42 protein-coding genes and 1 pseudogene are annotated in these 48,934 nt (G+C 54.5%); 27 read left to right on the top strand and 16 right to left on the bottom strand.

What is annotated here, in order from left to right; translation table 11 throughout:
• Positions 1–227 precede the first annotated feature (227 nt).
• From GOV88_RS20705 to GOV88_RS03695, 3 genes and pseudogenes are all read right to left on the bottom strand, one after another.
• Entirely contained in the window at positions 228–734 is a 507-nt protein-coding gene (locus GOV88_RS20705) for a zinc-binding dehydrogenase (RefSeq protein WP_371808214.1), read from the bottom strand.
• A 138-nt stretch (positions 735–872) separates the two neighbouring features.
• Positions 873–1,181, bottom strand: a pseudogene (locus GOV88_RS20700) (alcohol dehydrogenase catalytic domain-containing protein); the annotation flags it as partial.
• 135 nt (positions 1,182–1,316) lie between these two features.
• Complete coding sequence (locus tag GOV88_RS03695; RefSeq protein ID WP_171239556.1) at positions 1,317–2,165, bottom strand: TauD/TfdA family dioxygenase; 849 nt, start codon at positions 2,163–2,165, stop codon at positions 1,317–1,319.
• A 143-nt stretch (positions 2,166–2,308) separates the two neighbouring features.
• Between GOV88_RS03695 and GOV88_RS03690 the strand changes: the two genes are divergently transcribed.
• Complete coding sequence (locus tag GOV88_RS03690; RefSeq protein ID WP_171239555.1) at positions 2,309–3,196, top strand: LysR family transcriptional regulator; 888 nt, start codon at positions 2,309–2,311, stop codon at positions 3,194–3,196.
• Positions 3,197–3,425: 229 nt separating this feature from the next.
• Positions 3,426–4,388 (top strand): PLP-dependent cysteine synthase family protein, encoded by a 963-nt coding sequence (locus tag GOV88_RS03685; RefSeq protein ID WP_171091461.1) that lies wholly within the window; start codon positions 3,426–3,428, stop codon positions 4,386–4,388.
• Positions 4,389–4,617: 229 nt separating this feature from the next.
• Here GOV88_RS03685 and GOV88_RS03680 read toward each other — a convergent pair whose 3' ends face one another.
• Positions 4,618–6,213: a GMC family oxidoreductase gene (locus GOV88_RS03680; RefSeq protein ID WP_171120856.1), complete on the bottom strand. Its 1,596-nt coding sequence runs from the start codon at positions 6,211–6,213 to the stop codon at positions 4,618–4,620.
• Positions 6,214–6,320: 107 nt separating this feature from the next.
• Between GOV88_RS03680 and GOV88_RS03675 the strand changes: the two genes are divergently transcribed.
• The 9 genes from GOV88_RS03675 to arcC all read left to right on the top strand — a co-directional run bounded on the left by GOV88_RS03675 (position 6,321) and on the right by arcC (position 16,966).
• Positions 6,321–7,559 carry a TRAP transporter substrate-binding protein gene (locus GOV88_RS03675; RefSeq protein WP_170778352.1) on the top strand — a complete coding sequence of 413 codons (1,239 nt, stop codon included), beginning with the start codon at positions 6,321–6,323 and terminating at the stop codon, positions 7,557–7,559.
• Positions 7,560–7,625: 66 nt separating this feature from the next.
• Positions 7,626–8,291: a TRAP transporter small permease gene (locus GOV88_RS03670; protein WP_171120858.1), complete on the top strand. Its 666-nt coding sequence runs from the start codon at positions 7,626–7,628 to the stop codon at positions 8,289–8,291.
• Complete coding sequence (locus tag GOV88_RS03665) at positions 8,291–9,649, top strand: TRAP transporter large permease (RefSeq protein ID WP_171120860.1); 1,359 nt, start codon at positions 8,291–8,293, stop codon at positions 9,647–9,649. The genes GOV88_RS03670 and GOV88_RS03665 overlap by 1 nt, the downstream gene beginning before the upstream one ends.
• An 11-nt stretch (positions 9,650–9,660) precedes the next feature.
• Entirely contained in the window at positions 9,661–10,440 is a 780-nt protein-coding gene (locus GOV88_RS03660; protein ID WP_171120862.1) for an IclR family transcriptional regulator, read from the top strand.
• A 429-nt stretch (positions 10,441–10,869) separates the two neighbouring features.
• A complete protein-coding gene (locus GOV88_RS03655) occupies positions 10,870–12,357 on the top strand; it encodes a YfcC family protein (protein WP_171119806.1) in 1,488 nt (495 codons plus the stop codon).
• Between the two features lie 9 nt (positions 12,358–12,366).
• Positions 12,367–13,746 carry an amino acid permease gene (locus tag GOV88_RS03650; protein ID WP_171119807.1) on the top strand — a complete coding sequence of 460 codons (1,380 nt, stop codon included), beginning with the start codon at positions 12,367–12,369 and terminating at the stop codon, positions 13,744–13,746.
• A complete protein-coding gene (locus GOV88_RS03645; RefSeq protein ID WP_171119808.1) occupies positions 13,743–14,969 on the top strand; it encodes an arginine deiminase in 1,227 nt (408 codons plus the stop codon). Before GOV88_RS03650 ends, GOV88_RS03645 begins: the two co-directional genes overlap by 4 nt.
• A 56-nt stretch (positions 14,970–15,025) precedes the next feature.
• On the top strand, positions 15,026–16,024 hold the full coding sequence (argF, locus tag GOV88_RS03640) for an ornithine carbamoyltransferase (RefSeq protein WP_170654231.1): 999 nt from the start codon (positions 15,026–15,028) through the stop codon (positions 16,022–16,024).
• A 3-nt stretch (positions 16,025–16,027) separates the two neighbouring features.
• Positions 16,028–16,966 carry a carbamate kinase gene (gene arcC / locus GOV88_RS03635; RefSeq protein ID WP_171119810.1) on the top strand — a complete coding sequence of 313 codons (939 nt, stop codon included), beginning with the start codon at positions 16,028–16,030 and terminating at the stop codon, positions 16,964–16,966.
• Positions 16,967–17,212: 246 nt separating this feature from the next.
• On the opposite strand, the gene GOV88_RS03630 is transcribed toward arcC, so the two are convergent.
• Entirely contained in the window at positions 17,213–19,951 is a 2,739-nt protein-coding gene (locus tag GOV88_RS03630; protein ID WP_171239554.1) for a cation-translocating P-type ATPase, read from the bottom strand.
• Positions 19,952–20,548: 597 nt separating this feature from the next.
• Here GOV88_RS03630 and GOV88_RS03625 point away from each other — a divergent pair.
• Entirely contained in the window at positions 20,549–21,142 is a 594-nt protein-coding gene (locus tag GOV88_RS03625; RefSeq protein ID WP_170356191.1) for an ankyrin repeat domain-containing protein, read from the top strand.
• A 14-nt stretch (positions 21,143–21,156) separates the two neighbouring features.
• Positions 21,157–21,636 carry a YHS domain-containing (seleno)protein gene (locus GOV88_RS03620; RefSeq protein WP_170752043.1) on the top strand — a complete coding sequence of 160 codons (480 nt, stop codon included), beginning with the start codon at positions 21,157–21,159 and terminating at the stop codon, positions 21,634–21,636.
• 19 nt (positions 21,637–21,655) lie between these two features.
• Here GOV88_RS03620 and GOV88_RS03615 read toward each other — a convergent pair whose 3' ends face one another.
• Together GOV88_RS03615 and GOV88_RS03610 are read right to left on the bottom strand one after the other, a co-directional pair.
• Positions 21,656–23,860, bottom strand: coding sequence for an adenylate/guanylate cyclase domain-containing protein (locus GOV88_RS03615; protein ID WP_171239553.1), 2,205 nt, complete (start codon positions 23,858–23,860; stop codon positions 21,656–21,658).
• A 478-nt stretch (positions 23,861–24,338) separates the two neighbouring features.
• Positions 24,339–24,836, bottom strand: coding sequence for a lactoylglutathione lyase family protein (locus GOV88_RS03610; protein WP_171120870.1), 498 nt, complete (start codon positions 24,834–24,836; stop codon positions 24,339–24,341).
• Between the two features lie 579 nt (positions 24,837–25,415).
• Between GOV88_RS03610 and GOV88_RS03605 the strand changes: the two genes are divergently transcribed.
• Positions 25,416–25,937 carry a glutathione peroxidase gene (locus tag GOV88_RS03605; RefSeq protein WP_171239552.1) on the top strand — a complete coding sequence of 174 codons (522 nt, stop codon included), beginning with the start codon at positions 25,416–25,418 and terminating at the stop codon, positions 25,935–25,937.
• Between the two features lie 138 nt (positions 25,938–26,075).
• Positions 26,076–26,975: a hypothetical protein gene (locus GOV88_RS03600; RefSeq protein WP_254449147.1), complete on the top strand. Its 900-nt coding sequence runs from the start codon at positions 26,076–26,078 to the stop codon at positions 26,973–26,975.
• A gap of 221 nt (positions 26,976–27,196) precedes the next feature.
• Here the strand turns inward: GOV88_RS03600 and GOV88_RS03595 are convergent, their stop codons facing one another.
• Positions 27,197–28,117, bottom strand: a complete 921-nt coding sequence (locus tag GOV88_RS03595; protein WP_254449146.1) for a LysR family transcriptional regulator — start codon at positions 28,115–28,117, stop codon at positions 27,197–27,199.
• A gap of 142 nt (positions 28,118–28,259) precedes the next feature.
• On the opposite strand from GOV88_RS03595, the gene GOV88_RS03590 reads away from it, so the two are divergent.
• Positions 28,260–28,703, top strand: coding sequence for a cupin domain-containing protein (locus GOV88_RS03590; RefSeq protein WP_171239550.1), 444 nt, complete (start codon positions 28,260–28,262; stop codon positions 28,701–28,703).
• A gap of 4 nt (positions 28,704–28,707) precedes the next feature.
• Complete coding sequence (locus GOV88_RS03585; RefSeq protein ID WP_171239549.1) at positions 28,708–29,508, top strand: glutathione S-transferase family protein; 801 nt, start codon at positions 28,708–28,710, stop codon at positions 29,506–29,508.
• A 117-nt stretch (positions 29,509–29,625) separates the two neighbouring features.
• Here the strand turns inward: GOV88_RS03585 and GOV88_RS03580 are convergent, their stop codons facing one another.
• Positions 29,626–30,459, bottom strand: a complete 834-nt coding sequence (locus GOV88_RS03580) for an IclR family transcriptional regulator (RefSeq protein ID WP_171239548.1) — start codon at positions 30,457–30,459, stop codon at positions 29,626–29,628.
• Between the two features lie 231 nt (positions 30,460–30,690).
• Here GOV88_RS03580 and GOV88_RS03575 point away from each other — a divergent pair, with 231 nt between their 5' ends.
• The 7 genes from GOV88_RS03575 (at position 30,691) to GOV88_RS03545 (ending at position 37,237) form a co-directional block, all read left to right on the top strand.
• Complete coding sequence (locus GOV88_RS03575; protein ID WP_171239547.1) at positions 30,691–31,785, top strand: TRAP transporter substrate-binding protein; 1,095 nt, start codon at positions 30,691–30,693, stop codon at positions 31,783–31,785.
• A gap of 81 nt (positions 31,786–31,866) precedes the next feature.
• Entirely contained in the window at positions 31,867–32,475 is a 609-nt protein-coding gene (locus GOV88_RS03570; RefSeq protein WP_171239546.1) for a TRAP transporter small permease subunit, read from the top strand.
• A complete protein-coding gene (locus tag GOV88_RS03565) occupies positions 32,468–33,832 on the top strand; it encodes a TRAP transporter large permease subunit (RefSeq protein WP_170486367.1) in 1,365 nt (454 codons plus the stop codon). The genes GOV88_RS03570 and GOV88_RS03565 overlap by 8 nt, the downstream gene beginning before the upstream one ends.
• Positions 33,829–35,184 (top strand): amidase, encoded by a 1,356-nt coding sequence (locus tag GOV88_RS03560; RefSeq protein ID WP_171239545.1) that lies wholly within the window; start codon positions 33,829–33,831, stop codon positions 35,182–35,184. Before GOV88_RS03565 ends, GOV88_RS03560 begins: the two co-directional genes overlap by 4 nt.
• A 4-nt stretch (positions 35,185–35,188) precedes the next feature.
• Positions 35,189–35,383 carry a hypothetical protein gene (locus GOV88_RS03555; RefSeq protein ID WP_171185274.1) on the top strand — a complete coding sequence of 65 codons (195 nt, stop codon included), beginning with the start codon at positions 35,189–35,191 and terminating at the stop codon, positions 35,381–35,383.
• Positions 35,384–35,387: 4 nt separating this feature from the next.
• Positions 35,388–36,350 (top strand): D-glycerate dehydrogenase, encoded by a 963-nt coding sequence (locus tag GOV88_RS03550; RefSeq protein WP_171239544.1) that lies wholly within the window; start codon positions 35,388–35,390, stop codon positions 36,348–36,350.
• Between the two features lie 14 nt (positions 36,351–36,364).
• Positions 36,365–37,237: an NAD(P)-dependent oxidoreductase gene (locus GOV88_RS03545; protein WP_171239543.1), complete on the top strand. Its 873-nt coding sequence runs from the start codon at positions 36,365–36,367 to the stop codon at positions 37,235–37,237.
• A gap of 607 nt (positions 37,238–37,844) precedes the next feature.
• On the opposite strand, the gene GOV88_RS03540 is transcribed toward GOV88_RS03545, so the two are convergent.
• The 4 genes from GOV88_RS03540 to GOV88_RS20695 form a co-directional block, all read right to left on the bottom strand.
• Positions 37,845–38,183: a hypothetical protein gene (locus GOV88_RS03540; RefSeq protein WP_171239542.1), complete on the bottom strand. Its 339-nt coding sequence runs from the start codon at positions 38,181–38,183 to the stop codon at positions 37,845–37,847.
• An 896-nt stretch (positions 38,184–39,079) separates the two neighbouring features.
• Entirely contained in the window at positions 39,080–40,759 is a 1,680-nt protein-coding gene (locus GOV88_RS03535; RefSeq protein WP_171239541.1) for a recombinase family protein, read from the bottom strand.
• Positions 40,756–41,172 carry a DUF2924 domain-containing protein gene (locus GOV88_RS03530; RefSeq protein WP_093964944.1) on the bottom strand — a complete coding sequence of 139 codons (417 nt, stop codon included), beginning with the start codon at positions 41,170–41,172 and terminating at the stop codon, positions 40,756–40,758. The genes GOV88_RS03535 and GOV88_RS03530 overlap by 4 nt, the downstream gene beginning before the upstream one ends.
• A complete protein-coding gene (locus tag GOV88_RS20695; protein WP_171239540.1) occupies positions 41,169–41,399 on the bottom strand; it encodes a DUF3489 domain-containing protein in 231 nt (76 codons plus the stop codon). Before GOV88_RS20695 ends, GOV88_RS03530 begins: the two co-directional genes overlap by 4 nt.
• 448 nt (positions 41,400–41,847) lie before the next feature.
• On the opposite strand from GOV88_RS20695, the gene GOV88_RS03520 reads away from it, so the two are divergent.
• Genes GOV88_RS03520 through terL form a run of 3 tightly spaced genes read left to right on the top strand, consistent with a single transcriptional unit; the run spans position 41,848 to position 45,131 of the window.
• The gene (locus tag GOV88_RS03520) at positions 41,848–43,242 is read left to right on the top strand and encodes a DNA methyltransferase (RefSeq protein WP_254449145.1); all 1,395 of its coding nucleotides are present in this window, start codon (positions 41,848–41,850) and stop codon (positions 43,240–43,242) included.
• Complete coding sequence (locus GOV88_RS03515) at positions 43,235–43,666, top strand: DUF5681 domain-containing protein (RefSeq protein ID WP_093964947.1); 432 nt, start codon at positions 43,235–43,237, stop codon at positions 43,664–43,666. The genes GOV88_RS03520 and GOV88_RS03515 overlap by 8 nt, the downstream gene beginning before the upstream one ends.
• Complete coding sequence (gene terL / locus GOV88_RS03510; protein ID WP_171239539.1) at positions 43,653–45,131, top strand: phage terminase large subunit; 1,479 nt, start codon at positions 43,653–43,655, stop codon at positions 45,129–45,131. The genes GOV88_RS03515 and terL overlap by 14 nt, the downstream gene beginning before the upstream one ends.
• A 452-nt stretch (positions 45,132–45,583) precedes the next feature.
• Here terL and GOV88_RS03505 read toward each other — a convergent pair whose 3' ends face one another.
• The 3 genes from GOV88_RS03505 to GOV88_RS03495 form a co-directional block, all read right to left on the bottom strand.
• On the bottom strand, positions 45,584–46,867 hold the full coding sequence (locus GOV88_RS03505) for a carbohydrate porin (RefSeq protein ID WP_171239538.1): 1,284 nt from the start codon (positions 46,865–46,867) through the stop codon (positions 45,584–45,586).
• Positions 46,868–46,892: 25 nt separating this feature from the next.
• Complete coding sequence (locus tag GOV88_RS03500) at positions 46,893–47,294, bottom strand: hypothetical protein (protein ID WP_170464499.1); 402 nt, start codon at positions 47,292–47,294, stop codon at positions 46,893–46,895.
• A 120-nt stretch (positions 47,295–47,414) separates the two neighbouring features.
• Positions 47,415–48,926: an amidohydrolase family protein gene (locus tag GOV88_RS03495; RefSeq protein ID WP_170464498.1), complete on the bottom strand. Its 1,512-nt coding sequence runs from the start codon at positions 48,924–48,926 to the stop codon at positions 47,415–47,417.
• Positions 48,927–48,934: the final 8 nt, after the last annotated feature.

Here is a 48,934-nt window from a genome sequence, read left to right as displayed (position 1 = left end):
AGGCACCGACACCGTGTCGACCAACTGAATCTATCAGGGAGCTAAAGACAGGTTTTATCAGAGTACTCGACGTTCGTTGGCAGCGCAGCGTATGACCGCCTTGAGCCCAAAGCGGGCGTTTATTGCGTTACCCTGAACAGCCAGTTTGCGCGAGCAACTTAATTTGCATAGGGGCGCAAAATGATAAACAGAATGACTGTTAAAAAACTGTCAGGCGTTTGGGCTGATCATGGCTGAAACCTTGTGATTACAGCGGTTCCTGGGGAAGTCGGTCCGCTCATTGCGCGAAGTTCACTACTTGCCTCCTCCAAGCGGACCTCCCTTGCCACCATTGGTTGGATGTCGACGTTACCACGTTCAATCATTCCCAGAAGGCGCGGGTATTTCCATGAAGGCATACCACGAGTGCCGAAAAACGAGAGTTGTTTGGAATAGATTGCACGCATATTCACCTGCATCTGGCCGTCGCCCGATGGCATCCCAATTTGCACGTGTCGACCAAGGATGGCGAGACACTCCAAAGATGCGTTCGTCGTTGTTTCGATCCCCAGCGCTTCTATGGATACCTGTGCTCCTCCATCCGTGATGTCTTGGATTGCGGCAGCGGCATTTTCTTTGGATGCATTTACTGTAGCGTCCGCGCCATGAAGCTTTGCATGTTCAAGTTTCTCATCCACGACATCCACCACAACAACTTGGCATCCGAGCATTTTTGCCAATAGAAGAACGGACAAGCCAATCCCTCCTGTTCCGTGAACAGCCACCCATTCACCAGCTGCGACATCTGCACGGTCTGTCAAAGCATGCCAAGCAGTGGTTACACGACACCCGAGCCCTGCCGCCAAGGCAGGGGACAGCGTTTCTGGCAAGTGAACCAAATTGTGGTCAAAAGGCACTGCAACGTATTCTGCGTAGGCACCAGGCGTTCCAAACCCAGGAACGATTTGGTTAGCACAAGTATTTGATACGCCTGTTTGACAAGCGTTGCAGCTGCCGCACCCCAAGATGAATGGCGCTATTAGGCGGTCACCAACACTGTGCTTCGCTTGAGGCCCTGCCTCTACCACAGTGCCACAGTATTCGTGCCCTAAGATGGAGCCATTTTGAACTTTGGGGTGTGCACCAGACCATCCATGGTAGTCCGAGCGGCATACGCCACAGGCAGCGACCTCCAGGACCACTCCATTGTCTGGGCAGGTCGGATCCGAGACCGTCTCAATCGAAAGGTCTTCATAAAACTCTCTTACGACTGCAGCTCGCACTTTGCGCTCCTAAAAATTTGGTTTCTTTGATCGAGCAATTTGGTTCGGTCGAGACTAAACTGGTCTATCGCCTTTCACGGTCACACGTCGGCCTTTACGCTCTGCGGGCCAATAGTCCCAGATAGCACGATGCATACAGCACCGGTTGTCCCAAAAGGCCATGTCGTTAAGCGACCATCTGAACCGGATTTGATAGTTAATTTGCTCTGCATGCTCGAAAAGCATTTTGAGGATCGCATCGCTTTCCTTATCCGACATGCCCAAAATCTTTGTTGTAAATGTTCGGTTCACAAACAGCGATTTCCTGCCCGTTTCCGGATGAGTCCTAACGATCGGATGAGCTGCTTCGGGACAGTCAATATCGCTGTCTTTTTGTCCCCGGTCGCTATAGCGGCCTTTGTAGATGTGCTCAGAACTATGAAGTGCAGATAACCCGCTGATCATATCTTTTATCGGTTCAGAAAGATCGTTGTAGGCCGCATACATATCACTGAACATAGTATCCCCGCCGCAGGGAGGGGCGATATGGATTTGAAGCATAGTTCCAAGGGGTGGCGTCTCGTCGCAAGAGACATCAGAGTGCCAGAACTCACCGTTTGCCACCTTGGAATTCTTAGTTGCATGGATCTCGAAAATCTCTGGATATCCTTCCATTGTCGGGGCCGCAGGGTGCGCATGAAGCGGCCCAAAACGTTTCCCAAATTCAATGTGCTGCGCAGGCGGAATTTCTTTCTGCTCTTTGAAGAACAGCACCTGGTAGGTGTGAAAAGCGTCGCAGATCTCTGCGAACTGGTTGTCAGGAACAGGCCGGCTTAGATCGACTCCATAAATCTCAGCTCCAAGGTTTGGAGCGAAGGGTTTGGCAACGATGGAAGTATAGGCGTTAGATTTGGGAGCAACCATAATCACCTCCGGGTTTGGTTTCGTGGGCATGCTATGCGCAAGGTACACATCAACAAAAATGAACAAAAACGAAAAATCTTTGACTGATCAGTGAAAAACTTTCACATATTGATTACGGTTTAGTCGGTAGTAAGGTTATCGAAATGAGCATTCGGTCACTGCGAACTCTAATCGCAGTTCATCGACATGGTAGCTTCCGTGCAGCGTCAGAGGCGGAGCATCTAACTCCTTCGGCGGTCAGTCACCAGATGCGGAATCTGGAGATCACGTTGGGGCTCGATTTATTTGACCGATCAGCCAAATCGCCCAAACTTACTCATACCGGGCTAACGTTCGTCGGAGAGGCTGCTGCGGTGGTGGCTGCTTATGACGGTTTGGCGGAAAGGGTGAAGTCGAACAATGAACTCTCTGGTGAAATAACCTTGGGTGCCGTTCCAACGACCCTGACTGGATTAGTGCCGATTGCGCTAGCGAGGCTAAAGTCCGTGCATCCGGATATCCATGTACGTATTGTTCCAGGTTTGACCAATCAGCTTTTGCTACAGTTAGACCGCGGGCAGATTCAAGCGGCGATCATTTCCCGACCAGATGTTCTGCCAAACACGTTGGAGTTCTCTGAAATTGCATCCGAAAAATTGGTCCTGCTTGTCTCGGAAAATACCCCAAATTTACCTTCAAGAAAACTGCTAGGAGCTTCACCATTTATTCGCTTTACGCGTGATGCGGTTGTAGGAAGGCAAATCGAGATTTGGCTGCAAAGAAAGGGCATTGAAGTCAAAGACGCCATGGAACTAGAGAGCCTTGAAGCAATCTCAAGTATGGTGGCCGCTGAACTTGGCGTATCAATCATACCAGACAGCCGCTTAGCTGCATATGACCACTTGCGGCTCAAAAGGATCCCCCTAGAACAGAACGGACCTAAGCGCATTGTTGGCCTGGCAAGTATGAAAGCGTCGCCTCCCACCAAAATGATCGAGGCAGTTACGGCGGCGCTATTGGAAGCAGCAGACAGCCAACGGGTTTATCTGTGAGTTGGCACTCCAATAGATATCCACAAGAAATTATTGTCCACTGAAATAACCGAGACTGGAAATCAGTTTTGAACCGGCCTCTAACGCCAAACCTGATTGCCGCGATAGGCTGTGTCGTCTACAGAGCAGCCTCCCGTTACTTTTTGCTGGAAGAGCGCCAGGCGCCTATGTTGCAAAACTCTGCAGTGTCTACCAAAGTTCGCTTCGAAACAGAGTTGGGGCTCTTAAAATGACTGGTACAGTTTGTTCCATTCTCGGAGCGATTGGAAACACACCTTTGGTATGTCTTGATCGGCTGGTAAAGCATTATGGTTGTGAGGGAAAAATTTTAGCCAAGCTCGATTACTTGAACCCCGGATTCTCCAAAAAAGACCGCGCGGCGCTCGGTGTCATTGAAGCAGCTGAGGCCAATGGCACGTTGGAGCAAGGGCAGACAATCGTTGAGCTGACAAGTGGCAATATGGGCACCGGCCTTGCCATCATCTGCAGTATCAAGGGCTACCCATTCGTTGCTGTCATGTCCAAAGGCAACTCGCCTGAGCGCGCACAAATGATGCAGGCTCTTGGTGCTGAAGTCGTGTTGGTAGATCAAATGCCGGGAAGTCGCCCTGGGGAAGTATCAGGCGCTGACCTCGCAGAGGTTGATCGCGTGGCTACAAAACTGACGATTGAACGCAACGCATTTCGAGCTGACCAATTCCAACGAGCAGGTAATCCGAGTGCTCATGAACATACGACTGGCCCAGAACTCTGGGAACAGTCCGGCGGCAACATCGATGCATTCTGTGATTTTGTCGGATCGGGTGGCACTTTGGCTGGGACGTCCAAGTACCTGCGATCGCGAAATTCAGAGATCAAATGCTATCCAATTGAGCCTGAAGGCGCTGCCGTGATCGCGGGTCAGGAAGTGACAAGCCCCGAACATCCCATTCAGGGAGGAGGGTATGTTATGGGTGATCTCGATTTCCTTCGAGGGTTCGTGTGGGATGGGTTTCTTCAAATTGATGGCCACACCGCGCGTAAGACCTGTCGCGATCTGGCGCGCTTCGAAGGCATTTTCGCTGGGTTTTCTGCCGGCGCTAACGTGGCGGGTGCTGTCGAGCTACTAAAAGGCCCTCACAAAGGCCAGACCGTATCCGTGATCATTTGCGACTCCGGGCTGAAGTACCTTTCTACCGATCTTTTCACGTAGAACTGCCCTGTGACTTAGGGTGCTAAACGTCTGCTTCGTCCGCACAGCGGTCGTTCGGTTGCGCTGCCTTGATTGTCCGCTTTCGGAGTTTTGAAGGCCGATCTGGAAATACAGATAGTACAACGAGGAGGGCTTGAAGACTTCTCCAAAGGCGTCTGAATGAATTTCCATACTTTGAGAGCCAAGGTGGTCTAGCCGCAAAAGAGAACGGATCGCACATGCCGAGTGGTCAGGCATCGGCAAGTATCAAATCGCTCGCCTTTTCACCGATCATGATCGCAGGCGCGTTGGTGTTTCCGCTGACGATTTCGGGCATGATCGAGCAATCAGCGACCCGCAGGTTTTCTATTCCGTTGACCTTCAAATGGGGGTCTACAACCGCATCGCCCGACGCGCCCATCGCGCAGGTGCCTGTCGGGTGGTAGATCGAAACAGAATTCGACCGTGCCCAGTCCAGTGTGCCTTCGTAATCATCGCAGGATAGCTGAGCGTCAGGCCGGAACTCTTCCGAGATTTTTGACGCCAACGGGTTATGCCGTGCGATCTTTCGGGCGATGTTCACTCCGTCTACGATCGTCCGGCAGTCTTTTTCCGTTGACAGGTAATTCGGAACGATTTTGACATATTCAGACGGGTCAGGCCCATTCAAGAGCAGCTCGCCTCGGCTTTCAGGGCGCAGTTGGCAAACCGACATGGTAAAAGCAGAGAAAGGGTGCACGCCTTCGCCAGGGCTGTCCGCAGACCATGGCTGGACGTGAAACTGGATATCGGGTGTATGCACATCGGGGCGCGTTTTCAGAAACCCGGTGGCAAGGCTAGCAGCCATGGTCATGGGCCCAGCGCGAAACAAGGCATATTTTAGCGCAATGCGGGCCTGATTGAGCAGGCTGCGCACTTCGTCGTTCAGCGTGGGTTCGTTGCATTTGAATACAAGGCGCGCCTGCAGGTGATCCTGCAACCCTTTGCCTACGCGAGGTAAGGCGTGTATCGGCTCAATCCCATTGTCTTTCAGGTGATCGGGATTACCGATGCCCGATAGCATCAATATCTGTGGCGAGTTGATTGCCCCTCCAGACAGTATGATTTCCCGGCGCACCTTAAGAGTCCGTGTCTCACCAGAGCGGTCGCGATATTCCAGCTTGGTGGCCTTCTTTCCGTCGAGTACTACTCGCGAAACCAGAGCGTGGGTGATGATATTCAGATTGTCTCGGTCGCGGATCGGTTTGAGATAGGCCACTGCAGCGCTGCACCGGCGCCCGTTGCGCGTCGTCAGCTGAAAATATCCGACGCCTTCCTGTTCCGCACCGTTGTAGTCAGGGTTGAACGGATAGCCCGCGGACTGCGCGGCGGCGACCCAGGCGTCACAGATCGGACGTTGTATACGCATATTCGACACTGAAAGCGGGCCGCCTGTGCCATGAAAGGCATCCTCACCGCGTTCTTGATTTTCGCTGCGCTTGAAGAGGGGCAGCACGTCTTCCCATCCCCAGCCTACATTGCCCATCTGACGCCAGCGGTCATAGTCTTCTTTTTGTCCGCGCACATAAAGAAGACCATTTAGCGAGGACGAACCGCCCAAAACCTTTCCGCGCGGCCAGTCAATAGAACGACCGTTTAGCCCTGGGTCGGGCTCGGTGCGGTAACACCAGTCGACCGATGGGTTGTGCATGGTTTTGAAATACCCAACGGGGATGTGAATCCATGGATTCGTATCTGGCCCACCCGCTTCAAGCAGGGCGACTTTAATGTTTGGATTGGCGCTCAGACGGTTGGCAATGACACAGCCAGAAGACCCCGCCCCTACAACCGCATAGTCCACCTCCATGACCGTCTCCTCCCAAAGTCGTCAAAAAACTCTATGCAAATTGCCAGAACTATACTAGCCTTTTTTGATACAAAACGTCTCAATAATTGCGATACGGGAGGATAGCAATGGAGATCGGACGGAAACTGAGTGGCATTTCACGGCGGGATTTCTTCCGTGTGGCAGGTCGCTATGGCATGAGCTCGACTCTGCTGGCAGCTGGTGGGTTCGGCGGCGCGATGAGCCTCGCCAATTTGGCGCAAGCCGCTGAATCAAATTATGAAAAGCGGTTCTCAAAAGAACCGAAACACACGCTGAAATTCGGTGCGGCCGGTTTCAACACCCGCAACCTGCTGATCGAACGGGCAGGGGCCATTGAGTTCGCCCGCGACCTGGAAGAGCGCACAGACGGTGAGATTCGCATCGAATTTATTGGCGACAATCAGATCTGCGGTCAGCTTAGCTGTGTTGAGAAGACTCAGCAGGGAATCGTGGATATCTACGCCGCCTCAACCCAGAACTCCGCGGGCGGTGCACCGTATCTGAACGTGCTGGACTATGCCTATATGTTCCCAAGCCGCGCGGCGCAGTATCATTTCTTCTACAGCCCCGAAAGCCAACGCATCCTGCGTGACCCATTGGAAAAACGGCATGGCCTGAAGTTCCTGTTCACCCACTGTGAACTGCGCGGCCTACAGATGGGTTCGACTTTTGCGGACAAGCCTACTGTGACGAAACTGGAGGAACTGTTCGGCACCAAGAACCGGGTCACCGGCACACAACTTGGCCGGATCGCGATGCAGTTGCTTAACCTCAACCCGGTGCCGGTGGCGTGGGAAGAAACGTTGGACGCGCTGAAGACCGGTTTGATCGACGGGGCCGAAACATGGGCGTCTGCTGTTGCCTATGCCAACATGGCCCCTGTTGTTTCGCAATCGGTGAACCTCAAGTTCTTCTGCGGTACCGAACATACTTCGATGTCAGCGAAAGTTTTCGACAGCCTGAGCGGAGAGCTTCAGGATGCCGTCATGGAATCCTCGTACTTCACACAAGCGCTGATTCAGGGTGCGAACGAGGCTGCACTGCTGAACACCGTTGGGTTCTCGGACCCGCAACTGCCTAACACGATCTTTGCAGAAAACGGCGTTCGTGCGGCCTTCCTGCCGGACGATCAGATCAAACTGGCCGAAGAGATGTGTGCCCCGAACTACAATCCCGAACCGTGGGCGCAATGGCGTGAGCGTCTGAACAACTGGGCGGGCGGCATCGATACCTATCAGGAAATCTACGATATCGCGCGCGAGATTCCGGCAGACATGCTGCCAGAAAATGTCGAGCCCCGTCGTTGGTGGATGGGCACTGCCTGATTAAGCAGAACGAACTGGCCCCAAGCGGGCCAGTTCCAACAAATACCCACTGGGAGGACGGGGTTCATGTCGTTGTGGGCAGATATCGGCGCGATTTTTAATGCTTTACTCAGCCGGGATTCATTCGAGATTCAATCTGCGTTGCGCTCGGACGCGGCCTGGGTAATGGGCACGGTGGTAGCGGCTCTTGGCGGATTGCTGATCATGATGATTTACCGAAAAGTGCCATTTATCGAACGCCACCTTGAGCGCTCGGTCATGGTGTATTCGTATCTGGCGATCGCGCTGATTATCTTCTGGGGAGTCATAGATCGGTTCGTGTTCAATGATCAGGAACCATGGTCTACCACCATCCCACCCCTGTTATTTATGGTAATGGCGTGGTTTGGCGCGTCTTACAACGTGCGCCTGCGCACTCATCTCAGTTTTTCCGAGTTCCGCACAGCAATGCCGCGCGGCGCTCAGTTGGCGTGCCTGATCTTGGACGCGGTGTTATGGTTCATCTTTGCTGTCATCGTGATCGTGACCACGACACGTCTGGTGGCGTTATCCGCATCGAATTTCCAGATTGTTCTGGGCACAGACAACATTATGCAATGGTGGTTCCTGCTGGCTGCCCCCCTATCGTTTTTCCTGATGGTTGGGCGGGTATTTCAAAACTTGGCCGATGATTTCCGAAACTGGAAAACAGGCAAACCTTTGTTGCAACAGGCAGTGATAGGTTCAGACTGATGGCAGACGGAACCTGGGTAACTCTGATCTCGGTAGGGGTCACATTTCTGTTCATGCTTGGTGTGCCTGTTTTGCTGGTCATCAGCTACTGGGTGATTGGCTGTTCCTTTGTCCTCGGCCTTACGCTGGACAATATGGGTGCCGAGCTGTTGAACGTCTTCAATAAGGGTTTCGCGCTGCTGGCGATGCCACTGTTCATTCTGACTGGCGACCTAATCAACAAGTCCGGTATCGCCCGCAGGCTAAGTGACTTTGCTTACGCCTGTCTGGGTTGGATACGCGGCGGGCTTGCGATGGCATCATTGGGGGCCTGCGGATTGTTCGCGGCGATTTCGGGATCGAACTCGGCCACGACGGCGACGATCGGGTCAATGCTGCATCCTGAGATGGTCAAGGGCGGATATGACGAACGGTTCAGTGCGGCAACTGCGGCAGCAGGGGGTACGGTTGGGATCATCATCCCACCTTCGATCATTTTCATCGTTTATGGTTTCCTGATGAACCTGCCGATTTCCGAACTGTTCGTAGCAGGCATTCTGCCCGGTGCGCTGATGGTAATGGGCATGCAACTCGCCTGTTGGATCATCTGCCGCATGAATGGATGGGGCTACCTGATCCCTCTGCAACTGAACCGTATTCTGAAAACTGCCTTTGGCGCATGGCTCGGGTTCTTTGCCATTGGGCTGGTTCTTTGGGGTATATACACGGGTAAATTCTCGCCGACCGAAGCTGCAGGAGTTACCGTAGGATTCTGCGTGATCGCCGGGCTGGTCAGCTATCCGATCAACCGCATCATGGGCGCACGCAACAACATTCCGCCCACCGAAAAGACATATGCCGAGATGTTTGTGGTAGAGGGATTTACCATTCCAGAAATCCCATCGATCGTGATCCGTTCGGCACAGATCACCGGTATCCTTGCGCCGCTGATCGCGGTGTCGGTCGTGATGCAGCAAATCCTGTCTTTGCTTGGTGCGCAGCAGACTATTGGCGATTTCGTCACGTCGATGGGCGGGTACCATGCCGTGCTGTTTACCTCAATGGTGATCGTATTCTTTTCCGGCATGGTTTTGGAGAGTCTCCCGGTAACGATTATTCTCGCTCCAATTCTGGCCCCTATCGCAGCATCAGTAGGAGTTGATCCGATCCATTTCTCGGTGATTTTCCTTGTGGGGGCGTCCATCGGATTCATCACTCCGCCCTATGGGCTGAACTTGTACGTGGCTTCAGGTGTGACAGGTGTTCCGTATTTCCGGTTGTTACGCTACACGGTGCCGTATCTGGTTGCCTTGCTATCAGTTTGGATACTTGTTTCGTTGGTGCCCGATCTGGCCTTAATCCTGCTGCCCAACAACTAGAAGGTAGCGGGATGGCGAATTTAGATGTACCAGACAAAGATTCTCAGATACCGACGAACCTGCGCCTGTTGCTGATCCTGGAAGAAGTCGCTCGTCGCGGAGTTGCGGTTAGACCCTCGGATCTGATTGAAACGCTGGGTCTGGCAAAACCGACGATTCATCGCCTTTTGCAAACTGCTGAGACCGAAGGTTTCCTTCAGCGTGATCTGGATGGGCGGTCTTTCGGACCGGGCCCCCGCCTGCGTCAGCTTTCGGTGAATACAGTGTCGTCCGAACATCTGCGTACTGCGCGACTTAGGATTTTGCGCAGCGTGGCAGATGAAATCGGTGAAACATGCAATCTGGCAATCCCCGACCGCGAAGGGATGATCTATCTTGACCGGGTCGAGACAAAGTGGCCTTTGCGCATTCAGTTGCCGGTCGGGACGCAAGTGCCGTTTCACTGCACCGCTAGCGGCAAGATGTACTTGTCGACGCTTAGGCAACAAGTTCTGGACGGTTATCTGGCCGCTGGAAGGCTGGACGCCCAGACCCAGCATACACTGACCGAACCTAAGGCATTGCGGGCCGAAATGAACCGGATTTCTGCCAGCGGTTATTCGACTGATGACGAAGAATTCATGTCCGGCATGACCGCTGTTGCCGTTCCAATTCAGGACGAGACGGGCAGGTTGGTCGCCACTTTGTCGGTTCATGCCCCAACGCAAAGGCATGAACTGCAAGGGTTGCTCGAATTCCTTCCTGTCCTGAATGGAGGAGCCGAAAAGTTGTCGAAGCTTCTATATTCATGATTGGCTCTTTGCTGAGCCGTAGCAAGTGTTCTGCCTGCACCTGCATTGTTCGCGATCCTGTCGATACTTCGGATCTCAAAACCTTCATCCGCTAACGCTGGCATAAGGAAAGTCGGTTATAGGAAGTTATGCCGTTGCTGAGATTCCCAAAATTCCAGCCGGGTTTTTTTGTCAGGTTTTCCGTAGGCGTCGGCAGGAATTTCCAAATATTGAGTTCTGACCTAACTTAGATCCCGCTATCCCGTAAGCGGACATTGATGGACACCGCAGCGAACGACTGCCTTGAGCCCATGGCAGACATTGTTCAATGTGTTCGACAACCTCACGTTTTACGAAAGTGACAAGTCACCGCGTTAGTACTAAGTTGAGACATAAATATTCAAATATTTGACTGCCCAGTTTCTCAGCTTCACCCAGCGCGAGTTTCATATGTCCAAGTTCAAATTTCCTACCGCCTTTACCATTCTGTTCATACTGATTGCCGTCGTGGCCGCCCTTACATGGGTTATTCCGGCCGGTGAGTACGACCGTCAGATGAACGAAGCTCTGGGCAACGAAGCGCCTGTCCCGGGCACCTACCACGAAGTCGAGCCGAACCCCCAAGGACTTACGGCAGTTATCCTTGCCCCGATTGCAGGTATGTACGATCCCGGTCTTCTGGGAAGTTCATCCAGCGCGGCGATTGATGTCGCTTTGTTTGTTTTAGTCATCGGCGGTTTCCTTATGGTTGTCACCAAGACAGGAGCTATCGACGCCGGTATCGGTTGGTTGCTGCACAGGTTGGCCGGGCGGGAAATCCTGATGATCCCGATCCTGATGATCGCCTTTGCCTTTGGCGGGACAAGCTATGGCATGGCCGAAGAATCCCTCGCGTTCTACGCTCTGATTATTCCGGTCTTTATTCGGGCAGGGTACGACTCCTTGACCGGGGTCGCAGTGATCATGCTTGGCGCAGGCATTGGGACCCTGGGCTCAACCTTCAACGCATTTGCGACAGTTGTTGCCTCGCAAGGTGCGGGTATTCCGTTCACGAACGGGATCGTTCTTAGGTTCATTATCCTTGTCCTTTGTCTTGCTGCAGGCATCGCATTCGTCATGCGATACGCATCACGCGTGAAAGCCGACCCGTCATTGTCCGTGGTGGCCGATCAGGCCGAGGAAAACCGGGCGCATTTTCTAAAGGGTTCGGAAGGCGATGATACGTTCCCCGATATGACCAAGACGCGTTCGATCATTCTGGTTCTTTTTGGGATTACCTTCGCCATTATGATCTATGGTGTTGTCGCGCTGGGGTGGTGGATGGCGGAAATGTCCGGTCTCTTCCTGGTGATGTCCATCATCGTTTGGTGGGTCGGGAAAACGGATGAAGGGTCCAGAATGGACGAAGGGACCTTTGTGGAAACCTTCGTTGATGGCGCGCGCGATTTGCTGGGCGTTGCTCTGATCATTGGCGTTGCGCGCGGTGTTGTCGTCATTATGGACGCGGGCAAAATCACCGATACAATCCTCGCCGGAGCCGAAGGGTTTGTCTCAGGACTGAGCGAGTTCGCCTTTATCAACGCGATGTTTGGCATTCAGATCTTGATGTCATTCCTGGTGCCGTCCTCGTCAGGGCTGGCCACGCTTTCGATGCCGATCATGGCACCACTGGCAGACTTTGCGGGCGTCGGTCGTGACCTGGTGGTTACAGCGTACCAGTCGGCAAACGGATGGGTGAACCTCTTCAACCCGACATTTGCCGTCGTCATGGGTGGTCTGGCCATTGGCCGTGTCTCTTATGACCGGTGGCTACGCTTTGTTTTCCCGCTGCTCGTAATTCTGGCAGTGATCATCTGCGCGGCACTTACCGTTGGGGCCATCACTGATCCGGGGATCGACGGGCCCACAACCGAGACTTCAGACACAACATCGAACTGAGCCGTCGCAATGACCGATCGCGCCGCCACAGAGACAACATCGACATCCGGTGCCCTTGGGCTGACGGCCTGTATTGCCTTGGTTGTCGGAAACATGATCGGGTCGGGAGTGTTCCTTCTACCAGCGTCACTTGCACCGTTTGGGCCAATCGCAATCGGCGGGTGGATTCTGACTTCGGCAGGGGCGCTTGTTCTCGCGATCATTTTCGGAAGGCTGTCTCGCGTCGTTTCGAAACCCGGTGGCCCCTATGCCTATTCGCAAGAAGCATTCGGAGACTTTGCAGGCTTCATAATTGCCTGGGGGTACTGGATCGCACTTTGGACTGGGAACGCAGCTGTTGCTGTCGCGTTGGTGGGATATCTGGGATTCCTGTTCCCGATTATCATCGAAGTGCCAATGTACGGCCTATCGACCGCGTTGGTTGCAATCTGGACGCTCACCTTGGTTAACATCCGAGGGGTCGAAGGGGCTGGTTTGGTTCAGATCGTGACCACCGTGCTCAAGCTCGCTCCGCTGATATTGATTGGCATATTGGGTATCTTCTGGATCAACACTGAGAACTATGTTCCGGTCAATCAAAGCGGCACCACGGCGTTTACGGCGATTTCCGCCGCGGCTGCTCTGACGCTTTGGGCTTACTTGGGCCTTGAATCTGCAACAGTTCCCTCTGGCGATGTTATCGAGCCGGAAAAGACCATTCCACGCGCCACCGTGATCGGCGTGATTATCGCGGCAAGCGTGTATATCTCGGTAACCGCCGTTTCGATGGGCGTCATTCCTGCCGAGTTGCTCGCTGTTTCCGCCGCACCTCTGGCAGCCGTCGGTGAGGTGATGTTTGGTCCCGTTGGTGGTGTCCTTGTTGCAGTGGGTGCGGTGATTTCGACCTTTGGCACTTTGAACGGCTTTACACTGCTCAGTGGCCAGGTCCCTTACGGTGCTGCCTTGGATCGCGTCTTCCCTGCAGCCTTGGGCCAAAAATCCAAATTTGGAACGCCTGCCAACGCGTTAATCCTGTCAAATGCGCTGGCTTCGGTTCTGATCATCATGAACTATGCGCAAGGGCTGGTCGCCGCATTCAACTTTGTCATTCTGCTCGCCGTTGTCGCCAGCCTGTTGCCCTATGCCATCTGCTCTGTGGCGGAGATTATGATCCGGCTGAAAGGCGGGCAGGTCCTGCACGGCCCGGAATTGGCCAAGGTCGTCGTGCTGGGCGCACTTGGGTTCATTTATTCGGTCTGGGCCTTCATCGGCTCAGGCGCTGAAACCGTTTTGGTTGGCTCGGTCCTGTTGCTTATGGGCGTGCCAATCCATGTCTGGGTCCGCTGGAGTCAGGCCAATGATATTGAAGAAATTCAGAAAACCGATAGTTCGAAAGGAGAGTTGCAATGAAGCTCGGTGTTCATTCCGAGATCGGAAAGCTCAACAAGGTGATCGTCTCGCGCCCTTCACTGGCGCATGATCGTCTGACACCACGAAACTGCGAAGAGCTTTTGTTCGATGACGTGATCTGGGTCGAGCAGGCCCGCAAGGACCACGCAGAATTCTGTTCCCTGATGCGGGAACGCGGGGTCGAGGTCTACGATATTCAGGATCTGCTCGCCCAAGCTATCGCAGACGACCCCGCAGCGCGCGCCTTCCTGCTGGACCGACTGATCACGCCCAACATGGTCGGCCTGGGCTTTTCCGTAGAAATGCGTGCCTGGTTGGACGAGATGGATGCCAAGCTGCTTGCTCGCCATATGCTTGGCGGCATCATCTTTGCAGACCTGCCCAAGGGTATGATCGACGAACAGTTCGGTGATCTGGTTTCTCTGGGCGACTTCATCCTTCCCGCCATCCCCAACGCGCAGTTCCAGCGCGACCCCTCTTGCTGGATTTTCGATGGCGTGACGACGAACCCGATGTTCTGGCCTGCTCGTAAGCCAGAAACCCTTATCATGCGAACGGTGTATCGCCACCATAAGATGTTCAAGGACGCCGAGTTCGAGTTCTGGTGGGGCGATAGCGACGACGATTTCGGCCTCGCTTCGGTTGAGGGTGGCGACGTTCAACCGGTGGGCAACGGCACCGTCTTCATAGGGATGGGCGAGCGCACAACCCGGCAGGCCGTCGCTCAGGTTGCGGAAGCGCTGTTCAGGAAGGGCGGCGCCGAACGTGTCGTCGCCTGTGCCATGCCAAAAAGCCGCGCGGCCATGCATCTGGATACCGTCTTCACTTGCCTTGACCATGACAAAGTTACTGCATTCTCGGAAGTTGCGGACCAGATCACCTGCATCTCGATCCGTCCGGGTGACCGTGGAGATTTGGATATCCACGTTGAAAAAGGGCACCTGTTCGACGTCTATAAGGAAGCCTTGGGATTGAACTCGCTTGAGGTCATCTCGACCGGTGGCAACGAATTCCAGGCCGAGCGCGAACAATGGGATGACGGGAATAACGTCGTCGCCCTCTCGCCCGGCGTGGTCGTCGGCTATGCGCGCAACACGTTTACGAACGGCAAGATGCGCGCAGCTGGTGTCGATGTGATCGAAATCTCAGGCCAGGAACTTGGTCGCGGCCGCGGCGGTGGCCACTGCATGACCTGCCCGATCGACCGCGACCCCGCCTATTGAATTTACCAAGGGCGCGCGCCCTTGCGCCCACTGATTTTTTGTTAGGGAGAGACAAAATGGCATTCAATCTAAAAGGCCGTAGCTATCTGAAAATTGCCGATTTCAGCCAGCGTGAAATGCTGTACCTGCTGGATCTGGCACGTGACCTGAAACGCGCGAAATATGCCCGCGCCGAACAGCCCTCGCTGACCGGCAAGAACATTTGCCTGATCTTCGAGAAAACGTCGACACGTACCCGCTGTGCATTTGAAGTGGCCGCCTACGATCAGGGTGCAAACATCACCTATCTCGATCCGTCGGGATCGCAGATCGGGCACAAAGAGTCGATGAAAGACACTGCCCGCGTTTTGGGCCGCATGTTCGACGGGATCGAATTCCGCGGTGCGGGTCAGGACATGGTTGAGACGCTGTCTGAATATGCCGGTGTTCCGGTCTATAACGGCCTGACGGATGACTGGCATCCGACCCAGATGCTTGCCGATATGCAGACCATGATCGAGCACGCCGACAAACCCCGCAAGGACATTGTTTATGCATACTCGGGCGACTGTCGGTCGAACATGGGCAACTCGCTGCTGATGTTGGGCGCGATCATGGGCTGCGACGTGCGGATGATCTCGCCGAAAGAAACCCAGCCCCATGACGATGTGCGCGAATTGGCGATAGAGCGGGCTGAAAAGACCGGCGCACGTGTGACCATCACGGACGATACCTCGGCCGTAGAAGGCGCGGATTTCATTCATACCGATGTCTGGGTGTCGATGGGTGAGCCTAAAGAAGTCTGGGCTGAGCGGATCAAGCTGCTGAGCCCTTATCAGGTCAACATGGATCTGATGAAGAAAACCGGCAATCCAGCCGTCAAGTTCATGCACTGCCTGCCCGCCTTCCACAATCTGGAGACCAAGGTCGGTCAGGACATTCACGAACAGTTTGGCATCACCGAGATGGAAGTCACCGAGGAGGTTTTCGAAAGTGATATGAATATCGCGTTCGAGCAAGCCGAAAACCGGATGCACACGATCAAAGCGATCCTCGTCGCGACATTGGGAGCCTGATCCATGGGACGCGTTGTTGTAGCACTTGGCGGCAACGCGCTTCTCAAACGGGGGGAGGCGATGACGGCGGACAATCAGCGCAAGAACGCAAAGATTGCCGCCGAAGCCCTCGCCCCGCTATGCGAAGCGCACGAAACCGTCATCACTCATGGCAATGGTCCGCAGGTCGGGATGCTGGCCCTGCAAGAGATCATGTATACGGATGTGGAGGAATACCCGCTGGACGTGCTGGTGGGCGAGACGATGGGGATGATTGGCTACATGATCGAGCAGGAGCTTGGGAACATCCTGCCTTTTGAGCATCACATCGCCACCCTCTTGACCATGATCGAGGTCGATCCGAGCGACCCGGCCTTTGACAATCCGACCAAGTTCATCGGGCAGGTTTATTCCGAAGCGGACGCCAAGAAAGAGGCGGCTGACAAGGGCTGGACGGTGAAACCGGATGGCGAGTACTGGCGGCGCGTGGTGCCCTCGCCCCGCCCGAAACGTATCTTTCAGGTCGAACCGATCCGTTGGATCCTGGAAAAGGGCGCGACCGTGATCGCTGCTGGCGGAGGCGGCATCCCGACGATGTACCAGGCAGGCGCAGAACGGAAACTGGTCGGGGTCGAAGCCGTCATCGACAAGGATTTCGCCTCGTGCCTACTGGCGCAGAACCTTGGCGCAGATTTCTTTGTCATCGCTACAGATGCAGAAGCCGTGTTCCTGAACTGGGGAACGCCTGACCAAAAAGGTATTCGGTCGATCACCCCCGACGCGTTGGATGAGTACGACTTCCCCGCTGGATCAATGGGTCCCAAGGTGCAGTCCGCACAAGACTTTGTGCGATCCTCGGGCGGTCGGGCCGTTATTTGCGCGCTTGCTGACGTTCCTGCAGCCGTTCGCGGTGAAAAAGGTACGACGGTATCGCTAGAGGCGGGGGAAACACAGTTTCACTAGGCCCGAAGAATAGGCTTTGTTGATTGTAATGCCTTCTATGAGACACCGGGGTCGACACTGCGCGCTGCGCGTCACTAGATCGTGCGTATGGGTTATCAGGCCATAAAATTTAACTTCCTCTGACATCCTTGTGGGTGGAATGCTGGCCAGGCACAATGCAGACCCTCTGCCAAGAAATTGACAACGAATGGGTGCTTCAGGATGTCCATTCTAGCACCTTCAGTGCCGTTCTAAGCAAAGGTAGCGTCAGAGCCATTTCAGTCCGAACATTTCCTTCAGCGCAGACAACAGAAGCGTGGGCAGTGCGGCGATGAAGAACACTCCGAGCAAATGCGACAGAGGCAGGGAAACTGTTCCAAGCACGAAATGTCCAGCGCCGGTGTAAATGGCGAGAAGAGACAGCAATATGGAAATGCTCACCGCTCCAAGCAAGGTGCGGTTGCCGAGCGGCGACTTGCGGTAGAGCGTGGAGGTCGTTCGGGCGTCGAAAATATGCCAGATCTGGGCAAAGATCAGTGTCATGAACGCTGCTGTCTGGGCGTGTTCCAAGGAGGCGCCTCGTTCGAGAAACTCCTGGAAGACATAAAAGGTCAGCAGGCCGAGCATCGTTCCCCGGATCAGGATCCGCTCCTTCATTCCGCCGCCGAACAGATTATCGTCGCGCGGGCGCGGTGGGCGCTGCATCAGGTCGGGTTCCGCTTTCTCGAAGCCGAGTGTCAGAGCCGGTAGCCCATCCGATACAAGATTCACCCAGAGGATCATCAGCGGTGTGATCGGCAGGAGCGGGTCTGCCCCCATCAGTAGGAAGGCGAACAGGATCGTTGAGACCTCGGCCACGTTGGCGGTGAGCGCCTGCCGAATGAATTTCAACAGATTGTCGAAGATGCGCCGGCCTTCGCGGACTGCCGTCACGATGGTGGAGAAATTGTCATCGAGCAGCACGAGGGCAGCGCTGTCCTTGGCGACCTGCGTGCCGGTGATGCCCATGGCGACACCAATATCCGCCGCTCGCAGAGCGGGCGCGTCGTTGACGCCATCCCCGGTCATTGCCGCCACCTCGCCATTCTCCTGCATGGCATTGACGATGCGCAGCTTGTGCTCCGGGGTCACCCGGGCAAAGACGGCCGCGTGCTGCACCATCTCTTTCAAATCCTGATCGCTCATCTGGTCGAGCTCGACCCCGGTATGAACCGTCTGCGCGTCGCTGGTGCGAATGCCGATCTGTTCCGCAATCGCTTGGGCGGTCACGGCGTGGTCGCCGGTGATCATCACCGTTCGGATGCCGGCCCCGGTTGCCTCCGAAACGGCGATGGGTACTTCGCTGCGCGGCGGGTCCATGATGCCGTGAATGCCAAGCAGTACGATCCGCTGCTCAGGATCGGCATGGTCCAGATCCTCTTCTGCCACCTCCCGATAAGCCACGGCGAGGGTCCGGAGCGCCTTCTCGCCGAAACTGTCGATCACCGCCTCGATCTCTTCCCGCAAAGCCGGGGAGATCTCAAGCGTTTCCCCGGCCATGCGGACATGGCTCGCCCTTGACAGGATCACATCGGGCGCCCCCTTGGCGCCGAGTACAGTGCGCCCATCCGGCAATCGAGCGAAGACAGACATCATCTTGCGCGTTGAATCGAAGGGGAATTGCTGAAGCGCCTCGACCCGCGCTTCTGTCAACTTCTCGCGGGAAATCCCGACCTTGGCCGCGGCCACGACCAGAGCGCCCTCTGTCGGGTTGCCCTGGATCGCCGGGCGCCCGTCAGCCTCGACCATACGCGCATCGTTGCAATAGGCGGAGACGGCCAGCATCTGCCGAAGATCCGTTTCGGCCTCGATCTCGGCCACGCTGCCGTCTTCGGAACGGAACTCGCCATGCGGATCGAACCCCTCGCCGGTCACTTCCCAGTCCTTGCCACCGGCCCAGCATTGCATCACCTGCATTTGGTTCTGCGTGAGCGTGCCGGTCTTGTCTGAACAGATCACCGAGGTCGCGCCGAGCGTTTCTACAGAGGAAAGCCGTCGCGCCAAGGCGTTGCTGGCAACCATGTTTTGTGATCCCAGCGTCAGAACGATGGTGACTACTGTCGGCAGACCCTCCGGGATCGCCGCGACCGACAGCGAGATTGCCGTGTTCAGCATCTCAGCCGCATCCATTCCATTGACCACGCCAATGCCGATCACGATGGCGACCACGATCAGGGCCGCCATGATCAGCACCTTGGAAAGGCCCTCGATCTTGAGTTGCAGCGGGGTCTTTGGCTCTTTCGCAGAGGACATGAGGGCAGCGATGTGACCGACCTCGGTCTCCATTCCGGTGCCCACGACAATGCCTTCACCAGCGCCGCCAGTGACCTGCGTGCTCATGAAGCCCATATTCAGACGATCGGCCAAAACGACGTCTTCGTCCTCGATCGGATCAGCATGTTTGTCGACCGGTTCGGATTCTCCCGTCAACGCGGCCTCGTCGACCTGCATCCGGCTGGCGGTGACAAAGCGAATGTCGGCGGCCAGAATGTCACCGGCTTTTACTCGCAGAATATCGCCCGGCACGAGATCCGCCGCCGGTATCTCGACGATCTCGCCGCCGCGACGCACGAAGGCCTGCGGTGCAGACATCTCCCGCAGGGCCGCCAAGGACTGCTCGGCCTTATATTCTTGCCAGAAGGAGATGAAGGCGTTAAAGACGGCGATCGCGAATATCGCAATCGCATCAACCCAATGCCCCGTATAGGCCGAGACAAGAGCACCTGCTATCAGGATGATCAGCAGCGGGCTTGCGAATTGCCGCAGGAGCATCTTCCATGGCGGAACTGTTGCAGTCTCTTCCAAGCGGTTTGGACCGTGTGTTGAAAGCCGCTTGGCCACCTCGTCCGGATTCAATCCCGTCTCAGGGTTCACGCCGAGGTTTTCGGCGACCGCTCTACCGCCCAACACCCAAGGTGCGTTCGCGTTTCCAAGAACCGATGGGGTTGTCTGTGCGAAACCTGACATTCTCAACTCCGAATGAGCAATTGCGTGACCGGATAAGTCTTGGGGTGCCAGTGCCCATTCTCAGCCAATGAGCCAACCTGCGCAGTTCATTGACGGTTCTCCAATTTGTGATGCGCACGCCTTTATCCAGATACCAGCAGCGACGGAGCTTTGTCATCTGCAAAATCGAGAAAGGTCAGAAAAGCAGATGTCCGCCATTGAATGGAATACGCCCAGCCTAGAGAGACCGCGGTTAGCCGACATTTAGGCTCTTCCTGTCAAAGGCAGCAATGTCCGCAGAGCGGTCGTTAGTGAAAATTCTGCGAACGTCTGCACCGAGCCCGAAGCAGACCTTCTCGACCAGTAGACCACGCCGGTGCAGCATTACTTCTCGTAAACCGGAGCGCCGCGGCGCTGATTAAAGACCAACCACTCATGCTTGCTGCGGCGAAATTCGGAGGCACTACGACTCCATCGCGGACAAAACACTCGTTGTCTCTGAGGCCGCTGCATGGACTAAACCCACTCGATCGGATTCGTCTTCAACACCGCAGCGAATAAGCCGTCGTTGCGCGGAACAGCGGCTCACTGTAGACTTCAAACAGGGGAGGTAGATCCATGCGTTGGATTATTACCATCTTTACAACTGCATTCTTTATACTTGGGCCCGCTCAAGCAGGTCAGTTATTCGATGCAGCAAAGCAGGGCGATACAGCGACCGTTAAGGCTCTGCTGGAAAGCGGTACCTCGGTTGATGAGCGGGGGCCGAACAAGGCTACGCCTTTGATCGCTGCTTCGTTGGCTGGAAACACCGAAACCGCTGCGGCTCTGATCGAAGCAGGGGCTGACGTGATGGCGCGTAACCACAGCGGTTTCACTCCACTTCACGCGGCTGCCTTCGGCGGTAAGATTGAGACAGCGCAGCTGCTTCTCGCCAAAGGCGCAGACGTGAATGGACGCATCAACAGGGCCGAAAAGTCACCCATCTTCATGGCGGCCGATGAGGGTCATATCGAGATGATCGAGCTACTGCTCGACAACGGTGCGGATATTGTGACACTCGATAACGATGGCTTTTCGGTTCTAATCCGAACGATGTTCCGTAAACACTATGATATCGTTGGGCTGCTGAAGCAGAACGGAGCCACATGCCCCCCGCCGGATGCCTTCGGCCCGGAATTTCACCGCCTGTGTTTGGAGGCAGGCACATAAGGTAAGGTCAAAAAATGAACATTCGACTTCTGATGAGCGGGCTGGTTATTGCAGGCATGACCACGAGTGCGCTGGCGGATGAGCCCATCAACACTGGGCCTTTCGGCGATGTTGCAATCAAGGGTTATGATACTGTTGCCTATTTCACCGAAAGCCGTGCGGTAAAGGGGTCAAGTGAGTTCGCATATGATTGGCTTGGCACGCCATGGCACTTCAACAGCGCGGAGAACCGCGAACTGTTTAAGTCTGACCCAACCAAATACGCTCCGCAATACGGCGGGTATTGCACATTGGGTGTCGGCCTTGGGGCCAACGCGTCTGAAAATATCGACCCAGTAAATTCCTGGCGGATCATCGATGGGAAGCTTTACTTTATATCGGACCCGACCGGAGCAGAAATGCTTGACCATCCTGAAGGGGAGGCGGTGATCGCCAAGGCGGATGCGAATTGGGAGAAGACCAAGCCGCTGGCAGCCAAGGATTACTCCAACTGACGCGCACCTCGGATGATGGTCATCCGCCAGGTCTAAAGTGAAACAGAATATGCGGGTTGATGTAGCTGTAAGGCGCGCTCGCCGCGACCTCTTCTTCGGCATTTTTGTAGACCATGCCACAAGCCGGGCGACCAAGCGAAAGACCGGGTTGTTGCAAGCACAATGTGTCATCTTTCACAAATGCCGATCCAGTGACAAACAATGTGGATGCGCGCAAGGCCATACTTCCGTTCTCTGAAATCTGCAACAAGCCGGGTCCGCGGCCTTCGAAGTTTCCCTGCCATACGTTGCCATCGATCAGAGCGGTAACCGCGTCGGCAGATAGCTTTTCGCGCGCGCCAGGTTGAAAGTCGAAGGGCCATTCCTGCACGCCCGCAGTCAACATTGCATCAATGATCCGATCGAGTTCTTCCTGCTTCCGAAAATGCGCAAACAAGACCTTGTAGAGTTGCGCCGAAGTATGCGGAGCAAATTCGGCCACCTCGTCTGCAGTTGCTTGCGCCTTTTGCGTCTGGCCAGCCTCTCCATAGGCGGCAGCGAGGATGTTAAAGTAGTCCTCAATACCTTGAGAATTGCCTTTTATCTCCTCAAGGATTTCGACGGCACGTTGGGGACGCCCTGTCAGAATATAGGACAAGCTTGCGATCTGACGTGCATAGCCCGGCGATAGTGGGTTGAGACGCAGAGCCGTTTCGAAATTCTCGATCGCCTCTTCATGTCGTCCGTAAAATGTTTGCGCAAAGCTCAGCGCAAGATAGGCAGATGCTTCACCGGGGGCCTTCTCGACAGAAAGCTGCGCCGAGCGCATCGCTTCCTCATACCTTCGATCCACAGTCTGCAACTCACTTAATACTGCAAAAGGCATCGCCGCATCGGGATCAATTTCTAAGGCACGACCGGCATGTTCGTAGGCGCGTTTCCGGGCGACCGGAAAGGGCAGCACATCGTCATAGTTGCGGCGCATGATCAATGCCTCGGTGCGGGCCTGTGCCGCGAATGCCCTGGCAAAAGTCGGGTCGATTGCGGTTGCTTCCGAATAGAGGCTCAACGCTTCGCGCAGCTTGGGCCGAAAGCCGCTGCGAGCGGCTTCTTCGGCTCTGAGAAAGAAGTCATATGCTTCCAGATCCGTTGTAGGTAGGCGTTCGATCCGCTCCTTTTCGGACACACTCACATCCACACCAAGTTGATCAATGATCTCGTTTATCAGGCCAGCCTCCATGGAGAAAATATCGGCTTCGTCTCGCTCCAACCGCTCGGCCCATACTGTCTGCCCGCTGCTCACATCTGTCAGCCGCGCGTTGACCAAAAGCCGAGTTCCAGCTCTGCGCACGCTGCCTTCGAGAACATAGCCCACCCCCAACTCGCGACCGATGGACCTGCTGTCGATTGTCCGGTCCCGATAGGAAAACGCGGTGTTGCTGCCGATCACCATCAGCCCGGCGACTTTCGAGAAATCTGTAATCAGATCGTCCGTGAGCCCATCTGCGATGTAGCGTTCCGCGTCTGGCAGCCCGAGGTTTTCAAAGGGCAACACGACGAGAGAAGGCAGCCCGTCCTCTGCCGCGATGATTTCACTTTCAGCGCCGCCGAAAAGGGCAACTATGCCATCACGCAATATAAAAGCGGCACCTGAAAGAACCGCTATTACGGCCACCGCCGTGACAGCGCCTCGAACTTTGAAGCGAGACAGTGAAGTGTATTTTGAGCCATTCGGGTCCGCCATCCGAAATACCGTGAGAGGCTCAGGTATGTTTTTGACCCGGTGGACACCCGCAGATTCAAATGGCTTACTGACTTTGCCGCGCGTGTGTTCGTAAACCTCGCGCGAGATGCAGATGCCTCCGGGCGTAGCTAGGGGTTCCAGGCGCGCCGCAATGTTAACACCGTCTCCGTAAATGTCGTCGCCATCGATGATTAGATCTCCCAGGTTGATACCAATCCGCAATTCGATACGCTGGTGGGGATCAATGGTGTCGTTTCTGTCCTTAACCGCCTCTTGTATCTGGATCGCAGCCTCGACTGCATCAACAACGCTTGCAAATTCGGCCAGCAGTCCGTCGCCGATAAGCTTGACGATCCGCCCGTTCTTTTCATCTATCAAACGGGTGAGGATGTCATGGCGCACCGTGGTCAAACGTTCGAAAGTGCCCACCTCATCCTCGGCCATCATACGGCTGAAACCGACTACGTCTGCGGCGAATATGGCGGCAAGCCTGCGTTCCAAGGTTTGCCCCTCTCCTCCAAAATGCGGGCAGTACTGCGAAGTTAACACTAAAAAAAACGTGACGGAAACTGCGCTCGCTAAAAATATTTGGCTGGGCGGGTGCTTGGTTTGCAAAGGTACGGTGGCGCAACAAGCCAGTTGTCTCCGCAGCAGCATAAGGCAGCTTGCTCCGCATTTGAAACATTGTATCCGAGCGAAGCGAACGGCCTGATTAAGTTTTGGCCCAAATGCATGATTTGAACGTCCGGTATCGAGAAATCGTGCTGCGCCGTCGCGGGCGATACCGTGACACTGTCGAACAATCGATTTTATTTTCGCTGCGCCAGCATCGGGCGGCTTTGTCCGCAAAGCGGTCGTTGAAGCGAATTGAAACTAGCGATCGCTCAGACCTCAAAGCAGTCGCTCAAAAACTTGAGAGGCGCTGCAACGCAGAGAACGGTTATTTGGAGCCAAAGCAGCCTTCAAATTGAATTGTTTCTCATTTGTAAGCACCGGACGAATACGTCAATTCATAGGAATGGCTGTATAGTTCGAAAACAATACCGAATGGATCTTCAACATAGACCATCCGGTAAGGTTTATCGCCCGGATAATAGTAACGAATGGGCATCCGCTGCTTTCCCCCTGCCGCTACGATTTTTTCCACCAGACCTTCCACGTCGGGATCTTGGATACAAAAGTGAAATGTCCCATTGCGCCGGTAGTCCATGTTGTTTTCAGGCGCATAATTCCCGTCGAACTCGAAAATCTCAATCCCAACGCGATCCGCAGTCGCCATGTGAGCTATGCGCAGTTTTTTCCATTCTGGTCCAAAGACGTCCGTGCACATTACACCAATATCGCTATCATCCTCGAGAACGTCTGTCGGCGGCATGATGACGTAGAAGCCAAATACCTCGGAATAAAATTTTACGGCTTCATCAACGTCTGGCACAGAAAGCCCTATGTGAGAAAAGGATCGAGGTGTGTGCGACATTGTAGTTCCTTTCAACTATTTTGGACCAAGGTTCAGTTTCAATAAAATGATCTGCAAGTAGAAGTCTGCCTAACAAAGGAAAAGTCAAATTGTGATTGCCGAATTCACAGCTGCTGCCAGCAAATTGATTGACCCTTCAGCGTTGATCCACGGGTAGATATCTGCCCGGTATTGAAAGCGACCACGTCAGCAATGCAGGCGTTGTTGTTTAGCCTGCAGAAAACGTCTTCTTCTTTATTGCGTCTAAAGCCCGTCGTAGCGCGGAAGTTCAAAGTACAGAGGTTCAAATTACAGTATTGCGCTTCGCAAAGTGCCGAGTGCATTACTAGTTCTGGTATGATTTTCTGCGTCCCAGCGACGACCGATTTCAAATATATTCGGGTAAAGCCATTTTGACGTTGCCACTGAGGAACAAGATAATTTTTGAAAATGGGCCTGAATTGAGCTTTCGAACTTCCCCAATTTTCTATCTCTGAGTTGCGACCGCCGGCAGTTGCACGCGGCCCGCGCGCTATGTCCACAAAATGAAATCCGTCCGCATTGTTCTTCCGTATCCAACTATGAAAATGGAGGTGTGGAATGTTACGGATAATTGTGCTTTGCGGCTTGCTATTGCTAGGCGAACAAGTGCGCGCCCTTGAACTTGACGCGAAGTTTGACTCGATTGACGGGGGAACCTTGTCTTTGTCAGATTGGAACGGTCAACCGGTTCTAGTTGTCAATACGGCATCCCAATGCGCGTTCACCCGTCAATACCGGGGGCTTCAAGACCTTTATGATAGGTATCGCAACCGCGGATTGGTTGTTGTCGCGGTCCCTTCGGATGACTTCAAGCAAGAACTGGCCACCAACGACGAAGTGCGCGATTTCTGCGAACTGCAATACGGAATCGATTTGCCGATGAGCGTGATAACACACGTGACCGGCCCTGACGCTCACCCTTTCTTCCGGTCCTTGAAAGAGGAGGAAGGATTCATGCCAAGGTGGAATTTCAACAAGGTCTTGATCGGCCCCGATGGCACAGTCGTAGAAACCTACAGGTCAACCGTTGATCCGCTTTCGGCGTCCATTACGAACAAGATCGAGGAACTCCTGCCATGAAAAACCGCTCCAGACGGATCACACTACCCATTCGTCACAAAACGCAAGCACCCAGATGATTGTGCGGGTATCGGACTTGAACCGCTCGTCGAGCAATGGCATCCCAAAAGGAAACCAGTCTCACGTGGAAAATGTCAGATGAAAAACCTTCTTCTAACGTGCTGCTTTGGATTTGTTTTTCTTGGGTTCACCGCGTTTCCGTCGGCTGCCCAGCCTCGGTTAGGATGGGCGTATCAGGTTGATGGGCTTGCCGCGTTTCAAGGGGATGCGGATTTGAGTGGCGGTGGGAAGTTCTCTGCAAGTCGAGCGTTTCTACGTGCTACCGCACTTTACAATCTAGAAGGCGGAAGCAGCGTTGGGCTTTCCACCAGCTTTGGCAAGCTGGATTATAATTTCAGCCAATCTAACAACCAGCCTTGGGAAAACATCCGGGACCTTCGCGTAGCTGTTCCTGTCCGGTTTCGTGTGGGGGATACAACAACGGTTTTTGTTTCGCCACAGATCAGGTGGGACTACCAAAGCGGGGCCTCCTCATCTGACGGTAGAACCTACGGTGTTTTTGCAGGTATTGCATGGCAACTGAACGAGCGCCTAACGATAGGTCCGGCCTTTGGCGCGTTTTCTGAATTTGACGAAAGCGGTACTGATTTTTTTCCGGCTCTGCTTATCGACTGGGACATAAATGACCGCTGGAATTTGAACACTGGCTCTGGTGTCGGAGCAACGCAAGGCCCCGGGTTGTCGCTGAGCTACGCTCTAAATGAGGCTATCGACCTTTCGTTGACCGCACGCTCAGAGAGAATTCGTTTCAGGTTAGATGGGGATGGCCTCGCCCCGGATGGGGTGGGTGAAGATAAGAGTATCCCTGTAGTTCTTTCTCTTGGGTACAATCCGAATCCTGGGGTTTCAATGAGCGTGTTTGCGGGCGCAGAATTTGATGGCCGCCTGACTTTAGATGATGCGAACGGAGTAGAAATCAGTCGGCAAAGGTATGACACTGCACCATTGGTTGGGCTGGCGGTTAGGGTCAGGTTCTGATCACGGCATCGAGCCAGTTTGCCATATGTGTGGGGAGGTTTTCTCGCGTCTGAGCTGAACCACTGCTTTGTCCGCGAAGCAGACAAGGGAGAGAGTTGCGCGGAATGACAGCTCTGCGGACAAAGCTGTCGTTCGTTGCGGCTGAGCGAATGTCTGCATTGGTTGATTCGTGTAATCCGATTTAGTCTTTCAAACATCAACTTGTATTTATCCGACGGGTTCTACGTGGAAAAGTTTAACTGACTGTCAAATTCCAGACCCTTCATTAATTCAAAGACTTGGCTACGCATCCAAGCCGCCATCGGGGCGTTGTCAGAACGCTTGTGCCAGATGCCGATGATCAACGCTGGTTCAATATGCATCGGAGGTTCGAACACCTTCAGTTCGAATGTCTTGGCCACTTTCATTGCGAGCTGAGCGGGCACAAGCGCAATGAGGTCGCTTTCACTTACCGCTCGGCACACGCCACTAAAGACGGGCACGGTCATCGCAACCTGTCGCTGTTTTCCGACGCGGTTTAGGGCAGCATCGCCCATCGCGGCCAAGTTCCCTTCGGGGGAGAACAAGACATGGTGGAGCGCACAGAACATATCCATGTGCATTTGTGTCCCTTCCTGAAGCCCCTCAAGCTTTGGATTTCCCTTGCGAGCTATCACGTGGAACGGCGAATGGAAAAGCGGCTCCCGATTGACCCAGTCCGGCAGGAGCAAATCCGGGATCAGCGCAATGTCAGCGTTGCGTCGCTCAAGACTGGCCACATAGTCATTCGGAACCAGATCAACCAGCTGCGCTCGTAGATTGGGCGCCGACTTTTGCAGGAAATCACCCAAAGGTGGCATCAGGAGTTCCGCGAAAAAATCGCTGGCGGCGATCCGGAAAGTGCCTTCAGCGGTTCTTGGATCAAAGGTAGCTGGCGGAGCTAGCAGAGCCTCAAGACGTTCGAGTTCTTCGCGCAAACCGGATTCAATCCTGGATGCATAATCGGTAGCGACTAAACGGTTTCCCTGTCGGACAAAAAGGGGGTCGTCCAAGGCATGACGAAGACGCGACAATGCACCGGAGACTGCGGATTGCGACATGGCGAGCTTGTCGGCCGCCTTGACGGTTGAGCCTTCGCTAAAAAGGGCGTCCAGCACGCGCAAAAGGTTGAGGTCCAGTGTAGCGAAATTCACCTGGCCGATATCCTATATTAGATATTGCGGTTTGCCTGATAGGTTGGCCTTCGGATAAGTTTCTGTCAACGGAAGCGCTTTCGTTTCAATCCAATGCCAATGGAGAGGAACGATGAAGGACTTGGCCCAAATCGACGGAGCCATCGAATGGCTCGGCGTAAAATACAAAACCATCCTCGGCTCAGAACAGACTGGTGGCACTATGTCTATTGTGGACAGTTGTTCGCCTGCGGGTAGCGGCCCTCCACGCCACGTGCATCAAAACGAAGACGAAACCTTCGTAATCCTCACCGGCACATGCAGGTTCTGGTTGGAAGGCGAGGAGTTTTCCGCAGGGGCTGGCGAAAGCGTATTCATCCCACGAGGCAAGGAACATACCTTCAAGGTGACAGACGACGAACCTTGCCGCCATCTCGTGATACTATCGCCCGGCGGATTCGAAGGTTTCTTTTCCGACATGGCAGCCGGTCAGTGCCGTATCCCAGAAGACATGCCCGCCATTGAAGAGAGCGCCAAGCGGCACAACATGGCCTTCACCGGCCCGCCGTTGGATTGAAGCCATGGCTAAGAAACACATCGTCTATCATATCCCCGTCTGTCCCTTTTCGCAGCGACTGGAAATCCTACTGGCGCTGCGCGGACTGACGGATGCCGTGGAATTTCGTGTAGTAGACATCACCAAGCCGCGCGACCCTGAATTGCTGGCCAAGACCCTAGGGACGACAGCCTTGCCCGTGCTGGAAACCGGCGACGGCCGTATTTTGAAAGAAAGCCTTGTGATCCTGCGTTATCTTGACGAGGCTCTACCGGGGGCACCACTGCGCCGCAGTGATCCTGCCGAGCACGCCATTGAGTCGATGCTGATCGCGCGTGAAGGACCCTTCACAATGGCGGGCTATCTCTTTGTCATGAATCAAGACCAGGCGCGCCGAGATGAGCATTTGAATAAAATCCTGGCGCTCTATCGAGACCTTGATGATTTCCTAGCTCATCATAATCCGACTGGCCCATTCTTGTTCGAGGACTTCGGTTTGGCAGAGGCTGTTTTTACCCCAATGTTCAAGCGGTTTTGGTTCCTTGACTACTACGAAGGGTTCACACTACCCGTTGGCAAAGACTATGACCGGGTACGAGCGTGGCGTGATGCATGCATGGCGCATCCAGAAACAGCGCAGGTGACCGAAGAAGAGATCGTCAAGCTTTACTACGACTACGCGCTCGGGGCCGGAAACGGTGCCTTGCCTAACGGCCGCAGCGTTTCAAGTTTCACCTTCGAACCGCCCTGGCAGTCAAGGCCCATGCCCCCGAGGGAAAAGTATGCAGTTACTGCCTCCGACAAAGAGCTTGGCCTTGTCGCATGACCATGGAGTAGATACTCGGTAACGGAAATTCATGCGCCGCGCGGCATCGGACAATTTGGGCTCTATGCAGATACCTAAAAAGGGATTCTCATTTGCGGGAAGTTAACCTCCCAAAGACTAGCTTTGCAGTCTTTCTGAGATATCCGTCGCTGCCTTGACGACCGATACCGCCAGAGTTTCGAGCTTACTGTCTGGAAATCTTGTAATTGGTCCCGAGATCGAAACGCCAGCCACAACCTTTCCCAAAGAGTCGAATACAGGCGCTGCAATACAACGCATGCCTGGGAAGCGTTCTTCATCGTCCAACGTCCAGCCCCGATGCCTGGATTTACGGAGTTCTTCCTGTAACTCCTTTATGTCAGTAATTGAATTTGGCGTCTGACTTACCAGTGTTAGCGGCGTCAAAAGACTCTCTAACTCAGGCTTGTCCATAAAGGCCATGATGGCTTTACCCACACCGGATGTGTGAAAAAAAGCCGCTGTCCCGTTCTTGAAAGAGGCCCTTATCGGATTGTCGGATTCGACTTGGGTAAGGTAGAGCAATTGGCCACCTTCCTCGATTGCTAGATTTGCAGTCTCTCCAGTTTCTTCTGACAGCACCCTCATCACTGGCGGGGCAACTTCCAGCAAGTTTGACCCTTCTTCAAAGGTGCTGCCAATGCGATACGCTTGCGGGCCTATACGCCATTTGCCTTGCCCAACATCATGAATCACCATGCCACGCTGCTGCAGCGTTGTCAGAAGCCTGTGTGCCGTTGCAGGCGGTATCTTTGTAACCTTTGAAATCTCAGCCAGCGTAGCACAGCGTGTGTCGGCTATGTAGATCAAGACACGAATACCGCGATCAAGTGCCCCAACAGGTGGTGCGACGATCTTTTCTTCTTTCGACTTAAGACGCGGACGTCCTCGACGATTGGCGGTTTTGTGTGAGTTCATAATCAGTGAAACCAATGCTCTGTTTCTTGTCTAAAGACTCTAGCCCGGCAAGACTTGTAAAAAAATGAAAAATATTAAATAATTTATTTCAATTGCTTATAGGCATTTGAAGCTTAAAACAGAAGGTTATTCCAAAATATTTTGAAAAATTTAGAATCTGGCTTATCGTTGTCCACATCCGCTTAAACGCGGATCGGCGCCAGTACCGAAGCAGAAAACGGAGATGGCGCAGTCAAGGGAGGAAACATGACAAAATCTTTGAACCGCAGAAATTTTCTGCGTGGCTCTGCTGTTGTAGGCGCTGGTGCGCTCGCGGCCCCGGCGGTCCATGCGCAGGAAGCAACAAACCTCAAGATGCAAGCAGCCTGGGGCGGAGGCATTTTTCTTGAAAATGCACAGTCTTACGTAAATCGCGTCAACGAAATGTCCGGTGGCAAGCTGACGATCGAGCTACTGCCTGTGAACTCGGTCGTGAAAACTAGTCAAATGCAGGACGCGGTTCATCGCGGCGTACTGGATGCAGCGCACTACGTACCGGCGTATTGGTACTCCAAATCCAAAACAGCGTCGCTGTTTGGGACCGGTCCGTGCTTTGGGTGGTCCAGCCAAGAAGTACTGGGTTGGGTAAACTACGGAGGTGGGCAGGAACTGTTCGACGAGTTGATGGGAATCCTCGGACTGAACGTCGTGTCCTTCTTTAACTCGCCCATGCCGGCACAACCGTTGGGCTGGTTCAAAGAAGAGATCACAAGTTCTGACCAAATGAACGGCTTGAAGTATCGTACCGTTGGCCTTGCGGCAGATGTTCTGCTCGAGATGGGTATGTCGGTAGTGCAGCTTCCTGGCGGCGAAATCCAGCCCGCGATGAAATCTGGCCTTATCGACGCGGCCGAGTTCAACAACCCGACATCAGACCGCGACTTTGGCATGCAGGATGTGTCCAAGCACTATCACTTGGCATCCTTCCACCAGAGTCAGGAGTTCTTCGAGGTTACCTTCAACAAAGACAAGTTCAACGCTCTGGCGCCCGAGCTTCAAGCAATCCTGAAATATGCTTCAGAGGCCGAAAACTCCAACTTCTATTGGAACAACACAAAGCGTTACGCAGATGATTTGGTAACGCTGGCCGAAGAGCAAGGGGTGAACGTGTATCGCACACCTGACAGTGTGATGCAGGCCCAGCTTGAGGCGTGGGACGTTGTGGTCGATAGGATCTCAAATGAAGATCCATTCTTTGCCAAAGTTGTCGATAGCCAGAAGGCCTACGCAAAAACAGTGATGAACTACCTCAACTTGAACCAGCCGGACTACAAACTGGCTTACAAGCACTATTTCGGTTGAGGTCTGACGATCTCTGAAGATTGGAAGCCGCGCTGCTGTGCGGCTTCCTAAACTCCGGGCAGAACAGGCGAGGAACTGACCTTGATCAAGACAATCCACGCCATCGAAGGGCTAAGCCAATGGGTCGGCAAAGCCTTTGGATGGTGCATCCTAGTATTGACACTTTCCGTGTCCTACGAAGTGTTCGTCCGTTATGTGCTTAACAAGCCAACCGTCTGGGCGTTCGATATGATGGTCCAAATGTACGGCGCTTTGTTCCTGATGGCCGGGGCATATGCATTGGCTCAAGATGCTCATGTCAGGGGCGACGTTCTGTATCGATTGTTCTCTGTCCGCTGGCAGGCCCGTGTCGATTTCGTTCTGTACATCCTCTTCTTCTTCCCCGGCATGTTCGCGTTGTTTTGGTACGGATGGGAGATAGCGAAAGACAGTTGGCGCTATGAAGAGGTCAGCTGGAACAGCCCCGCCCGAATCCAAATCTACTTCTTCAAAACTCTGATCCCAGTTGCTGGTTTCTTGTTGATGTTGCAAGGACTTGCTGAAATGGCGCGATGCTGGCTGGCAATGCGAAATGGTGTCTGGCTTGAGCGGCTAGATGACGTGCGCGAGACCGAGGACATGTTGATGGAAGAGACTATCGACAAAATTCGGACTACGGGCACCGAAGAAGGAGGCCGCAACGATGACTGATCCTCAGGTCGCCATCTTGATGCTCAGCCTCTTCATTGTTTTGGTGCTGCTGGGCTTTCCAATCGCATTCACACTGCTCGCTATGGGTGTTGGATTTGGGTACTACGCCTATTACCAGTCCGCGCCAGAGAGCATCGCGGATATTTTCAACAACAACATCTTCTATCTTCTCAACCAAAACACCTACTCGGTGATGGAGAACGACACGCTTGTTGCAATCCCATTATTCTTATTTATGGGATACGTGGTTGAGCGAGCGAACATCGTCGATCGTCTGTTCTTCTCACTGTATATGGCTGCCCGAAACCTACCCGGGTCACTGGCAATCGCCGCACTTCTGACCTGTGCTGTATTCTCAACGGCGTCCGGGATTGTTGGCGCGGTTGTTACCCTGATGGGCCTGCTGGCCTATCCAGCGATGGCAAATGCAGGGTATCAACGTAGCTTCGCTTCTGGCGTTATCTGCGCGGGCGGTACTTTGGGCATTCTGATCCCGCCTTCAATTATGTTGATCGTCTATGCCGCAATTGCTGAGCTTTCGCCATTGCGTTTGTATGCTGCGGCAGTTTTTCCGGGATTGCTGCTGGCGGGTTTGTACATCGTCTACGTGATGGTACGCGTTTGGTTGAATCCATCGCTGGCACCGAAGCCGCAAGAGGACGACATTCCTCCAAAACGCCAAATCTATATGGACCTGTTGGTATCATTTGTACCTTTGACCGTTTTGATCATGCTGGTACTTGGCTCAATTCTAGGAGGCTTGGCGACCCCGGCTGAAGCAGCTGCAATGGGCGCATTGGGCGGACTGGTGCTAGCGATGCTTTACAGGTCGCTCACATGGGACAAGGTTAAACAAAGCGTTTTCCTAACTGCCAAGGCCACCGCAATGGTGTGCTGGTTGTTCGTGGGTTCATGGACCTTTGCGTCGATCTTTTCGTATCTCGGTGGACATGACGTTATCGAGCATTGGGTCGTTGGCATGAATCTGCAACCTTGGCAGTTCTTGGTACTAGCTCAGTTGATCATCTTCCTGCTTGGCTGGCCGCTTGAATGGTCCGAGATCCTAATCATCTTCGTGCCGATCTTTCTGCCTATGCTGGAGACCTTTGGGGTCAACCCGTATTTCTTCGCGATGCTGGTTGCTCTCAACTTGCAGACCTCGTTTCTGACGCCGCCGATGGCCATGTCAGCGTACTACCTAAAAGGGGTTCTCAAGAACCAGATCCAACTGATGGAGATCTTCAAGGGTTTGATGCCCTATCTGGCCATCGTGATCCTTTGCATGGTGCTCATGTACCAGTTCCCGGGCATCGCGCTTTGGTTGCCTGACTACCTATTTGGGGTTTGGGTGCCATGACCAAGCATGATCTGTCATTGTTCTCGGCGGTCCAATCCGCCGAGGGCATTCGGGACGGACGTTTTTCTTCCGAAGCACTAGTTGAAGACTGCCTGAAGCGTATCGAGGAAACCGACAGTGTTTTGCGCGCGTGGGCTTACCTTGACGCAGGCTTAGCGCTGGATCAGGCCCGCGAGTTGGATCGCATCAGAAAGGCAGGCCGGGCAACTGGTCCGCTGCATGGTGTGCCCGTAGCGCTGAAGGACATTGTCGACACAAAAGATTTGCCCACCCAGCGGGGGACACCGATCTTTGAGGGCCGACAACCTGAAACAGATGCAAGGCTAGTTGAACTACTTCGAGAATCTGGCGCTGTCATCATGGGCAAGACAAAGACAACCGAGTTTGCCTTTATGCATCCGACCGACACCACCAACCCCTTCGATCAGAATAGAACACCTGGGGGGTCTTCAAGCGGATCGGCTGCAGCCGTAGCAGCCAGACACGTACCTTTGGCTATCGGGACACAGACCGGCGGGTCGGTCATCCGTCCGGCCTCGTTCTGCGGCGTTTATGGCTTCAAGCCGACCCGTGGAATGATCTCGCGCAGCGGGGTTTTCAGGACGTCGGTTTCTTTGGATCACGTTGGGGGGTTTGCCAACTCGCTTGAGGATGTCGCTTTGCTGGCAGATGTGGTGGCCGGATATGACCAAAGCGATCCTGCCAGCTTTGCTCGGCCACGCGCGGAAATGTTGACCGGCGCTCAGGCGGACGTTCCGGTCGAGCCGAACATTGCCTGGCTGGATTTTCCGTTCAACGACCGCCTCGATGCAGATGCCCTTGATGGTCTGAATGCAGTGATTGACAGCCTAGGCGGCCGGGTCGAGCGCTTTTCGGTATCCCCTCAACTGGCTGATCTCATCAACGTACACAAAACGATCTATGACTACGAAATTCGACAGAATATGATGGAAGTTGCGAATACCAATTGGTCAGAAATCAGCGCCGAGATGCAATCCGCAATAAACCGCGGCGCAAATATCAGCGAGACCCAATACGAAGATGCCTTATCCGTCATGGCATCTGCTCAAGGCTTTTTTGCAGAGTATTTCAACGAATTCGATGCAATCTTGGCCCCGGCAGCAACAGGAGAAGCTGTTCCACTGACTGTGGGGCACACCGGCGATTCCGTTTTCTGTCTGACCTGGACACTTGCGGGTTTGCCATGTCTCACGCTGCCATTGCTGGTCGGACATAACGACCTGCCCATCGGCGTCCAGCTAATTGGGGCTATCGAAGAGGATGACCGACTTTTACGCACGGCATCCTGGGTTCAACGCAGCTTAAGAGCACAGGAACAAAACGGAGAGTAAACGTATGTCACGTCTGACAAACATTCTCATGGGCATAATCGGCACAGGACTGATGATGATTTTCGTCCTTGGTCTCGCGCACAGTATCTCGACAGGATTTGCCGGGTTCTGGGGCGGTCTGCCATTCCTTTGTATTGCAGTCTTCGTAATAGCGCTTGCGCTATACAATTTGTGGGAAGACGCAATCAAAAAGGACTGACCCGATGAGCAATAAACCAGTCCTCTGGCTTCCACGTCGATTATCCGATGCTACCGTCGATCGCGCGCGCCGGGACTATGACGTAATCCTCAACGAAACCGATACACCGGGCACCGCGGAAGAAATCATCGCAATGAGTGCAAAGGTCGACGCGATGATGCCCTGCCATTCGGAACACTTCTCGAGCGAGGTTGTGTCGCAACTAGACCCGCGCTTGAAGATTGTTGCTAACCATTCCGTTGGTGTTGATCACTGCGATCTTTCAGCTTTGGCGGCAAAAGGAATTGCGGTGACAAACACTCCCGATGTTCTTTCTGATGCAACGGCAGAATTGGCAATGCTGCTCTTGCTCGGTGCAGCGCGACACGCGGCTCGAGGCGACCGCCTAATGCGGTCGGGCACCTGGGACAGTTGGAGCCCGTCTTTCATGGTTGGCAAGCAAGTCACAGGTGCGCGGCTCGGCATCATCGGGATGGGGCGCGTGGGTCGGGCCTTTGCAAAAAAAGCCCGCGGGTTTGAAATGGAAATTCACTATTTCAATCGCACCCGCCTGTCGGCCGATCAGGAAAACGGAGCAATTTACCACGAAAATATCGACACTTTGCTTCCAGTCGCCGACTTCCTATCACTTCATTGCCCTGCTACCCCCGAAACTCTTGACCTGATGAACGCCAAACGTTTGTCCGAGTTACCGAACGGAGCAATTCTCGTGAATTCCGCCCGAGGTGCCCTTGTAGATGAAGACGCGCTGTTGGACGCGATCGAAAACGGAAAGCTTTCCGCCGCGGGCTTAGATTGTTTCAAGACGGAACCGGGGGGCAACCCAAAGTTCGCCGCGTACGAGAACATCTTCATGTTGCCGCATATCGGAAGCGCAACGACGAAAACCCGCGACGCAATGGGCTTTCGCGCCTTGGATAATTTGGACGCATTCTTTGCTGGCAAAACACCCCGAGACCTTTTGTAGAAGAGGACACTTTAATGGCAAAACTAGCTTTCCTCGGATTAGGCGTAATGGGTTACCCAATGGCCGGTCACCTAAAGGCAGCGGGGCACGACGTTACGGTTTATAATCGAACAATCGCCAAAGCCGATGCGTGGGTGGCGGAGCATGGTGGCTCTGCGCGCGTTACACCCCGCGAAGCTGCCGAAGGTGCAGAGTTCGTAATGACATGCGTCGGGAATGACGATGATCTTCGGAACGTTTGCATTGGGCCAGACGGCGCATTCGGTGGCATGTCACAGAGCGCAACGCTAGTCGACCACACAACTGTCTCTGCCAAGGTCACGCGCGAACTTTACGCTGCGGCGAAAGAACAAAGCCTGGGTTTTTTGGATGCGCCAATCTCCGGCGGTCAGGCCGGGGCAGAAAACGGCGTTCTTTCGATTATGTGTGGAGGCGATCAGCCTGTATACAACGCTGCCGAACCTATCATGCAAGTTTACTCAAAAATCTGTCGACGTATCGGCGAGAGCGGTGCTGGGCAATTAACAAAAATGAGCAACCAAATCGCAATCGCAGGATTGGTTCAGGGATTGAGCGAAGCGCTGCACTTCGCCGAGAAAGCGGGCCTTGATGGACGTTCTGTTGTAGAAGTTATCAGCCAAGGCGCGGCCGGTAGTTGGCAGATGGACAACAGACACGAAACAATGCTCGAAGATCATTTCGACTACGGGTTTGCAGTTGACTGGATGCGCAAGGATCTGGGCATCTGTCTTGATACAGCCAACGAAACCGGCGCAAGTCTGCCTGTGACCGCGCTGGTTGATCAATTCTACAAGGATGTCCAAAAACTTGGGGGCGGTCGCTGGGACACCTCTTCGCTTTTCAAACGCCTTAGGGCGCTTGACTAAACCACTAAATTTTGAAGCGCCCTGCGGGGCGAGGTAATCGGGTTCCCAAACTTCGATGTTTGTTTCACAATTCGGCATTGTTCAGGGAGGGAATGTTTCTGGCAACGGTTCATGCAGAAGTAGCACCAACAAAGCAGCACAGGTTGATGTATCCGCGGGATGGCACTGTGCTTATAATGCTGGCCTTGACAACCTGGCGGCTACGCGCCTTTGCGGGCCTTCACATCAGCGTTTCTACTTCACAATTGCCTCCACAGCGCACTACTCAGCTCAGTGTGTCGAAAAGCTAACGAATGAGCTTTAGGCACGGGAGTGTGATGAAATCTCTCATGTGGACATCTAATACAAACCCAAGGCAGTGAAGGTATCGATGGATGTCATGACGAAGATATTCAGCAGGTGATCAGTCGAGGCAGAGCTTATGCAATGGCTTCTGCCTCTGCCGACAAGCGGACGTTGGCCTGAGGCTCAGCAATGGCCGCTTCGCGGACAAAACCGACATTAGCGTTATATACTTGAATGACTCCTTAAAGTCCCGCTGCAGACATTCATATTTTGATAGAATGTGCGAAAAGTGAATCCTCAGGCCGTTTTGGCTGTTTTAACGCTAGCCGCGCGCATCCAAGCAGTTATCAAGTATCTTGACCGCGTAATTCTCGTAGTCAGCATCGCGTTTATCTGCATCTTCCTCTGAAAACGCGCGAGACAGTTTGCTGCCTTCTGCAATGCGCGCTACCGTTAAAACCTTGTATTGGTCATCGATGACGACTTCGAATGCAGCTCGCATCGACAAGCCCATTTTGTCTAAAAAAATGTCTACATCTGCGTCCTCAAGTTTAACGTCTAAGATGCATTCATAAGTGGCTTGGTCGAATTCAATGGTGTCGGCCTTTGCACCGCTTCCAAAAGCCAAAGCAGCGGCGGTTAAGATGGCTGGTCGTTTCAATGGTCTGCTCACTAAATTGCTGATTGGCAAATTAGCACTTATGCCGGTTTTGACCCTCCAGCTTGCGATTTTTTGTCAAGGTATTGCCCGCAGGCGCCAATTGACAAGCCGCAGAACAAAATTGGAACATTCGCCATGCGTAAAGGGCCCCGAACCATCCCTTATGACTTTCGATGCAAACTGGAATCTCTGAGGGAGTAGTGTAGCGCAGCCTTCGCTGCAGGACGACTAGGGCGCGGTGTTTGAATAGCTTCACAAGCACGGGGTCGAGCCGCCAGACCATCCCTTGCCGGCTGAGTCTGAGCAGACCGGTCCCGCCGACCATCGATGAGTGGTTCATGCCAGCTCCATGGAACAGACGGTGGAACATGTTGGGGGCGTCAATCGCGTAAACTAGGGCATGTGTGTACGTTAAATGCGTAAATAACGTAAAGGACGTAAAGAAAACCGTCGTTTTGCCGCTCTTGAAAACCGTTGAACGTGAGAGCGTTCCCAGGGTTCGAATCCCTGTCTCCCCGCCACTCATACCTGTCTCACTTCAGTTGTATTTTCTGATCCGGAATTGTTACGCAATTCCCGCGCGTTGGCGCATGCGCTTTCAATCAGAGACGAAGCAAACCGTACATTCAGAGGACAATTCAGGCGCGAGTCTCAGTGTCGCATTTTAGCGGGGTCGCTTTGGGCTGGATTTCCCTGATAACCTGCAATTTACAGGGAATATTCGCAAACCGGGACTGACTTCCGTCATTTCTTCTATCAGAACTGTATGTCTCTCAGAGGTTTATGTTGCAAATTCCCTAAAAGGTGGAACAGGGAATTTCCTCGTGCGAACAGGGAATTGTTCCGCCGGATCAGGGAGGGCGAAGTCTGTATCAGGGACGCAGGAGCTGGAGATGTCAGAAGCCGAACAGGCGTTCCTGTTCGGACCATTCAAGTGGGTGGGTCACGCTGACCAGACGCTTGAGTGTGAGTTCGGGCGGCTGGCTCCCGTCGAGAATCGCCGTTTGAATCTTTGGTGAGAGAAAGGCGAGCTGAGCACGGGTGCGGATGAAGGCGTCAGGGACGCTTTCGCGGCGGGCAATCTCCATCAGTTGAACTCCGGCCTTCAGATCACGGGCCCAGCCATGGGCGCGGATCAGCATGGACCGGAGGTGGGGATCAGGTTGGGGTGCCATGTCTCCGGCGATGACCTTGGCCTCGACGCCGCGGCGGCACAGATCGAAAGATGCGGTGACGTGGGTGAGATCCGGGTGCAGATGATCGGCCGCGATGCCAAGTGCGCTTGCCAGAGTTTTGGGGTTAAATTCGAGGTCGATCTGTCCTCGTGCAAGTTTGCCTTTGGCCAGAAGAGCAGCGCCGATCTGACAGCCATGGCCTAGAAGCCGGGTTACTAAATCCGCAACTGAAGTCTGAACTGCCTCGGCTGACCCGGCCTCCGGCTGCGCCAGTACTTGGTGCGCCGCGGCGGCGTCTTGCAAATGTCTGACGATGACATCAATGACCGCGTTTTCCAGCGCTGGGCCGGGCAGTCGCCAGCCAGAGATATCCTTGCCGCCTGAGATCAGTCGATTGGAGATATAGTAGCGCAACCGTCGGCCTTTGCGCGTGGTGTGGGTCGGCGTCAACCGATCACCAGTTTCGTCATACAGCAGACCGGTGAGCCAGGCCCCGGGGTCAGTGGAGTGTTGGCGCGCATCGGAGTCGCCGCGTGCCCGCGAGCGGTTGGAGGCCTGTCGCATTTTTTCCTGCACCCGGTCCCAGATGTCCTGATCGATGATCGCCGGATGTTGTCCGTCCCAGATCTTATCCTTGTGGCGGATTTTTCCGAGATAGACCGGATTGCGCAGCAGGTAATAGATTTGACCCCGTGACAGCGGACAATCCCCCTTCACACTGCCATCTGTCCGAACAACCCGTTTTGACCGCAGGTCTTCTGCCGTTGCCCGTTCTTCTACTTTGCGCAGGCAACCAAGCTCGTCATAAAGCCGAAAGAGATGCCGGACCGTTCTGGCCTCCTCTTCATTCACCACCAGCGTTCTTGCCTTCGGATCGGGGTGGCGATCATAGCCCAGAGGCAGGTTGCCACCCATCCAAAGCCCCTTCTTCTTCGACGCTGCAATCTTGTCGCGAATACGTTCGGCGGTGACTTCCCGTTCAAACTGAGCAAAGGACAACAGCACATTCAGCGTTAACCGGCCCATGGAAGATGAGGTATTGAAGGCCTGCGTGACGGACACAAAAGAACAGTTTGCCTGTTCCAGCCGGTCGACCAGCTTAGAGAAGTCGGCAAGCGACCGGGTCAGCCGGTCAATCTTGTAGACCACCACCATGTCAATACGCCCGGCATCGATCTCTTCAAGAAGGCGCTGAAGGGCGGGTCGCTCTAGGGTGCCGCCCGACAGGCCACCGTCATCGTAGCGCCCGGACAACAGGGTCCAGCCTTCATGTCGCTGGCTTGCGACATAGGCCGCGCAGGCCTCATATTGCGCATCCAGCGAATTGAAGTCCTGATCCAGACCATCTTCTGAGGACTTGCGCGTGTAGATGGCGCATCGGATTTTACGGCGCGGGCTCATTTGGCCGCCTTGCCGGTGAGCCCAAAGAAACGCGGCCCTGACCAATGCGCGCCGGTAATCTCTCGGGCGATGGCCGAGAGTGAGCGATAGGACCGACCGTTCCAAGTGAAGCCGTCTTCTGTAACGTCGACTACATGGGTCACACTATTCCACTCGCGTAGCAGGCGCCCGCCGGGTTTTAGGGCAGGGCATGTAGGCCGGGGTTTCTTCCCAGAGCCCTTTTCCAGCGTGGCTTTGACCTGGCGGGGTAGCCTGCCATGACGGCGGGACTGCATCTCAAAGGCGATAAAGCGGCGCAGAAAGGGTTGGCTGAGCATGGCGGGGGCGGGTTGATCAAACAGTTGCTGCCAAAGCGTGACCAGATCCGATCGACCCATGGCGGCGAGATCGGCGACATCGCTCGTCTTGGTCATGACGCTTCTCCAGTTCCCGCCGCCAGATGATATGTGGATGGTCCATTTGGTTTGTCGGATGTCCGCCGTTCAATTGTGACGCCTTTTTTCCGCAGACCGCTTAGAGCTGCTCGGACCGAATGAGGCTGCCATCCCGTTGCTTTGCAGAGCGCCTCAAGGCTGGCGCCGCTCGGGCGGCGCAACAAGTTTTGCACTTTGTCAATTTTGGTTTGCTTCCGCTTGGACATGTATTGTCTCCTCTGATTTGGGGCTGGCTAGATGCCGAACCCCGGTACCGAGGAGCGCCCGAATGGCTCGGGCGTGGGTTCAGTGATGCGTGGTTGACGGCAACAGTCCAGCTCTTTCTGAAGCGATTACTTTAGGCGTGTGTTTTGAAGGGCGTTGCTGGCGTACCCCCGATTATTCGTCAACAATCTTAATTGGTTACTTTTAGTTTGGGGGGTTGCGTCTCGTATTGATGGCACCTACATTCGACCTAATCGCCCGGACTATCAGGGCGGGAAACTGCTCCCGCAGGCAGCACTCATTGGAAACACAGGTTTCCGCAGAGAGCATTCAAAGGAGCAACGTCTCGGATCGATTGGTCCGGGGAGTTGCGATTTGTGCTCTCTCCGATTTTCCAACGCGATCCCTCCATCTCGACGTCCGCGCGGCGTCACGCAAAAGGAGGCGGTTATGCCTGCCAACAAAACACTAAGTGACGCTCTGGCGTCCAATACGCCGATCTGGATGGCGGAGAAAGTCATCCAATTGAAGATCAGCCAGATCAAGCCCTACGCCAACAACAACCGCGTGCACGCGGCCAAGAATGTCGACAAACTGAAAGCATCGGTGGCCCAGTTTGGCTTTGTCACTCCGATCCTGTTGGATGGTTCGGGCACAATCATCGCGGGTCATGGCCGCTATGAGGCCGCTAAGGCCCTGGGGTTGAATTCCGTACCGACTGTTGTCGCGGATCATTTGTCAGAAGCGGAAGTGCGCGCTCTGCGCATTGCGGACAATAAGCTGGCGGAATTGTCGGACTGGAATGAAGCGGCGTTGCAGATCGAATTTGCCGAGCTGATGGACCTCAGCCTTGATGGCGAGTTGAACTTTGATCTGGACATCACAGGGTTCGAAACACCGGAGATCGACATCATTATCGACAGCGTCGGTGAGGTGACGGTATCTGTAGCGGAAACTGTTGAGACGCCGGACCCTGCGGCACCCGTAGTCACGGAGCCGGGCGACCTCTGGGTTCTCGGAGATCATCGCATTTTCTGCGGGGACGCCCTTCAAGCCCAGAGCTACGACACCTTGCTGGAAGGCGAGACCCCGCAGATAGTCTTCACCGATCCGCCTTACAACGTGCCTGTCAATGGGCATGTGCGGTCCGGCAATAGCGCCGAACACCGCGAGTTTGCCATGGCGTCGGGAGAAATGACGGATAGCGAGTTCCGCGGCTTTCTTTCAGGCGCGATCACGCAGTTGTTTGACTGCCTGCCGAACGGAGGCATCGCGATGATCTGCATGGACTGGCGTCATATCGAAGAACTGATTGCGGCGGGCAAAGCAGCTGGATTGGACCTCATCAATCTCTGCGTCTGGAACAAGACGAACGGAGGCATGGGCAGCCTTTATCGCTCAAAGCATGAGCTGATTTGCATTTTCAAGAAGCCTGGTGCGCCGCACATCAACAACGTCGAGCTGGGCAAACACGGGCGCAACCGGACCAACGTCTGGGATTACGCCGGTGTGAACAGCTTTGGGGCAGGGCGCGAGGCGGATCTCGCGGATCATCCCACGGTGAAGCCGACAGCTCTGGTTGCAGATGCCATCATGGATGTGAGCCACCGCGGCGATGTCGTGCTGGACGCCTTTGGCGGGTCCGGCGCGACTCTGCTGGCAGCTGAGAAAACCGGGCGCCAAGCGCGGCTTATTGAGCTCGACCCGGCTTATGTCGATGTGGCCATCCGCCGTTGGCAGGAGATGACCGGTGATAGCGCCGTGCACGCGGTAACAGGCCAGACGTTCGATGCGCGTTTTGCGGCCAACGATACCACTTCAGAACAGGAGGTGGGTCATGTCTGACGATACGAAAGAGTATGAGGTCGGCTACGGCAAACCGCCCAAAGCGACCCAATTCAAAAAAGGCCGATCCGGCAATCCGAAAGGGCGGCCGAAAGGTGCCAAGGGGGTGAATGCCAGCTTGAAACGTGAATTGGAAACCAAGATTACGGTTCGCGAAGGCAGCCACGAAATCCGGATTTCCAAGGCTGAGGCAATTGCCAAGCGGTTCACGGCAGGCGCGTTGAAGGGCGACACGAAATTGTTGATGGCGCTGCTTAAGCTGGACACAGATCTGTTCAACGCAAGTGAATTGGACGCGCAAGAAAGCGTCCGTACGGTTGAGCCCGACGCTGTCGACTACGACATCCTCCGGGATTTCTTTTCCAGCCAACTGGACGGTGACGGTGATCTGGAAAACGAGGAGGCGGAAGATGACGACTCCTGATCCAAAAATCGTCGTGCAAGCCGCTCGCGAGGTTTGCCGGGACAATTTCTTTCCCTTCGTTTGGCGTGTGTTTGGCACGCTGCACCAGGGAACTGACCGCAGCTTTGATCCGGCCTGGCATGTGCGGGCCATGTGCCATGAGTTGGACAATGTCCGTCGAGGCGAAAACAAGCGACTGATCATCAACATCCCGCCACGTTGCCTGAAATCGGTCACCGTGGCCGTTGCATATGTCGCTTATCTTCTCGGTCATAACCCCAGCGCCAAGATCATCGTTGCCAGCTATGGGTTGGATCTGGCGCGCAAACATTCCGAAGATTGTCGTCGGATCATGTCTGCGCGCTGGTACCGGGAAATGTTCCCTGAAACGGTCTTGGCTAAAAAGGGCAACACCTCAGAAGAAATCCGCACCACAAAGGGAGGCAGCCGTAAGGCTGTCTCCATTGGAAGTTCTGTCACCGGTCATGGCGCCGATTACATCATCATCGATGACCTGCTGAAAGCCGGAGATGCCGGCTCCGAAGCCGAGCTGGTCAAGGCGCAGGAGTTCATTGAGGGGACCTTGTTGTCGCGCTTCGACAATCCGGCCGAAGGGCGTGTGGTTATGGTTGCGCAACGGTTGCACGAGATGGATCCGCCGGGTTATCTGCTCGAACGCGGGACCTACCGGCATCTGAATCTGCCTGCCATCGCAGAAGGCCATGAGGTGGTTCCTCTTGGGCGTGGAAGGGTCATGCGCCGCAAACCGGGTGATCTCCTGTGCCCGTCCCGTTTGGATCAGCAAACGCTGGATACCAAGCGTCGCGAAATGGGCTCGGCCGTGTTCAATTGCCAGTATCAGCAGAACCCCATTGCTCCCGACGGGTCGCCCTTGCGCTGGGAGTGGTTTGGCACCTACGAGACCATCGAAGATCGCCGCTGGTTCCAACTGGTGGTTCAGAGCTGGGATACGGGCATGTCGGCAGACCCCCGGTCTGATTTCTCTGTCTGTACAACCTGGGGGTTCCGCGAAAATGCGTGGCATCTTATCGACGTCTGGCGCGGGCAGGTAGACTACCCAGACCTGAAAGCCAAGGCACTGCAACTTGTCGGCCGTTGGGATCCCGATCGTGTCCTGATCGAAGATGCGGCCTCCGGCAAACCTCTTTTGGACGAATTGTTTCGTGATGACCGTCGGCGCTACGAACGCATTAAACCCGACAAGGACAAGGAAACCCGGTTCCAGTCCGCTTGCGGTCCTGTCGAAGAGGGCAAGGTTTATCTGCCTGCAGATGCACCCTGGCTGCCGGTATTCAAACGGGAGCTTCAGTCCTTTCCACGCGGACGCAACGACGATCAGGTCGACAGCTTTGCCCACTTTCTGAACTGGTCCAAGGGACCGGGCTTCTACCGGGCATTGGGCCGCGACCACCGGATCAACATCGAACGTCGGGAGCGTAATCGAGAGAGGGTCAGGCGACGGTAGGATCTCGGAGTTGAGCTTGAAAACTCGTTGAATAGTACTGGGAGGGCCGATGTCGGACCAATCCTGAGAGCGGCCCCAATGACCGCTCGCAACCACAAACCGGTCTAATCGCTAATGCCGTCGGATGACGGCTTTGAGCCCTTCCCGACCGATGCAGCTTTTGTCACGAACGGGCAGAATGCCGACCTTACGGACCTTCGCTGCGGGCACGAGAAGTCAGAGTTCGCAGAAACCAAGGCGGTCAAGATGGGCGGATTACGGACTTTCTCTGCAGGCGCGAAACGACCAAGGTGCCTCGTTGGAAGCGGACATCCACATTCGCCCGAAACTGGGAAATTCTCTGCAACGCCGCATGACGGCTCCGAGCCCGAACTTGCCATCGGACGGTGGGTTGCGAGCGTCGGCTGTGAGAATGCGAAATGTCAAAAAGGGAGTTCCTATTGCTTTCAGCCTTATAAATTGAACCTCAGCCGCAGACCGAAAATCAAAGGGCCATCGTCAGTGAAGCCGGGGTTGTTCAAATACTGAACATCAGCCGTAAGCGCGAGGTTGTCGGAAATATCCAGACGGTAAAATGCTTCGACCGTGGTCTGTGTATCGAGAGTTGGATCGGTTGGATCGGCGACTGTCACACCAAACCCGAACAAGTCGTCATACAATCCGGGGCGCCACATGACACCGGCATTGACGGCACGTTTCGCAATCGATGCATCGCCATCTGACCAACCAAGACGACCGAACAGCATGAGACTCTCGTCTAGGGTTACATTCCCCGAAAGTATTGCTCCGTGACCGCCGGGGACGCCTGCGTCTTCTCTGTCGCCCACATGGAAAACTCCCAAATGGACGTTTGTGAGGAATCGCTGGTCTCTTGCGGGCGTCCAGCCGATCTCACCGTAAGTGAAAAACTCCGAGCCACCTGGAAACCATTCCACATCAGTGAGCGACCCATTTGCATCGCTGACCACGCCAAGCGCGTAAATCTGGTCGGTAATGTATCCGCCGCCTGCAATTCCAAAACCTGGGTCGGGAATGGGAAGCACAGGACTAAAGAGGATCGAAAAATTCGAAAAGGTCGTGCGGGGATTCACATAGCCAAGGATATCGGAATAGTCGCCGGGATCGATGCGACCTGCAACGAAGCCTCCGTTGATGCCGGACAGCGCCTGCGACCAATAAGCAACCGACAGCGTTGAATCTGTGTCGCTGAAGGTCGTTGCCGTGACACCGAGATATCCGATTTCGCCCGCGAGACTGCCCGGCGCGATATCCGTGCCCAAACGATGACGGTTTTCGAGGATGAAGACAAAACTGCCTGCATTGTCGGTCCCACGATTCAGCAATTCCCAATTGCCAATGATCCGCGCCTGCCCCGAAGCGGCCTCGTCGGTGCCACTCAGGCTGTCTGAAGACTTCTGGTAGAGCGCTTGGTAGTCGAAGGACAAATTCAACCCAGTGCGTTTGGCGAAAGCCTCGCGCGACTGTTCGAAGGGATCGAAAAACCGATCCAGCCCCGGCAATCTGGAATTCTCGAGACGCCGGAGCCTGTCCTGCTCTAATTGCGCCTGAGCCGACGCTGGCCCCCCAAGCGAAGCGGTGGCAGCCGCCTCCAACTGCCGTAACGTGCTGTTTTCTTGGGCTGACGCGTCCGAAGCGATGGCCGCAACCCCAGCGCAGATGCTCATGGCCTGTTTCAACCACGCCATTGCAACTGTCACATAGAGGTTTAAGCGCATGGTGTTGGTCCTGATATGACTGACGCTACTTCAAATCATCCTGCGCCTTGATCTCGGGCACGCGGGACAACGCTTGGGCCATGTCCGCGCTGCTCATCAATTCGATCATCTCGTAGTCATCGAGCAGTCCATCCCCAAGACGGCTGACGTAAAACGCCTGAATGAAGGTGGGATCGTCAGGTAGCGAAACAGTGATGTAGTTTTTTCCGTTTCCGAGGCCCCAGTAGTAGCTCAAAAGCTCCCCGCCAAGCGCTTCGATGCTGCCTTTGACCGAAGCTGCACGATCGCCCGGATTTGCGATCTGCATTTCCCAAGCGGCGCTATTGGATGTGCCAATGAACAGAAACGTACGCATTTTTTGGGTATCTTCCGCAGTGGCCAACGTGCCGTATCCCGCCAGAAGGGCACCTAGGATAAGATGTTTCATTGTACGTCCCTTCAATGCTGAGCCTGCGGCAAGACGATGCAGGCTATTGTTTGGATGCTCGCGCCAAAAAATGGCGCGATCCGGCGCAGGCATAGGCAGAATACAAAAAACCTCTGCTTATCACTCCAGCGTGTTCTTGTAGATCACGCCGTCTTTCATGATCATTCGAATGCTTGGGACATCCTGCCCGCGCGGCGGCGCATCAAACCATGTGTCCACCGCGCCGATGGCCGAGATGTCTTCAAGTGGGTTCCCGTCTACGATCAGAATGTCGGCGTAGGCGCCTTCTTCGATCACACCAAGCTTGCCTTCAGGGTAAGGGTTTCCTCGTCCGGTCAGAGCCGCCAATTCGCCACCATTCGAGGTCATCATCTGCAATGCCCAGAGGTTGCCAAACTCACGCGCGACAAACGCCTTCGTAAAATCCATTGACTGGCGATAAGGGACACCCGTGAGAAGCACGTAATCGGAATCGAACACCATCTTAGGCTTGTATTTTTTCACAAGATCCATGAGCTGCTTGCTGTTTTCCCGCAACCACAGAAACTTCGCCGTCGGCGGGAAAGTCGGGTCCTGATGCATCGGGTGTTCCAGAGCTTCGGGCGCAAGCGCAGTCAGGTTGGGTGAAAAGAACGCCTCTTTTTCGACCAGCTTCTGCATCGTCGGTTCGGTAATAGTCAGGCCGTGGTCTACCACTTTGACACCAAGATCGAGCGCACGAGACAGGTCGCTATCCATAAATACGTGCATAGCGACGTATGAGTCCATATCGCCTGCAACCTCTACTGCAGCAGAAATCTCTTCGTTTGTGAAAGCAGACTGATATATCGGGTCCTTGATCGATGTCACGCCACCGCTGACCATAATCTTGAGATAGTTTGCCCCTAAAGCAAAATTCCTCCTCGCACCCTGAAGCACCTCGGCGGGCCCGTCCACCAATCTGGTGATCTCCAGTCGCTCAAGATTGCTCTCGTTCTTGCGTTGACCAGCGATACCCCAGTCGCCGTGTCCGCCCGTTTGGCTAAGGCATGCGCCGGAGGAATAAATTCTTGGGCCGGGAAGTGATCCTTCATCAATAACCGCTCTCAGCCCACCATGAGCGCCGCACATATCGCGAACAGTTGTAAAGCCCATCGCCAACATTTCCTGCGCGAATGCGGCAGCACGTGCGCCAATTTCTTCCCATGTGGTGTCCTGAAGCCCCGGGATAGTCCCGTTCTTGTACATGTTCACATGCACGTGGCTGTCGATAAGCCCTGGCATGAGCGTACGACCGCCTCCGTCAATGACGGTCACATCCACTTCTTTGGTCTCAATGCCGCGTTCCGTTTGAACGGTGAAGGAGTAGCCGTCGATGCCGCCGACTGGATCGGGCAACCGCTTGGATCCCCCAGTGCGCACATCGACTTCCCACTTCCCGCCCTCAGGAATGTCAGCGTCAATCTTGTGAATTTTGTTTTTGACCACGAGAACGTCGACGTTCTTGAGTCCGTCACTCACTCCATCAAAAACCATCACATTCTTGAAGAGTGTAACAGGAGGGATGTCACCGGTGGCCTCCTGTGCAAAAGCCGCGCTTGTGGTGAGAGCGACTGCGCTCGCCATCATTGTAGATTTGCCGAGGTATTTCATGGGCTTCC

Origin of the sequence: Ruegeria sp. HKCCA5491 (assembly GCF_013034565.1) — a bacterium.
Lineage (GTDB): Bacteria > Pseudomonadota > Alphaproteobacteria > Rhodobacterales > Rhodobacteraceae > Ruegeria.
The sequence above is the reverse complement of the archived record's forward strand: the minus strand, read 5'-3'. Positions and strand labels throughout refer to the sequence as shown.

Bases quoted from the DNA above. Each gene is read 5' to 3' on its own strand.
- arcC (WP_171119810.1), top strand. From the start codon at position 16,028: ATGGGACGCGTTGTTGTAGCACTTGGCGGCAACGCGCTTCTCAAACGG.
- GOV88_RS03600 (WP_254449147.1), top strand. From the start codon at position 26,076: ATGAAAAACCTTCTTCTAACGTGCTGCTTTGGATTTGTTTTTCTTGGG.
- GOV88_RS03545 (WP_171239543.1), top strand. From the start codon at position 36,365: ATGGCAAAACTAGCTTTCCTCGGATTAGGCGTAATGGGTTACCCAATG.
- GOV88_RS03645 (WP_171119808.1), top strand. From the start codon at position 13,743: ATGAAGCTCGGTGTTCATTCCGAGATCGGAAAGCTCAACAAGGTGATC.
- GOV88_RS03625 (WP_170356191.1), top strand. From the start codon at position 20,549: ATGCGTTGGATTATTACCATCTTTACAACTGCATTCTTTATACTTGGG.
- GOV88_RS20695 (WP_171239540.1), bottom strand. From the start codon at position 41,399: ATGTCCAAGCGGAAGCAAACCAAAATTGACAAAGTGCAAAACTTGTTG.
- GOV88_RS03655 (WP_171119806.1), top strand. From the start codon at position 10,870: ATGTCCAAGTTCAAATTTCCTACCGCCTTTACCATTCTGTTCATACTG.
- GOV88_RS03550 (WP_171239544.1), top strand. From the start codon at position 35,388: ATGAGCAATAAACCAGTCCTCTGGCTTCCACGTCGATTATCCGATGCT.
- GOV88_RS03530 (WP_093964944.1), bottom strand. From the start codon at position 41,172: ATGACCAAGACGAGCGATGTCGCCGATCTCGCCGCCATGGGTCGATCG.
- GOV88_RS03630 (WP_171239554.1), bottom strand. From the start codon at position 19,951: ATGTCAGGTTTCGCACAGACAACCCCATCGGTTCTTGGAAACGCGAAC.
- GOV88_RS03505 (WP_171239538.1), bottom strand. From the start codon at position 46,867: ATGCGCTTAAACCTCTATGTGACAGTTGCAATGGCGTGGTTGAAACAG.
- GOV88_RS03535 (WP_171239541.1), bottom strand. From the start codon at position 40,759: ATGAGCCCGCGCCGTAAAATCCGATGCGCCATCTACACGCGCAAGTCC.
- GOV88_RS03660 (WP_171120862.1), top strand. From the start codon at position 9,661: ATGGCGAATTTAGATGTACCAGACAAAGATTCTCAGATACCGACGAAC.
- GOV88_RS03605 (WP_171239552.1), top strand. From the start codon at position 25,416: ATGTTACGGATAATTGTGCTTTGCGGCTTGCTATTGCTAGGCGAACAA.
- GOV88_RS03695 (WP_171239556.1), bottom strand. From the start codon at position 2,165: ATGGTTGCTCCCAAATCTAACGCCTATACTTCCATCGTTGCCAAACCC.
- argF (WP_170654231.1), top strand. From the start codon at position 15,026: ATGGCATTCAATCTAAAAGGCCGTAGCTATCTGAAAATTGCCGATTTC.
- GOV88_RS03675 (WP_170778352.1), top strand. From the start codon at position 6,321: ATGGAGATCGGACGGAAACTGAGTGGCATTTCACGGCGGGATTTCTTC.
- GOV88_RS03500 (WP_170464499.1), bottom strand. From the start codon at position 47,294: ATGAAACATCTTATCCTAGGTGCCCTTCTGGCGGGATACGGCACGTTG.
- terL (WP_171239539.1), top strand. From the start codon at position 43,653: ATGACGACTCCTGATCCAAAAATCGTCGTGCAAGCCGCTCGCGAGGTT.
- GOV88_RS03670 (WP_171120858.1), top strand. From the start codon at position 7,626: ATGTCGTTGTGGGCAGATATCGGCGCGATTTTTAATGCTTTACTCAGC.
- GOV88_RS03495 (WP_170464498.1), bottom strand. From the start codon at position 48,926: ATGAAATACCTCGGCAAATCTACAATGATGGCGAGCGCAGTCGCTCTC.
- GOV88_RS03585 (WP_171239549.1), top strand. From the start codon at position 28,708: ATGGCTAAGAAACACATCGTCTATCATATCCCCGTCTGTCCCTTTTCG.
- GOV88_RS03665 (WP_171120860.1), top strand. From the start codon at position 8,291: ATGGCAGACGGAACCTGGGTAACTCTGATCTCGGTAGGGGTCACATTT.
- GOV88_RS03610 (WP_171120870.1), bottom strand. From the start codon at position 24,836: ATGTCGCACACACCTCGATCCTTTTCTCACATAGGGCTTTCTGTGCCA.
- GOV88_RS03685 (WP_171091461.1), top strand. From the start codon at position 3,426: ATGACTGGTACAGTTTGTTCCATTCTCGGAGCGATTGGAAACACACCT.
- GOV88_RS03565 (WP_170486367.1), top strand. From the start codon at position 32,468: ATGACTGATCCTCAGGTCGCCATCTTGATGCTCAGCCTCTTCATTGTT.
- GOV88_RS03575 (WP_171239547.1), top strand. From the start codon at position 30,691: ATGACAAAATCTTTGAACCGCAGAAATTTTCTGCGTGGCTCTGCTGTT.
- GOV88_RS03590 (WP_171239550.1), top strand. From the start codon at position 28,260: ATGAAGGACTTGGCCCAAATCGACGGAGCCATCGAATGGCTCGGCGTA.
- GOV88_RS03680 (WP_171120856.1), bottom strand. From the start codon at position 6,213: ATGGAGGTGGACTATGCGGTTGTAGGGGCGGGGTCTTCTGGCTGTGTC.
- GOV88_RS03690 (WP_171239555.1), top strand. From the start codon at position 2,309: ATGAGCATTCGGTCACTGCGAACTCTAATCGCAGTTCATCGACATGGT.
- GOV88_RS03520 (WP_254449145.1), top strand. From the start codon at position 41,848: ATGCCTGCCAACAAAACACTAAGTGACGCTCTGGCGTCCAATACGCCG.
- GOV88_RS03515 (WP_093964947.1), top strand. From the start codon at position 43,235: ATGTCTGACGATACGAAAGAGTATGAGGTCGGCTACGGCAAACCGCCC.
- GOV88_RS03650 (WP_171119807.1), top strand. From the start codon at position 12,367: ATGACCGATCGCGCCGCCACAGAGACAACATCGACATCCGGTGCCCTT.
- GOV88_RS03620 (WP_170752043.1), top strand. From the start codon at position 21,157: ATGAACATTCGACTTCTGATGAGCGGGCTGGTTATTGCAGGCATGACC.
- GOV88_RS03555 (WP_171185274.1), top strand. From the start codon at position 35,189: ATGTCACGTCTGACAAACATTCTCATGGGCATAATCGGCACAGGACTG.
- GOV88_RS03560 (WP_171239545.1), top strand. From the start codon at position 33,829: ATGACCAAGCATGATCTGTCATTGTTCTCGGCGGTCCAATCCGCCGAG.